This window comes from Acidovorax sp. Root70 (genome assembly GCF_001428225.1).
Classification (GTDB): Bacteria; Pseudomonadota; Gammaproteobacteria; order Burkholderiales; family Burkholderiaceae_C; genus Acidovorax.
Map to the genome: position 1 here is coordinate 1 of NZ_LMHQ01000001.1, position 57,671 is coordinate 57,671.

General features: G+C 65.7%; 47 protein-coding genes and 1 pseudogene (1 of these 48 running past the window's edge). 20 read left to right on the forward strand and 28 right to left on the reverse strand.

What is annotated here, in order from left to right; translation table 11 throughout:
- From ASD94_RS00005 to ASD94_RS00020, 4 genes and pseudogenes are all read right to left on the reverse strand, one after another.
- Positions 1–1,362 (reverse strand): bifunctional diguanylate cyclase/phosphodiesterase (locus tag ASD94_RS00005; RefSeq protein ID WP_156391312.1); only part of this gene is annotated, 1,362 nt, incomplete at both ends.
- 1 nt (position 1,363) lies between these two features.
- Positions 1,364–3,399, reverse strand: a pseudogene (locus ASD94_RS00010) (PAS domain-containing protein); the annotation flags it as partial.
- A gap of 209 nt (positions 3,400–3,608) precedes the next feature.
- Positions 3,609–6,524: an aconitate hydratase gene (locus ASD94_RS00015; protein ID WP_056636865.1), complete on the reverse strand. Its 2,916-nt coding sequence runs from the start codon at positions 6,522–6,524 to the stop codon at positions 3,609–3,611.
- A 217-nt stretch (positions 6,525–6,741) separates the two neighbouring features.
- Positions 6,742–7,149 (reverse strand): hypothetical protein, encoded by a 408-nt coding sequence (locus tag ASD94_RS00020; protein ID WP_056636868.1) that lies wholly within the window; start codon positions 7,147–7,149, stop codon positions 6,742–6,744.
- A 111-nt stretch (positions 7,150–7,260) separates the two neighbouring features.
- Between ASD94_RS00020 and ASD94_RS00025 the strand changes: the two genes are divergently transcribed.
- Positions 7,261–8,145: a helix-turn-helix domain-containing protein gene (locus ASD94_RS00025; RefSeq protein ID WP_056636871.1), complete on the forward strand. Its 885-nt coding sequence runs from the start codon at positions 7,261–7,263 to the stop codon at positions 8,143–8,145.
- A 259-nt stretch (positions 8,146–8,404) separates the two neighbouring features.
- Here ASD94_RS00025 and ASD94_RS00030 read toward each other — a convergent pair whose 3' ends face one another.
- Complete coding sequence (locus ASD94_RS00030) at positions 8,405–8,707, reverse strand: H-NS histone family protein (protein WP_056636872.1); 303 nt, start codon at positions 8,705–8,707, stop codon at positions 8,405–8,407.
- Positions 8,708–9,167: 460 nt separating this feature from the next.
- Between ASD94_RS00030 and ASD94_RS00035 the strand changes: the two genes are divergently transcribed.
- Positions 9,168–10,010, forward strand: a complete 843-nt coding sequence (locus ASD94_RS00035) for a symmetrical bis(5'-nucleosyl)-tetraphosphatase (RefSeq protein ID WP_056636875.1) — start codon at positions 9,168–9,170, stop codon at positions 10,008–10,010.
- A gap of 54 nt (positions 10,011–10,064) precedes the next feature.
- On the opposite strand, the gene ASD94_RS00040 is transcribed toward ASD94_RS00035, so the two are convergent.
- Both ASD94_RS00040 and ASD94_RS00045 read right to left on the reverse strand, forming a co-directional pair.
- Positions 10,065–11,111, reverse strand: a complete 1,047-nt coding sequence (locus ASD94_RS00040) for an FAD:protein FMN transferase (RefSeq protein ID WP_056636876.1) — start codon at positions 11,109–11,111, stop codon at positions 10,065–10,067.
- A gap of 12 nt (positions 11,112–11,123) precedes the next feature.
- Positions 11,124–11,537 carry a cytochrome c5 family protein gene (locus tag ASD94_RS00045; protein WP_056637610.1) on the reverse strand — a complete coding sequence of 138 codons (414 nt, stop codon included), beginning with the start codon at positions 11,535–11,537 and terminating at the stop codon, positions 11,124–11,126.
- A gap of 192 nt (positions 11,538–11,729) precedes the next feature.
- Between ASD94_RS00045 and ASD94_RS00050 the strand changes: the two genes are divergently transcribed.
- The 8 genes from ASD94_RS00050 to ASD94_RS00085 all read left to right on the forward strand — a co-directional run bounded on the left by ASD94_RS00050 (position 11,730) and on the right by ASD94_RS00085 (position 21,188).
- Positions 11,730–12,086 carry a hypothetical protein gene (locus ASD94_RS00050; protein ID WP_056636879.1) on the forward strand — a complete coding sequence of 119 codons (357 nt, stop codon included), beginning with the start codon at positions 11,730–11,732 and terminating at the stop codon, positions 12,084–12,086.
- Between the two features lie 21 nt (positions 12,087–12,107).
- On the forward strand, positions 12,108–14,033 hold the full coding sequence (gene nosZ, locus ASD94_RS00055; RefSeq protein WP_056636882.1) for a TAT-dependent nitrous-oxide reductase: 1,926 nt from the start codon (positions 12,108–12,110) through the stop codon (positions 14,031–14,033).
- 289 nt (positions 14,034–14,322) lie between these two features.
- Positions 14,323–16,944: a NosR/NirI family protein gene (locus ASD94_RS00060; protein ID WP_056636885.1), complete on the forward strand. Its 2,622-nt coding sequence runs from the start codon at positions 14,323–14,325 to the stop codon at positions 16,942–16,944.
- Positions 16,944–18,221, forward strand: a complete 1,278-nt coding sequence (locus ASD94_RS00065) for a nitrous oxide reductase family maturation protein NosD (protein ID WP_156391304.1) — start codon at positions 16,944–16,946, stop codon at positions 18,219–18,221. Before ASD94_RS00060 ends, ASD94_RS00065 begins: the two co-directional genes overlap by 1 nt.
- Entirely contained in the window at positions 18,196–19,140 is a 945-nt protein-coding gene (locus tag ASD94_RS00070; protein ID WP_082576689.1) for an ABC transporter ATP-binding protein, read from the forward strand. The genes ASD94_RS00065 and ASD94_RS00070 overlap by 26 nt, the downstream gene beginning before the upstream one ends.
- A gap of 2 nt (positions 19,141–19,142) precedes the next feature.
- Positions 19,143–19,958: an ABC transporter permease gene (locus ASD94_RS00075; protein ID WP_056636888.1), complete on the forward strand. Its 816-nt coding sequence runs from the start codon at positions 19,143–19,145 to the stop codon at positions 19,956–19,958.
- Entirely contained in the window at positions 19,955–20,527 is a 573-nt protein-coding gene (locus ASD94_RS00080; protein ID WP_056636890.1) for a nitrous oxide reductase accessory protein NosL, read from the forward strand. Before ASD94_RS00075 ends, ASD94_RS00080 begins: the two co-directional genes overlap by 4 nt.
- A 7-nt stretch (positions 20,528–20,534) precedes the next feature.
- Positions 20,535–21,188 carry a nitrous oxide reductase accessory protein NosL gene (locus tag ASD94_RS00085; RefSeq protein ID WP_082576690.1) on the forward strand — a complete coding sequence of 218 codons (654 nt, stop codon included), beginning with the start codon at positions 20,535–20,537 and terminating at the stop codon, positions 21,186–21,188.
- Positions 21,189–21,268: 80 nt separating this feature from the next.
- On the opposite strand, the gene ASD94_RS00090 is transcribed toward ASD94_RS00085, so the two are convergent.
- From ASD94_RS00090 to ASD94_RS00100, 3 genes are all read right to left on the reverse strand, one after another.
- The gene (locus ASD94_RS00090; protein ID WP_056636893.1) at positions 21,269–22,750 is read right to left on the reverse strand and encodes a DEAD/DEAH box helicase; all 1,482 of its coding nucleotides are present in this window, start codon (positions 22,748–22,750) and stop codon (positions 21,269–21,271) included.
- Between the two features lie 343 nt (positions 22,751–23,093).
- The gene (locus ASD94_RS00095; protein WP_056636896.1) at positions 23,094–25,613 is read right to left on the reverse strand and encodes an ABC transporter permease; all 2,520 of its coding nucleotides are present in this window, start codon (positions 25,611–25,613) and stop codon (positions 23,094–23,096) included.
- A gap of 62 nt (positions 25,614–25,675) precedes the next feature.
- The gene (locus ASD94_RS00100; RefSeq protein WP_056636899.1) at positions 25,676–27,328 is read right to left on the reverse strand and encodes a C13 family peptidase; all 1,653 of its coding nucleotides are present in this window, start codon (positions 27,326–27,328) and stop codon (positions 25,676–25,678) included.
- Between the two features lie 419 nt (positions 27,329–27,747).
- Between ASD94_RS00100 and ASD94_RS23920 the strand changes: the two genes are divergently transcribed.
- Positions 27,748–27,987: a hypothetical protein gene (locus ASD94_RS23920; RefSeq protein ID WP_233247148.1), complete on the forward strand. Its 240-nt coding sequence runs from the start codon at positions 27,748–27,750 to the stop codon at positions 27,985–27,987.
- Positions 27,988–28,123: 136 nt separating this feature from the next.
- Positions 28,124–28,474, forward strand: coding sequence for an RNA-binding protein (locus ASD94_RS00105; RefSeq protein WP_056636902.1), 351 nt, complete (start codon positions 28,124–28,126; stop codon positions 28,472–28,474).
- Between the two features lie 100 nt (positions 28,475–28,574).
- Here the strand turns inward: ASD94_RS00105 and ASD94_RS00110 are convergent, their stop codons facing one another.
- From ASD94_RS00110 to apbC, 15 genes are all read right to left on the reverse strand, one after another.
- On the reverse strand, positions 28,575–29,522 hold the full coding sequence (locus tag ASD94_RS00110) for a formate dehydrogenase accessory sulfurtransferase FdhD (protein WP_056636905.1): 948 nt from the start codon (positions 29,520–29,522) through the stop codon (positions 28,575–28,577).
- Positions 29,523–29,726: 204 nt separating this feature from the next.
- A complete protein-coding gene (locus ASD94_RS00115) occupies positions 29,727–30,116 on the reverse strand; it encodes a hypothetical protein (protein WP_056636910.1) in 390 nt (129 codons plus the stop codon).
- An 11-nt stretch (positions 30,117–30,127) separates the two neighbouring features.
- Entirely contained in the window at positions 30,128–31,342 is a 1,215-nt protein-coding gene (locus tag ASD94_RS00120; RefSeq protein ID WP_056636912.1) for a formate dehydrogenase subunit gamma, read from the reverse strand.
- A gap of 8 nt (positions 31,343–31,350) precedes the next feature.
- The gene (locus ASD94_RS00125) at positions 31,351–31,593 is read right to left on the reverse strand and encodes a hypothetical protein (protein ID WP_056636915.1); all 243 of its coding nucleotides are present in this window, start codon (positions 31,591–31,593) and stop codon (positions 31,351–31,353) included.
- Entirely contained in the window at positions 31,590–32,207 is a 618-nt protein-coding gene (fdh3B, locus tag ASD94_RS00130) for a formate dehydrogenase FDH3 subunit beta (RefSeq protein ID WP_056636916.1), read from the reverse strand. The genes ASD94_RS00125 and fdh3B overlap by 4 nt, the downstream gene beginning before the upstream one ends.
- A gap of 23 nt (positions 32,208–32,230) precedes the next feature.
- Complete coding sequence (locus tag ASD94_RS00135) at positions 32,231–35,197, reverse strand: formate dehydrogenase subunit alpha (protein ID WP_056636919.1); 2,967 nt, start codon at positions 35,195–35,197, stop codon at positions 32,231–32,233.
- A gap of 14 nt (positions 35,198–35,211) precedes the next feature.
- Positions 35,212–35,421, reverse strand: coding sequence for a hypothetical protein (locus ASD94_RS00140; RefSeq protein ID WP_056636921.1), 210 nt, complete (start codon positions 35,419–35,421; stop codon positions 35,212–35,214).
- A 148-nt stretch (positions 35,422–35,569) separates the two neighbouring features.
- Complete coding sequence (locus ASD94_RS00145; protein ID WP_056636923.1) at positions 35,570–36,202, reverse strand: molecular chaperone; 633 nt, start codon at positions 36,200–36,202, stop codon at positions 35,570–35,572.
- Complete coding sequence (locus tag ASD94_RS00150) at positions 36,199–38,268, reverse strand: 4Fe-4S binding protein (protein WP_056636927.1); 2,070 nt, start codon at positions 38,266–38,268, stop codon at positions 36,199–36,201. Before ASD94_RS00150 ends, ASD94_RS00145 begins: the two co-directional genes overlap by 4 nt.
- Positions 38,228–38,986: a DUF3306 domain-containing protein gene (locus tag ASD94_RS00155; protein ID WP_056636930.1), complete on the reverse strand. Its 759-nt coding sequence runs from the start codon at positions 38,984–38,986 to the stop codon at positions 38,228–38,230. The genes ASD94_RS00150 and ASD94_RS00155 overlap by 41 nt, the downstream gene beginning before the upstream one ends.
- Positions 38,979–39,539, reverse strand: a complete 561-nt coding sequence (locus tag ASD94_RS00160; protein WP_056636933.1) for a DUF3305 domain-containing protein — start codon at positions 39,537–39,539, stop codon at positions 38,979–38,981. The genes ASD94_RS00155 and ASD94_RS00160 overlap by 8 nt, the downstream gene beginning before the upstream one ends.
- A gap of 227 nt (positions 39,540–39,766) precedes the next feature.
- On the reverse strand, positions 39,767–42,664 hold the full coding sequence (fdhF, locus tag ASD94_RS00165) for a formate dehydrogenase subunit alpha (protein WP_056636936.1): 2,898 nt from the start codon (positions 42,662–42,664) through the stop codon (positions 39,767–39,769).
- The gene (locus ASD94_RS00170) at positions 42,661–44,559 is read right to left on the reverse strand and encodes an NADH-ubiquinone oxidoreductase-F iron-sulfur binding region domain-containing protein (RefSeq protein WP_056636939.1); all 1,899 of its coding nucleotides are present in this window, start codon (positions 44,557–44,559) and stop codon (positions 42,661–42,663) included. Before ASD94_RS00170 ends, fdhF begins: the two co-directional genes overlap by 4 nt.
- Before the next feature lie 193 nt (positions 44,560–44,752).
- Entirely contained in the window at positions 44,753–45,709 is a 957-nt protein-coding gene (locus ASD94_RS00175; protein WP_056636941.1) for a LysR substrate-binding domain-containing protein, read from the reverse strand.
- A 25-nt stretch (positions 45,710–45,734) separates the two neighbouring features.
- Positions 45,735–46,826, reverse strand: coding sequence for an iron-sulfur cluster carrier protein ApbC (gene apbC, locus ASD94_RS00180; protein ID WP_056636944.1), 1,092 nt, complete (start codon positions 46,824–46,826; stop codon positions 45,735–45,737).
- A 121-nt stretch (positions 46,827–46,947) separates the two neighbouring features.
- On the opposite strand from apbC, the gene ASD94_RS00185 reads away from it, so the two are divergent.
- Positions 46,948–47,520 carry a restriction endonuclease gene (locus tag ASD94_RS00185; protein ID WP_056637621.1) on the forward strand — a complete coding sequence of 191 codons (573 nt, stop codon included), beginning with the start codon at positions 46,948–46,950 and terminating at the stop codon, positions 47,518–47,520.
- Between the two features lie 103 nt (positions 47,521–47,623).
- A complete protein-coding gene (locus ASD94_RS00190; RefSeq protein ID WP_056636947.1) occupies positions 47,624–48,895 on the forward strand; it encodes a patatin-like phospholipase family protein in 1,272 nt (423 codons plus the stop codon).
- A 20-nt stretch (positions 48,896–48,915) separates the two neighbouring features.
- Here ASD94_RS00190 and ASD94_RS00195 read toward each other — a convergent pair whose 3' ends face one another.
- Positions 48,916–50,031 carry an SMP-30/gluconolactonase/LRE family protein gene (locus ASD94_RS00195; protein ID WP_056636949.1) on the reverse strand — a complete coding sequence of 372 codons (1,116 nt, stop codon included), beginning with the start codon at positions 50,029–50,031 and terminating at the stop codon, positions 48,916–48,918.
- Positions 50,032–50,205: 174 nt separating this feature from the next.
- On the opposite strand from ASD94_RS00195, the gene metG reads away from it, so the two are divergent.
- Positions 50,206–52,296 carry a methionine--tRNA ligase gene (gene metG, locus ASD94_RS00200; protein ID WP_056636952.1) on the forward strand — a complete coding sequence of 697 codons (2,091 nt, stop codon included), beginning with the start codon at positions 50,206–50,208 and terminating at the stop codon, positions 52,294–52,296.
- Between the two features lie 84 nt (positions 52,297–52,380).
- Here the strand turns inward: metG and ASD94_RS00205 are convergent, their stop codons facing one another.
- Both ASD94_RS00205 and ASD94_RS00210 read right to left on the reverse strand, forming a co-directional pair.
- Positions 52,381–53,022, reverse strand: a complete 642-nt coding sequence (locus tag ASD94_RS00205; protein ID WP_056636955.1) for a YitT family protein — start codon at positions 53,020–53,022, stop codon at positions 52,381–52,383.
- Positions 53,023–53,168: 146 nt separating this feature from the next.
- The gene (locus ASD94_RS00210; protein WP_056636958.1) at positions 53,169–53,681 is read right to left on the reverse strand and encodes a hypothetical protein; all 513 of its coding nucleotides are present in this window, start codon (positions 53,679–53,681) and stop codon (positions 53,169–53,171) included.
- A gap of 76 nt (positions 53,682–53,757) precedes the next feature.
- On the opposite strand from ASD94_RS00210, the gene ASD94_RS00215 reads away from it, so the two are divergent.
- The 5 genes from ASD94_RS00215 to ASD94_RS00235 form a co-directional block, all read left to right on the forward strand.
- On the forward strand, positions 53,758–53,964 hold the full coding sequence (locus tag ASD94_RS00215; protein WP_056636960.1) for a DUF3460 family protein: 207 nt from the start codon (positions 53,758–53,760) through the stop codon (positions 53,962–53,964).
- 64 nt (positions 53,965–54,028) lie between these two features.
- Entirely contained in the window at positions 54,029–54,892 is an 864-nt protein-coding gene (locus tag ASD94_RS00220) for a ScpA family protein (RefSeq protein ID WP_056636963.1), read from the forward strand.
- A gap of 63 nt (positions 54,893–54,955) precedes the next feature.
- The gene (nadB, locus tag ASD94_RS00225) at positions 54,956–56,542 is read left to right on the forward strand and encodes an L-aspartate oxidase (RefSeq protein ID WP_056636966.1); all 1,587 of its coding nucleotides are present in this window, start codon (positions 54,956–54,958) and stop codon (positions 56,540–56,542) included.
- Between the two features lie 142 nt (positions 56,543–56,684).
- Positions 56,685–57,320 carry a 7-carboxy-7-deazaguanine synthase gene (gene queE / locus ASD94_RS00230; protein ID WP_056636969.1) on the forward strand — a complete coding sequence of 212 codons (636 nt, stop codon included), beginning with the start codon at positions 56,685–56,687 and terminating at the stop codon, positions 57,318–57,320.
- A gap of 132 nt (positions 57,321–57,452) precedes the next feature.
- A protein-coding gene (locus ASD94_RS00235) for a 6-carboxytetrahydropterin synthase (RefSeq protein WP_056636973.1) crosses the window boundary here: on the forward strand, positions 57,453–57,671 show its 5' portion. Its footprint extends 156 nt past the window's final position; the window shows 219 of its 375 coding nt (coding positions 1–219); the start codon lies at positions 57,453–57,455; the stop codon falls past the right edge of the window.

A 57,671-nucleotide genomic window follows, 5' to 3' on the forward strand; every position in this document is an offset into this window, starting at 1 on the left:
CTCCCAAACAGATACCCCTGGAACCCCTCGCACCCATGCAGCCTCAGGAACGACAGCTGCCCCGTCGTCTCCACCCCCTCCGCCACCACCTCCAGGTCCAGGCTCTTGGCCAGCGCCAGGATGGTCCGAACAATCGCCGCGTCGTTCGGGTCTGTCAGCACGTCCCGCACGAAGCTCTGGTCGATCTTCACCTGGTCCAGTGGCAGGCGCTTGAGGTAGGACAGGGACGAGTAGCCGGTGCCGAAGTCGTCGAGCGCAAAGCCCACGCCTTCGCTTTTGAGTTGCACCATGCGTGCAATGGTGTCTTCGATGTCTCCCAGCAGCAGGCTTTCGGTGAGTTCGAGCTTGAGTTGCCGGGGGTCTGCGTTGTGGTTCTTGAGGGTTTGCAGCACTTCAGCCACGAAGCCGGGTTGGCGGAACTGGCGGGCGCTGACGTTGACGGAGATGGACAGGTGGGCGGTGTCCGGGTGTTGGCTCCAGCGCTGCAGTTGTTCGCAGGCGGTCTGGAGCACGTATTGGCCCAGGGGGAGGATGAGGCCGGTCTGTTCGGCCAGGGGGATGAAGTCGGCCGGGCTGATCATGCCGCGCTGGGGGTGGCGCCAGCGCACGAGGGCTTCTGCGCCCAGGAGGCGGGCGTGGTGGTCCACGACGGGCTGGTAGTGCACGAGCAACTCGCCCCGGGCCAGGCCCTGGCGCAGGTCGGCTTCGAGGTTGGAGCGGGCGTTCACCGCCGCTTGCATGTCGGGGTCGAAGAAGCGCTGGGTGTTGCGCCCTGCGGCTTTGGCCTGGTACATGGCCAGGTCGGCGCGTTTGAGCAGCTCGTCCACCGTGAGGCGTTCGTCGCCAAAGAGGGTGATGCCGATGCTGGGGGTGCTGTAGTGCTGGGCGCCGTCCAGGTCAAAGGGTTGGTTCAGGCTGGCCAGGAGTTTCTCGGCCACGGTTTCTGCCTGGGTGGCGGCGTTTTGCAGGTCGGGGGCCAGGGCTTCGAGCATGACGACGAATTCGTCGCCGCCAAAGCGGGCGACGGTGTCGGCTTCGCGCACGCTGCCCACCAGGCGGGTGGCGACCTGGGACAGAAGCTGGTCGCCCATGTCGTGGCCCAGGGTGTCGTTGAGGTCCTTGAAGTTATCGAGGTCGATGAACAGCAGGGCGCCGAGGTTCTTGGTGCGCTGGCAGGCGGCCAGGGAGCGTTGCAGGCGATCGAGCAGCAGGCGGCGGTTGGGCAGGCCGGTGAGGGCGTCGTAGAAGGCCAGGCGTTCGATCTCTTGTTCTGCTCGCTTGCGGTCTGTGATGTCCATGGTGAAACCATGAGAGACCACCGAGCCATCGGCCTCGCGGAGCAGCCTGGCGTTGCCCGACACGNCGATCGAGCAGCAGGCGGCGGTTGGGCAGGCCGGTGAGGGCGTCGTAGAAGGCCAGGCGTTCGATCTCTTGTTCTGCTCGCTTGCGGTCTGTGATGTCACGGCACACGCCCAGCAGACCCGTCACGCGGCCATGCAGGTCACGGATGGGCGTCTTGATGGTTTCGAACTGCCCCTGGTAGCCGTCCTCCGCAAAAGTGAGCGTTTCTTCGTACACCAGCGGTTGCCAGGCCTGCATGGCACGCTGGTCGTACTTGCGAAAGCGCTCGGCGTCGGCGGGTGCCACCAGGTCGAAATCGCTAAAGCCCACGATCTGGCTCTCCGGGTGGCCCGCAAAACGCTCGAACACCGGGTTGACCGACAGGTACACCCCGTTGGTATCTTTCATGAACACCATGTCCGGCATGGCATTGACCACGCTGGCCAGGTGCGCCTTTTGCTGGGCCAGCTCCTGCTCGATGCGCTTGAGCGCCGTCAAGTCGTAGGCAAACAGCACCACGGCAGCCACCCCCAAGGCAGTCACGCTTTCGGGCGCAATAGTGGTGTGGCGAAACTGCATGCCGTCGGGGCCGTCGATGCGGTTTTCAAACACCGCTGTCTCGCCCGCAAAGGCTTTTTCCAGGTGCGGATGGATGCGTGCAAACACTTCGGGCGCAATCACGTCCTGCAGCCGCTGGCCTTCCAGGGCCTGCGGCGTGGTGTACAGCCAGCGTGCCTGCTGTTCGTTGACGTACAGGACGCGCAGGTCACGGTCAATCCGCGACACACCGCCGGGCACATGGCGCAGCGTATTGGCCATCAGTGCCTGCTGGGCGTGCGCGGCCTCTTCGGCCTGGTGGTGGGCGGTGATGTCCGTTTGCACGCCGTCCCATAGCACTCGGCCATCCTGCAGTCGGCGCGGCGACGAACTCAGGTGCATCCAGCGCACCTGGCCATCGGTACGCCGCAACCGAAAAACCGCCTCCAGACTGGTCATGGACAGGTAGGACTGGCGCTCGGCCTGGCGGAGCCGGTCAAGGTCTTCCGGGAGGATCTGCCGGTACAGCACACCCGCGTCCCGCAGCACGTCTTCGGCACTCACCCCATTGAGCCGCTCGATGGCTTCGCCCATGTGCACACAATGCACGCGGCCATCCAGCTCGCGCACGATCTGGAACAACACGCTGTGCGGCAGGTTGCGCCCCAGCAAAGACAGACGCCCCTCGCTCTCGCGCAACCGGCTCTCAGCCTCCTGGATGCGCGCAAACGGGCGGCGGATGCCCGCTTCAAAGACCGCCTGGTACAGCAACGCGTAGGCCACCACCCGAAAACCATGGGCCAGCACCCCGCCCAGCGTTGAATGCCCGCCGAAAACGCCCACGGTGACCTCGCCACCCACGAACGCGGTGGCGGCCCAGGCGAACAGGCGCTCGCGCGGGGACTCCTCGCGGCGGCTGCGCCGGTACAGCAATACCGCGCAGGCACCCAGTGCCAGGGCAAGACCTGCGGCCACGGCCTGGCGCAGGGCTCCCTCCGCGGCATGCGCAAACCACTGCGGCAGGGGGCCGAGCGACGAGCCCGCCAGCACCAGCGTGACGCCCCCGGCCACTGCCAGCCAGGCGCGGCTAGGGCCCGGAGCCGACAGGCGCGTCGCGGTCAGGCCCAGCGTCAAGACCTCGGCCACGCGCGCCCAGGTGCTCAGCCACAGAGATATGTCGGCATTGCCCGACGGCATCTGTGCATCACCGGAATGCGCCAGGACCCCGTGCAGAAAATTACAGGCCGCCGCTATGCCGAAGCCCACCACCAGCACATTGGCACGCGCCTGCTCCGGCGCCTCCAGGGCGTGCAAGGAGACCGACACCACCAGTAGCCCCAGCAGCACCGCCACGAGCTCCAAAAACGGCTCCAGCCCATGCTGTGTGCCAACCCCATCTCCCAGCATTTGAGCCAGTGGCAGCACCACCAGCGCCAGCACCGCCACGACCAGCACCACGGTGATGGCGGGCGCGTCCGACCAGGGCACGCGCACTGTCGGAGGTCTGTTGGGAGGGGGCATGGACAACGGGATGAAAGGCAGTGCCAGCGAAATGGCCGCACAACGTCACAAGTGTATCTACACGTAAGGAAATGACCAGAGCGCTCGCCCCATGAAAAACGGGGCCGAAACCCCGTCCACGACATCCCGGGGCGGCGCTGCGCCCCAGCGTTGCGCGCACGCATCAGCGCAGAGCGCGATGCGGCAGCTAAGGAGGGTGCTGCGGGCCCTCAACCCTCCAGCAGCTGGCGCAACACAAAGGGCAGGATGCCCCCGGCCTGGTAATAGTCCACCTCGATGGGGGTGTCGATGCGCAGGGTGACCGTCACCTCCTGGCGTGTGCCATCGGCATGGTGGATGACCAGGCGTGCATCGCTTTGCGGGGTGAGTGCAGCGTCAGGCACCACGTCAATCACCTCATTGCCCGTCAGGCCCAGTGTCTCCCACGAATCGCCTGCCTTGAACTGCAGCGGCAGCACGCCCATGCCTACCAGGTTGGAGCGGTGGATGCGCTCGAAGCTGCGCGCCACCACGGCCTTGATGCCCAGCAGCTGCGTGCCCTTGGCGGCCCAGTCGCGGCTGGAGCCGGTACCGTATTCCTCGCCTGCGAACACCACGGTGGGCGTCTTCTGCGCCATGTATTGCATGGCCGCGTCAAAGATGAACATCTTCTCGCCCTGCAGCGGCCCCTCGTTCTGGAACACCGTGACGCCACCTTCCTCGCGCGAGCCGTCGGACTGCGGCGGGATCATGAGGTTCTTGATGCGCACGTTGGCAAAGGTGCCCCGTACCATCACATCGTGGTTGCCCCGGCGGGCACCATAGCTGTTGAAATCGGCCTTCTTCACGCCGTGCTGCAGCAGCCACTGGCCGGCTGGCGAACTCTCCTTGATCGAGCCCGCGGGCGAGATGTGGTCGGTGGTGATGGAGTCGCCAAACAGCGCCATGATGCGCGCGCCGTGCACGGCAGACGCGGCCGCCGCGCCCTGGTCGAGCGCAAACTGGGCAAAAAACGGCGGCTCGGCAATGTAGGTGCTGGCGGGCCATGTGTAGGCGGTGCCGCCCACGCCCTTGATCTTCTCCCACAGCGCACCGGGGTCGGTGGCCACCTTGGCGTAGTTCTCGCGGAAGGCCTTGCCGTTCATGGCGAACTTCAGCAGCGCATGCACTTCGTCGCTGGTGGGCCAGATGTCGCCCAGGTACACATCACGCCCGCCCTTGCCTTTGCCCACGGGCTCGGTCATCAGGTCCTTGAGCACCGTGCCCGCAATGGCGTAAGCCACCACCAGCGGCGGACTGGCCAGGAAGTTGGCCTTGAGGTTGGGATGGATGCGCGCCTCGAAGTTGCGGTTGCCTGACAGCACCGCCGCGCACACCAGGTCGTTGCTGGTGATGACCTCGTTCAGCTCGGGCGTAAGGTCGCCCGCGTTGCCGATGCAGGTGGTGCAGCCATAGCCTGCCAGCGCAAAGCCCAGCTTTTCCAGGTACGGCAGCAACCCGGTCTGCGTGAGGTATTCGGTGACGATGCGCGAGCCCGGCGCCAGCGAGGTCTTGATGTGTGGCTGCACCTTAAGCCCCGCCTCTACCGCCTTCTTGGCCAGCAGGCCCGCGGCCAGCAGCACGCTCGGGTTGCTGGTGTTGGTGCAACTGGTGATGGCGGCAATCAGCACATCACCATTGCCCACGGTAGGGTCAGCCCCCTTGGCGGGCAATGTGGCCGTGCGGGCCTGATCGTGTGCGGTGGCCAGGGCGGGTTTGTTGGCCTCCATCTCCACCATCGAGCGCGGAGCACCCGCCGGGGTGGGTTTGCCGTCTGGCGCAACGTCGGCGACCACCTCGGCGGCGCGGTGGATGTGATGGCGCGTGTGCAGCAGTTCGGCCGGGCGGTTGAAGCCATTTTGTGCATTGGGCTTGCTGAACAGGTCGGCAAACTGGCTGCTGACCTTGCCCAGCTCGATGCGGTCCTGAGGGCGCTTGGGACCTGCGAGGCTGGGCGTCACGCTACCCAGGTCCAGCCTCACCACCTGCGAGTAGTCCACCTCGCCCGCCAGCGGCACGCCAAACAGTCCCTGTGCCTTGAAGTAGGCCTCGAAGGCTTCGATCTCACCCTTGGTACGGCCCGTGCCCTTGAAGTAGTCGATGGTCTTTTCGTCGACCGGGAAGAAGCCCATGGTGGCGCCGTATTCGGGCGCCATGTTGCCGATGGTGGCGCGGTCGGGCAACGCCAGGGTGCGCGTGCCTTCGCCGAAAAATTCGACGAACTTGCCCACCACCTTGTGCTGGCGCAGCAGCTCGGTCACCGTCAGCACCAGGTCGGTGGCGGTCACGCCCTCGCGCAGCTGGCCCGTCATCTCGAAGCCCACCACATCGGGGGTGAGGAAGTACACGGGTTGTCCCAGCATGGCGGCCTCGGCCTCGATGCCGCCCACGCCCCAGCCCACCACGCCAATGCCGTTGATCATGGTGGTGTGGCTGTCGGTGCCCACCAGGGTGTCGGGGTAGTAGACGCCATCTTTGCGCTTGTGCATGCCGCGCGCCAGGTATTCGAGGTTGACCTGGTGCACGATGCCGAAGCCCGGGGGCACTACGCCAAAGGTGTCAAAGGCCTGCATGCCCCATTTCATGAACTCGTAGCGCTCGCGGTTGCGCTGGAATTCGAGCTTCATGTTCAGGTCGAGCGAATTCTTCTTGCCGTAGTGGTCCACCATGATGGAGTGGTCTACCACCAGATCTACGGGCACCAGGGGTTCGATCTTCTTGGGGTTCTTGCCCAGTTTGGCGGCCACGCTGCGCATGGCGGCCAGGTCGGCCAGCAGCGGTACGCCGGTGAAGTCCTGCAGCACTACGCGCGAGACCACAAAGGGGATCTCGTCCTTGCGCTCGGCGTTCGGCGCCCAGTGGGCCAGTTGCTGCACATGCTCGGCCGTCACCTTGCGGCCATCGCAGTTGCGCAGTACCGATTCGAGCACGATGCGGATCGACACGGGCAAGCGCTGGATCTGCGGGAACTGCTTGGCCAGCGCGGGCAGGGAGTAGAGCTTGCCCTCCTTGCCCGATGCGGTCTTGAAGCCCTTGAGGGTGTTGGCAAAGGCGTGGCGGACGGGCTTGGACGATGGGGTGGCTTGCAGCTTCGACGATGAGGCCATGGCGAACTCCTTGAAAAGGCAACAGCGTCTATTCTGGCAGTCCCCCATGACGGCGCAATCACCGGGGATATGCCGCTGCAGTCCGCCCGCCGCGCCCACCCCGCGCCACCGCCAGCACCCTGTGCCACACCCCTTTTGAGATCAAAAACGGCGTATGCGGTACATCTACATGCCTGCAATGCTATTAAATGTGCAGCACCAGCGATTCCAATGCCAACTACGCAGCAACCCAGGCGGGCAGGCGGCGCGCCCCCATCCACTGCAGTTCGGCAAGCACCGCCACTGACACCACGTGCACCAACAGATAGGCCTGGCCAAGCAACGTGGGGGCTACAGCGCTGCCGAGCAGCAAGGCCAGGCTGGCCAGCGCCCAGGCAAAGTTGGCAACGATCAGTAACCACAATCCGCCGCGTGGCATGGCGGGCGCGCGTGCAATGCCGATGGCCAGCGCCCCGTAGCCCAGCAGCATCACGCCCGACGCCACCAGCAGACCGGGCGACAACCCCAGCCATTCGGCCAGTGACGCCGTCAGCAGCAGATGCAGGGCGCCCAGCAGCAGCCCGGTGGACGCATCGAACCAGACCACAGCACGCAAGAACGAGGGAGAAGACAGCAGGTTGAACATGACAAGCTCCTTGGGGGGTTGAAGAAGGCTGCATCGTTGCCGCTGCAGCGCATGGCGTCGATGACGTGCCAGGTAATGGCCTGCGCGCCGGTTGGGCCTAGGATGCAAGGCATGACATCCACACCGGCCACACCTGTCACCCCTTCCCGTCGAACCCCGCGCCATCCGCTGCCGCACCGGGCTGCGGCGGCGGGGCTTGCCAGTTTTGGTGACCACCTGCGCACGTGGCGCCAGCAGCGGCACCTGAGCCAGCTGGAGCTGGCCGACGAAGCGGACATCTCCACACGCCATGTGAGCTTCATGGAGACTGGCCGCACCAACCCCAGTCGCGACATGGTGCTGCGCCTGTGCGAGCGCCTGGCCATCCCGCTGCGCGAGCGCAATGCCCTGCTGGTAGCAGCGGGCTACGCCCCGATGTACCGCGAACGCGCGCTGGACGACCCCGCCCTGGCTGCCGCGCGCCAGGCGGTGGAGCTGGTGCTCAAGGGCCACGAGCCCTGCCCCGCCATCGCGCTCGACCGCTGCTGGAACGTGGTGGCCGCCAACCGCGCTGCGCAAGCCCTGCTGGCTGCGCACGTCAGCCCCGAACTGCTTGCGCCGCCCGTCAATGTGTTCCGCCTGAGCCTGCACCCGCAGGGCCTGGCTTCACGCATTGCCAATCTGGCGCAATGGCGCCACCACCTGTTCGAGCGCCTGCGCCAGCAGATTCAGGCCACCGCCGACCCGGCGTTGCTGGCACTGCAGGCCGAACTGCTCGAATACCCCACGCCCGATGAATCTGCTCCGCTCGTCATGGAGGGTGAAATGCTGGGGGTGGTGATGCCCTTTTGTTTCAAGAGCGTGCACGGCATGCTGTCGCTCATCAGTACCACCACGATATTCGGCACCCCGGTGGATGTGACCTTGCAGGAGTTGGCGGTGGAGTCGTTTTTCCCGGCCGATGCATTTACTGCAGAGGTACTGCGAAAGATAGCGCGGCAATATGGTGCCGGTTGAGCAACCAGCACAGGCTTACCGGCACCGCGCCGAGAAGGTTTTTGACACCCTGGTAAAACCCAGCTTGGGCAACGAGGGTTTGCGATAAACACCCCGTGAATGCGGATGGCAGATGTTTTTCCGCAGGCACCCGGTGCCGATTGGCAAGTGCAGAGGCGTCACGAATCAGCGCTGGCGCGGCAAGCTCTGCATCGAATGCCGGATTCAAAAAAATAGCCCGCAAAGGCGGGCTATTTTTCTAACGCAGCAGATCTGCTTTTCAGATGGCGAATTTTTCGCGGTTTTCGTTTTGAATCCACTTGGGGGCCTTGCCGCGGCCGGTCCAGGTCTGGCCGGTGGCAGGGTCACGGTATTTGGGCGCCACTTTGGTGCCTGCAGTAGAACTGCGGCCAACCTTGCCTGCAGCCTTGCCCGCAGGGAACACGTCCTGGGCGGTCAGACCATATTCGGCCACCAGGGCGCGCACTTGGGCGACAGCGTCCGACAATTCTCGGCGACGGGCTTCGCTGATTTGTTGCTCAAGCGCTTCACGCTGCTTCAAAAGTTCTTTGTAGCTGGTCATGGTGTCTGATTAAGGAAATGGGGTTGGAGACAGCGCGATTATATGGATAACCGCCTGTCACACACGCGAGGTAGCATTTTTTGTATTAAGAAGCCACAGATTTTTGGCAAGGCATATTCATGCCTTGGCTATCTCCCCCTTGGCCTCAGCGCTTCCCTGCTTTAACGGGCACCTCGGGAAGGACGAATACCCCGACCAAAGCGATTGCCCCTGGGCAAGCGCCTCGAATATCCAGCGGGCCTACCCAGTTTGCACGCCTACTGCAGGCAAAGGTCCTGTTTCTGCCATCAAAATTCCGGCAGAGTGTTATGGCGCTCGCACAGCCTCGGGGCCAAGCAGACCAGCGTTGGGGTACCACAGCTCGCCACAGGCGGTTCTGATCCACGCCATCACAACGCCCGCAGGGCGATCAGCAGAAAATCGACGCTTTGCTGCATCACGCTCACCACCAAAAACCATCATGGCTCTTTACTGTATCGGCGATATCCAGGGCTGCGACAGCGCGCTGGAACGCCTGCTGGACACCATCGGCTTTTCTGCCAGCCGCGACACGGTGTACCTGCTGGGGGACCTCGTCAACCGAGGCCCCGATTCCGCCGCCGTGCTGCGCCGCTGCGCGCGCCACGGCGACGCCATCCGCTGCTTGCTGGGCAATCACGACCTGCACCTGCTGGCCGCAGCGCACGGCGCACGCAAGCCCTCCCGACGCGACACCTTGGCGTCGGTGCTGGACGCCCCGGACCGTAATGCACTGCTCGACTGGCTGCAACAGCAACCCCTGGCACGCACGCACGCGCATGCCGGTCAGCCTCTGTTGATGGTGCATGCGGGCGTGGTACCCGACTGGACCGCCGCCGACACCCTGGCGCGCGCACAGGAGGTCAACGCCGTGCTGCGCAGCCCGGACCTGCCCGCCTTCTTGCACACGATGTACGGCAACACACCAGACCGCTGGAGTGACACCCTCACCGGCACGGACCGGCTGAGGGTGATCGTGAACGTGCTGACGCGCATGCGCTTTTGCTCGCCCGAGGGCGTGATGGATTTTGAAAGCACCGAGGGCGCCAGCGCCGCCCCTGCGGGCCTGATGCCCTGGTTTGAGGCACCAGGACGGCGCACGGCCGGCACGCTGACGGCCTTTGGCCACTGGTCCACACTGGGCTGGCTCAACCGCAGCGACCTGCTCGGGCTGGACACGGGCTGTGTGTGGGGCGGCTGCCTGAGCGCCGTGCGCTTTGGCGCGACGCTGGCGGAGCGCGAACTGCTCCAGGTGCACTGCGAGCAGGCCCAGGCCCCAGGCTGAGACCCTGTGGACGACCTCGCAAGCGCCCGCAAGCATGCTGCGAGCGCCGCGGGCTCAAGACGGCATGGGCTCCAGCAAGGCCGACATGGAAGCAGACTGCCAGACTTCGCCATCCTGCCCGGCGATCAACACGGCCAGCCCCGGCATGCGCTGCGCCAGCGCCCTGCCCGCCTGTGGGCCCCGCACCATCAGCGCAGCGCCCAGTCCGTTGACAGCCGCCACATCCCGCGCCACCAGACTCACGCCATGCACGCCCGATGCCGGACGCCCCGTGCGCGGGTTGAGCACATGGTGCTGGCGCTGGCCTTCGTGGAAGAAGAAACGCTCGTAGTCGCCTGACGAAGCCACCACACCAGTACCCGCCACGGCCACGACACCCAGCAGGCGCTCGGGAGACCGCGGGTCGCGCAGGCCCACGCGCCAGGGCCGGCCTTGCCACAACCCCTGGGTCAGCACGTCGCCGCCGCCGTTGATCATGGCGTTCTCCACCCCCTCGGAGCGCAGCACGTTCATGCCCGCTTCGAGAATAGGGAGTTTGGCGATACCGCCCAGGTCCAGCGCCATGCCCTGGCGGGCCAGGTAGGCAGAGCCAGCGGCAACGTCCAGCACCAGGCTGCGCGCATCCACCAGCGGCAGTTGCCGCGCGATCTCGCTGGCGCCGGGCACCACCTTTTCGCCGGGGCCAAAGTTCCAGGACTTGAAAGCCCCCACGGTCACGTCAAAGGCCCCACGGCTCACTGCCGACACGCGCTGAGCGCTCTGCAGAACCGCCATGACCTCGGCCGGGACTTTCACCGGGGTCACGCCCGCCGCCAGGTTGATGCGACTGACCACGCTGAGCGGCTGGTAGCGGCTCATGAGCGCTTCCAGCCTCTGCATCTCTGCATAGGCCCGGTCCATGGCGTGGCGCAGCACCAGGGCGTCAATGCCCTCCACCGCCATATCCACCTGCGTGCCCATCAGTGACCGCGAGCTGCGTTCAGACACCACCCGCGCGCCCGCTGACGCGCCAACAGCCCAGGCAGCGCCACCCAGCAAGGGCAGCGCCATCACCACGCGACGGCGCGACAGGCCGGCGGGGCGCAGAGAAGCTTGCTGCATGGCGCCCTCCGCTCAGAGCGACTTGTCGGCCATGAAGTCCACGGCGGCCTTGACCTCGGCATCGGTCAGATTGGCTGCGCCGCCCTTGGCGGGCATCATGCCCTTGGCGCCGGTAAAGCCCTCGATCGCGTGCTTGTACAGCGTGTCCTTGCCCTGGGCAATGCGCGGGCCCCAGTCGGCCTTGTCGCCCGGCTTGGGAGCACCGGCCACGCCCGCGGCATGGCACATGGCGCAGGTCTTGCCAAACACGCCCTTGCCCACTTCATTTTCTGCAACAGCCGGGGCGGCGGGGGCCGCTGCGGGCGCCGGGGCCGTCACCGCAGCGGGGGCAGCCGCTGCCGGTGCGGGCTCCGACTTCTTGTCGCCACAGCCGGCCAGCAGTGCGGCCAAGATCGCTACGGCGACCATCACGGTTTTCTTTTGCATCGCATACATCCTGTTCTTGGTGGTTGAAAAGTATCTGAGAGGGCCTGTGACTGCGCGCGAAATGCATCCAGCACCACTTCAGACCGGTGCATGGACTGTAGATGCAAGAGGCACTTTTGGGCAGGTGCAGGCCTCGCCGAAACATGATCCAGATCAAATTGATTCATATTACATGAATCTATTATCCACCCCATGCAAAGCCATCAAACCCTCCGAAACCTGCGCCTTTGGGTGCTGGCGTGGTTTGTCATGGCGCTCGGTGCGGCGGCGGCTTCGCCGCTGATAGCGCCCCGAGGTCTGGAGCTGGTCTGCTCCGGCACGGGCGGCACCCGGCTGGTGATGAAGGCCGCCGAGGGCCTGGTGGCTGCAGATGCCACAGGCCTCGATTGCCCCTTGTGCCTGGCGGCCGACGCGCCACCTGCCACCCCGCCTGCAGCCACTACCACCACCGCTGCCCCCACCTTTCAGCCCCGCTTTCACACCTCACTTTCCGCTCGCACAGGGATGGCGCTCAGCCCCCCTGCGCGAGCACCACCCCTTTTCAACTGAGCGATCCCAAAGAGGAAAACCATGACCGAGAGAAAAGACAGTCCCCTTCCCGCAGCTGGCCTGGGCCGACGCAGTTTCATCAACACGGCAGCCCTGGTGGGCCTGACCGCAGGCGTCGCCGCCTGCAATGAAAAGCCCAGCGCCGCCACACCAGCGGCTCCGGCACCGGCAGCCCCCGCGGCCAGCCATGCCGCCACGGGTGCCAACCCGCACCTCAAGCCCGGTGAGCTGGACACCTACTACGGTCTCTGGAGCGGCGGCCACACGGGCGACATGCGCGTGCTGGGTCTGCCATCAGGCCGCGAAATCACCCGCATTCCTTGCTTCGTGCCTGACGCCCTGGTGGGCTGGGGCATCACCAACGAATCCAAGGCCGTGATGGGCACCAAGGCCGACGGTCACCTCGAATACACGGTGGCGGATACCCACCACACCCACGCCTCGTACAAGGACGGCAACTACGACGGCCGCTACGCCTGGATCAACGACAAGATCAACAGCCGCGTCGCCCGCATCCGCCTCGACTATTTCATCTGCGACAAGATCACCAAGCTGCCCAACGTGCAGGGCTTTCACGGTATCTTCCCGGACAAGGCCGACCCGGTGGACCCCGCCATCAACTACACCACCCGCGTGTTCTGCGGCGGTGAGTTTGCGATCCCCATGCCCAACACCGGCACCGAAGACGCCAGCAAATACCGCTCCATGTTCAGCTGCGTCGATGCAGAAACGATGGAAGTGCGTTGGCAGGTGCTGATTGACGGCAACTGCGACCTGGTCGCCACCTCGTACGACGGCAAGCTGGCCGCCACCAACCAGTACAACACCGAGATGGGCGCGAAGTACGAGGACATGATGTCCGCCGAGCGCGACGCCTGCCTGTTCTTCAACGTGGCCCGCATCGAAGCCGCCGTGAAGGCTGGCAAGTTCAAGACCATCGGCACCAGCAAGGTGCCCGTGGTGGACGGCACGCACGAAGCCAACAAGGACCCCAAGACGGCCCTGACGGCCTACGTGTCGGTGCCCAAGAACCCCCACGGCGTGAACGCCAGCCCCGATGGCAAGTACTTCATCTGCGCCGGCAAGCTCTCGCCCACCGGCACCGTGATCGAACTGGCCAAGGTGCTCGACTACTTTGAAGGCAAGCTCGAAAAACTGGACTCCGCCATCGTGGCTGAAGTGGAACTGGGCCTGGGCCCACTGCACACTGCGTTTGACGGCCGTGGCAATGCCTACACCACCCTCTTCCTGGACAGCCAGGTCGTGAAGTGGAACGTAGAGGCCGCCATCAAGTTCCACGCCGGTGACAAGACCGCCAAGTACGTGGTGGACCGTCTGGACGTGCAATATCAGCCTGGCCACTTGAACGCCTCGCAGTCCGAAACCAAGGCTGCCGACGGCAAGATCCTGGCGGTGGGTTGCAAGTTCTCCAAGGACCGCTTCCTGCCCGTGGGCCCGCTGCACCCCGAGAACGAACAGCTCATCGACATCTCGGGCGAGAAGATGGTGCTGCTGGCCGACCACCCCGTGCGCGGCGAGCCCCATGACTTCATCATCTTCAAGCGCGACTTGGTGCGCCCCAAGCAGGTCTACACGCTCGACGAGTTCCCGCTGGCCGTCAAGGACCCCAAGGAATCCGGCGTGTTCCGCAATGGCAAGAAGGTCACCGTGAAGCTGACCTCGCAAGCCCCGGCCTTCAGCCTGCGCGAGTTCAAGCTCAAGAAGGGTGACGAAGTCACGCTGATCCTGACCAACCTGGACAAGATCGAAGACTTGACCCACGGCTTTGCGATCCCGAACTACAACGTGAACTTCATCGTGAACCCGCTGGAGACCAAGTCGGTGAGCTTCGTGGCCGACAAGCCCGGTGTGTTCTGGTGCTACTGCACGCACTTCTGCCACGCACTCCACCTGGAAATGCGCACGCGGATGATTGTGGAGGGGTGATTCGGAGCATCCCCCTGAGGCGCGACCGCTCGGTGCAGCCGCCAGAGGCGGCAGCTCTTCAGGACCGTCCAAGCCTGCGCAGGCAGGCTTGGAGCCGCGGCCCTCAGCCCCTTCTCTCTGCGCGCTTCGCGCTCCGGGAAGGGGGACGATGCACTCGCTGCGGGGCGGCCCTTGCTCTGCATCCCTGGCCTGGGGGCGCGCCAGTTGTCGTGTTTGCGCACCATTTCGAATCATATTGGCCGCTAGCGCTTGAAGAATATGCGCTGGCAGCTATCAAAAAGATAGTCCCATGATGTCCCTCCGTCGGCAGTTCGCCACGCTTCTTCTGGTCTTGTTGGCAGCACTTTGGCTCGCGCCGCGCGCGCATGCTGCGGCAGGCGCCTACGAGGCAGAGCTGCCTGCGGAACTCTCCACTGCGCGCGACATGTGCGCGCTGGTGCCGTGCAAGGACGTGTTTCCCGGCGCCAGTCATTTTTCTGAACGCAAGGGCCAGCCGCCCTATGTAGAGGCTTACGACAACGACGGTGCCCAGAAAAAGCTGCTGGGCTACGTCATGTTGTCCACCGACATCACCGACACCCCCGCCTACTCCGGCAAGCCCGTGGTCACGCTGATTGGCATGGACACGCAGGGCCGCTTTGTGGGCGTGAAGGTGCTCAAGCATTCCGAGCCCATCCTGCTGCTGGGCATCCCTGAATCGGCACTGCTCAAATTCAACGCCCAGTACCTGGGCAAGTCGGTATCCGACAAGATCGAGGTCGGCCAGTCGCGCCCCGATGAGAACGTGCTGGGCCTCGATGCCATCTCAGGCGCCACCGTCACCGTCATCGCGCAGAACCAGGTCATGATGACCTCAGGCTCGGCCGTGGCACGGCAGGTGGGCATCCTCGCGCCCACCGTGCGCGAACCCGCTCGCTATGTCGAAACCGGCAAACGCCTCACCTGGGCCGAACTGGTGCAACAAGGCACCGTACAGCGCCTGCGGGTGCTGCCCGAACAGGTGGGCCTGGACAAGGGCCCCGACCCATTCATCGAGCTGTGGTTTGGTGATCTGAACCACCCCGACCTGGGCAAAAGCCTTCTGGGTGAGAACGGCTGGAACAACCTGCGCCTGCAGCTCAAGGAGGGCGAACACGCCTTCTTCATCATCCGCACCGGCGGCAAGGAATCCTTCAAGGGCTCGGGCTTTGTGCGCGGCGGTATTTACGACCGCGTGCAGGTGCGCCAGGGCGCAGACTCATTCACCTTCCGCGATCTGGACGCGCTCAATCTCTATGGCATCGAGGCCGCAGGTGCACCCAGCTACAACGAATCGGTCATCTTCATCATCCGCTCACCCGCGTTCTCGGCCGCCTACCCATGGAAGCTGAGCTTTCTGGGCAACCGCGTAGACCGCGCCACCGGCACCCGCAGCTTCACCAGTTTTGACACACCCTACTGGCTGCCCGCCAGCACGCTGCAGGGCGGTCGCCCCACCATCGAGGAGCCCGACGCCCCCTGGGTGCGCGTGTGGAAGTCGCGTGCGGTGGAGATTGCACTGTTCGCCGTGCTGCTGGTCGCCGTGGGTGTGGTGTACGCGCTGCGCGAGAAGCTCACCCGCCTGTCCACCCACAAGAACAAATGGCCCGTCAACGGCTTCAAGTACAGCTTCTGGGCCCTCAGCATTGGCTGGATCGGCTTTGGCGCCATGGCCCAGCCCTCCATCACGCAGGTGCTGACCTGGTTCCACTCGCTGCTGTTCCAGTGGACCTGGTCGCTGTTCCTGTCCGACCCGTTCATCTTCCTGTTCTGGATCTTCATCATCGTCACCGTGTTCCTGTTCGGCCGTGGTCTGTTCTGCGGCTGGATGTGCCCGTTCGGTTCGCTGCAGGAGGCGATCTACAAAGTCGCCCGGGTCGTGGGCCTCAAGCGGTTCCAGACACAGCTGCCGCAAAAGTGGCACGACCGACTCAAGTGGGTCAAGTACGCGGTGTTCTTCGGGCTGCTGGTGGTGTCGATGTTCTCCATGGGCCTCGCTGAGAAGCTGGCCGAGGTAGAGCCGTTCAAGACCACCTTCCTGGTGGGCGTGATGAACCGCGCCTGGCCTTACAGCCTGTTCGTGGCGGCCATCCTGGGCGTGTCGATCTTCATCGAGCGGCCTTACTGCAAGTACATCTGCCCGCTGGGCGCGTCGCTGGCCATGCCCAGCACCTTCCGCTGGTTCGGCCTCAAGCGCAAGCAGGACTGCAACAGCTGCAAGGCCTGCGCCGTGGGCTGCGGTGCCCAGGCGATTGATGCCGACGGCCGCATCGACCACCGCGAATGCCTGCACTGCCTGGACTGCATGGTGCTGTACACCGACACCAAGGGCTGCCCGCCCCTTGCCAAAGAGCGCAAGCGCCGCGAGAAGGATGGCCTGGAGATCACGCCCATCGGCAAGAACGGCTACTTCATCCCGATCCACCCCGCCACGGTGCAGGACCAGATCTCGGCCAAGGCCGCCAAGGGGCCCGACCCACGCATGCCCACAACGCCTGCGCACCCCGCCCACAAGGCTGGAAGCCAAGGCCTGCGCTGGGTCTGGCTGGAGCTGGTGGACCACCTGTGGCCCTGGAGCCGCGAAGGCTGGGCATCGCGCCGCGCGCTGCAGATCGCAGGCTTCTCGCTCGCCATCGCCGCCAGCGTGGCCTGGGTGATGACGGCCATGGGCTCGCTGTCGTCGGGCGCCATCATTGGCTGGTGGTTTGGCTGGAGCGTGTACGAGGTGCTGATCCGCCTGTCGGGCAAGCGCTATGTGAAGGACGGCCCGTGGTGGCGCGACCAGTACCGCCGTGCGGGCGTGATGGACATGTTGAGCTATGTGGGCTTCAAGAATCTGTTGATTGGCGCGGCACTGTTCCTGGCCATTAAGACCCTGGTGGGGCTGGCGTAATGAAGCCCCCCCTTGCCCTCACTGCGTTCCTGGCGCTTGCGACGTGCCTCCTGGCCCTGCCCGCCAGCGCCGCCACCGTGCAGGTCCGCCCTGGCCAGGACCTGCAAGCCGCCATCCAGGCTGCCGCGCCGGGCGACACGGTGGAGGTACAGCGTGGTTTCTACCGCGTGAACTTGCGCATCGACAAGGCCCTGACCCTGCGCGGCATCGACCGCCCCACGCTCAGCGGCGGCCAGACGGGCGACACCATCCGCGTCACCGCGCCCGACGTGGTGATCGAGGGCCTGATCGTGCGCGACTCGGGCACCAGCCTCAAGGACCAGAACGCAGGCATCTACGTCTACCCCGGCGCCCACCGCACCGTGGTGCGCAACAACGACCTCACCTACAACCTGTTTGGCCTGTGGATCGAGAAGGCCAACGACGTGCAGGTGCTGCACAACACCATCACCGGCCTGCGCGACGTGGGCTCGTCGCAGCGCGGCAACGGCGTGCAGCTGTACAACACCACGGGTGCCCGCATCGAAGGCAACCACATCAGCTTTGTGCGCGATGCGCTGTATGTGGACGTGTCGCACCACGCCATCTTCCGAAGCAACAAGCTGCACCACAGCCGCTACGGCACACACTACATGAACTCCTACTACAACCTGTGGGAGGACAACGACACCTACCTGAACAGAGGCGGCTTGGCCCTGATGGAGGTGCGCGACCAGGTGGTGCGCAACAACCGCGCGTGGGGCAACAGCGACCACGGCATCATGCTGCGCACCCTGCAGGACTCGGTCATCGAGAACAACGTGGTGGCCGAAAACGGCCGGGGCTTTTTTATCTACGACGTGGAATACATCACCCTGCGTGGCAACCTGGTGGCCCGCAACACGGTGGGCGTGCACCTGTCGGCGGGTTCCAAGAACAACAAGGTCAACGGCAACGACTTCATCGGCAACCGCGAGCAGGTCCGCTACGTGGGTGCTCGTGACGAGCGCTGGGGCACTGAAGGCGGCAACCACTGGAGCAACTACCTGGGCTGGGACCGCGACGGCAACGGCGTGGGCGACGTGCCCTATGAGGCCAACGACATGGTGGACCGCTTGACCTGGCGCCATCCCACCATCAAGCTGCTGCTGGCCAGCCCTGCCGTACAGGCGCTGCGCCTGGTGGGCCAGCAGTTTCCGGTGCTGCGCGTGCCCACGGTGGTGGACCCCCAACCCCGCATGCAACCGAACCAACCCCAACGGAAGTTTCAGCGTGACACGCAACCCTCCCCCCATTGACCTGAGCGAGCCCCCCGCCATCGAGGTGCAGGGCGCGCACAAGCACTACGGCGCACTGCATGCCGTGGACGGCATCGACCTGCGCGTGGCACGCGGCGAGATCTTCGGCCTCATCGGCCACAACGGCGCGGGCAAGAGCACGCTGTTCAAGATGATCCTGGGCCTGGTGCCCGCCACCTCGGGCGAGATCCGCGTGGGCGGCGCCACGGTGCAGGGGCGCGACTTTCGCGCCGCCCGCCGCCACCTGGGCTACCTGCCAGAAAACGTCGTGCTCTACGACAACCTGAACGGCCTGGAGACGCTGCACTTCTTCGCGCGCCTCAAGGGGTCGCCGCTCGCGCAATGCCCGGCGCTGCTCGAGCGCGTGGGCCTGGCCGGTGCCGGCAAGCGCGCCGTGCGCGAGTATTCCAAGGGCATGCGCCAGCGCCTGGGGTTTGCACAGGCCCTGCTGGGTGAGCCGCAGGTGCTGCTGCTCGATGAGCCCACCAACGGCCTCGACCCGCAGGCCATCCGCGACTTCTACGCCACGCTGCGCGAACTGCAGGCGGTGGGGGTCACCATCGTCATCACCTCGCACATCCTGGCCGAGCTGCAGGAGCGCGTGGACCGCCTGGCCATCCTGGCCTCCGGCAAGCTGCAGGCCCTGGGCAGCGTGCAGGCGCTGCGCGAGCAGGCGCACATGCCGCTGACCATCGAGCTCGCACTGAACGACGCGGACGTACCCGCCGCCGTGCTGGCCCTCGCGCCGCTGCAAGGCCTCACGTCCACAGCCCACGCTGGCGGCCTCACGGTCATCTGCCCGCGCGACGCCAAGATGGCCGTGCTGGGCGCACTGGCGCCGCTGGGCACGCGGCTGCGGGACGTGAACATTTACGAACCGTCCCTCGAAGACGTGTACTTCGACCTGCGCAAGGGCTAGCCATGGAATTCCACCAAATCTTCACCATCGCGGGCAAGGAGTTCCGCGACCGCATGCGCAACCGCTGGGTGCTGGCCGTGGCGCTGGTGTTCACCGTGTTCTCGCTGGCCATTGCCTACTTTGGCGGCGCGCAGCAAGGCACGGTGGGCTTTCGCTCCATCGAGTTCACCATTGCCAGCCTGGTCAGCCTCGTCATCTACCTGATCCCGCTGATTGCGCTGCTGCTGGGCTTTGACGCCATCGTGGGCGAACGCGAGCGCGGCTCGCTCGATCTGCTGCTGTCCCTGCCCATCACGCGGCTGGAGCTGCTGCTGGGCAAGTACCTGGGGCTGGCGGCGGCGCTCACGCTCTCCACGCTGGCGGGGTTCGGGCTGGTGGCCGTGCTGCTGTACCAGCAGTTCAACTGGGCGGGCCTGTTCCACTACGGCGGCTTCATGCTCAGCTCGGTGCTGCTGGGGCTGGCCTTCCTGAGCCTGGCCGTGCTGCTGTCGGTACTTACCCACGAGCGCACCCGCGCTTCGGGCCTAGCAATTGCCGCCTGGTTCTTCTTTGTGCTGGTGTTTGACCTGCTGCTGCTGGGCGCCCTGGTGGCCACCGGCGGCAGCGTGGGCGGCGAGGCCGTGGCCTACCTGCTGCTGCTCAACCCGGCCGACGTTTTTCGCATCCTCAACGTGTTTTCGCTGGACGACGTGCGCACCCTGTACGGCCTCACCAGCATCGTGCCCCCTGCCCTGGCCAAGCCATGGCTGATGGGCGCGGTGATGGCGGGCTGGATCGTGCTGCCCCTCGGCCTGGCGAGCTGGAGATTCAAACCATGACAACCCCTTCATACCAATGCGCCTGCGCCACCCGGCGCCAACTGCTGGGCTGGGCGGCCCTCGCATCGCTGGGCACGCTCACGGGCCTCGCGGGGCTGACCGGTTGCAGCCAGGCAGACAACAGCGCGCAATCCCTCCAGCCCGTGGAGATCGACCGCACCACCAGCTGCGAACTCGACGGCATGCTGCTGGCCGACTACCCCGGCCCCAAGGCGCAAGTGCGCTTTGCGGGGCAGGACAAGCCTTCGTACTTTTGCGACACGGTGGAGCTGTTCAGCACCCTGCTGGCCGGCGAGCAGGTGCGCGCCGTGCAGGCCGTGTACGTGCAGGACATGGGCCAGGCCGACTGGGACGCGCCCAAGGGCCACTGGATCGACGGCAAGACCGCCATCTACGTGGTCGGCGGCAAGCGCCACGGCTCGATGGGCCCCACCATTGGCAGCTTTGCACAAGAGGCCGACGCCAAGAAGTTCGCCGCCGAATATGGCGGCAAAGTGCTGCGCTTTGCCGAGATCACGCCCACCATGGTGGACCTGAGCGGCGGCGCGCAGCACGACACGCGCATGTGAGCAGCCCATGCCGGTGCTGACGCCACCTCCAAGCCCCACCACCCGGCGTGCGGTGCTCGCAGCCCTGCTGCTGGGCTCGACAGGCCTGGTGGCATGGCAATGGCCCCAGCGCACCCCGCGCCGCCCATCCGGCAACGCCGCCCTGGAGGGGATTGGCGACGATGTGTGCGTGGTGGCGCCCCCCACGCCCTACGACCCGGCCTTGGGACAGCCCTTGGCCGCTGCGCGCGAGGTGCCCGCCGACGCACGCTGCCCGGTGTGCGGCATGTACCCGGCCCGCGCACGCGCGTGGGCGGCACAGGTCATCTTTGCGCAAGGGGATGCGTATTTCTTCGACTCGCCGCTCAGTCTGATGCTGTACCTGGGCAACGTGGCCCACTACACGCGGGGCCGCACGCCCGACGCCATCGTGGCCCGGTATGTGACCGACACCGACACGGGGGCTTGGCTGAACGCGCAGGAGGCGGTGTACGTGACAGGCTCTTCGGCCATGGGGCCGATGCGGGCGGGCAACCTGCCCGCCTTTGCCGATGCGGGGGCGGCGCAGCGGTTTGCGCAGCAGCGTGGAGGGCGGGCCGTGCTGTTCGGCGCCATCGATGCGCCCTTGCTGCGCGGGCTGGCCCCGAACCTCAGGGCCGACCACCGCCTTCATACAGGCTGAGATGGATTAAATTGCTATAGTAAATATAGCTACCAGCGCTTATTCTTCTAGCGCTACAGGCCAAAAAGGCCTGATTTTCATCACTGCACCGAAGTTTCGGGCTGGGCGGCCTTGAAAAGGGCGGCCACCTTGCGCTTGGGCTTGATGTTGGCCGAAATGCTGCTGCGCGCCGGCGACTTGGTAGCGGCCTCCCAGGCGGGTGCCGCATCCGCACTGCTGGGTTCGTAAGGCTTTTCAAAGAAGGGGTCGCGCGATGCCACGGCAGGGCGGAAACCCCGGTGGTGTTCACGCGGCTCGCGGGGTTCGCGGCGCTCGCTGCGTTCGCGCACGGCGCCCGGAATCGCATCGCGCGGGTCACCCGTCTCGCCCGCTTCACGCCAGGCACGGCGGCCGTCATTGATGCGACCGCGGGGGCGGTCTTCTTCGTACTCGATGGCTTCGAGGTCGATCTTTTTCTTGATCAACTTCTCAATGTCAGCCACCAGGCGGGCATCGCTGCCCGACACCAGCGTGACCGCCAGGCCCGAAGCCCCGGCACGGCCCGTGCGACCAATGCGGTGCACGTAGTCTTCGGCATTGAACGGCACGTCGAAGTTGAACACCGCAGGCACGTCCTTGATGTCCAGACCGCGCGCGGCCACATCGGTACACACCAGCAGATCGACCTCGCCGCTCTTGAAGGCTTCCAGCGCCTTCAGGCGCTCGTCCTGGCTCTTGTCACCGTGCAAAGCGGCGGTCTTGAGGCCTTCGCGCTCCAGGCTGCGCGCCAGGCGGGCGCAACCGAGCTTGCTGTTCACGAAGATGAACGCCTGCTTCAGGCCCCGGCTCTTGAGCACATGGTGGATGGCACGGCGCTTGTCGTCGTCGTTGGCGCTGTAAAAACGCTGCTCCACCGTGGAGGCCGTCTCGTTCGGGCGGGCCACTTCGATGGTGATGGGGTTTTGCAGGTAGCTGCTGGCCAGGCGCTTGATCTCGGGGGAGAACGTGGCGCTGAACAAAAGCGTGGTGCGCTGCTTGGGCAGATAGCTCAGGATGCGTTGCAGGTCGGGCAGGAAGCCGATGTCCAGCATGCGGTCGGCCTCGTCAAGCACCACGTACTCGACCTGGTTGAGCACCGCGTTCTTGGCCTCGATGTGGTCAAGCAGGCGGCCCGGCGTGGCCACCAGGACTTCGACGCCCTTTTTCAGCTCGATGGTCTGGGGCTTCATGTCCATGCCGCCAAACACCACAGCGCTGCGCAACTTGGTGTACTTGGCGTACAGCGCAATCTGTTGGGCGACCTGGTCGGCCAGCTCACGGGTAGGCAGCAGCACCAGGGCACGCACAGGGTGGCGGGCGGGGGATGTGGAACTGCTCTCGTGCTTGAGCAGGCGCTGCAGCAAGGGCAGCGAGAACGCCGCCGTCTTGCCGGTGCCCGTCTGGGCAGCGCCCATCACGTCCTGACCGGTGAGCACCACCGGAATGGCCTGCGCCTGGATGGGCGTCATGGACTCGTAGCCCATTTCGGCTACGGCGCGCGCCAGCGGCTCAGCCAGCGATAGATTGGAAAAGGAACTTGTCATTTAGCCCTCTATTGTCGCACCGGTCGCTAAAAAAGCGATTTCCAGGACTCCGTACGACAAAAAATGCGGTATGCGCAGTCAGCGCATCAACAAAAATGCTATTTATTTAATAGCTATAACGGCATATAAAACGAGCACCAACGCCCGTTTTTGCCTCAACTCCAGGGCTGAAAGGCACAGCGCCCCAACACCTTGTACCGTGTGCGGGCGTTGCCCTGATGACAGGCGATGCCTGGGCGATGGGCGCCTTGAAACCCCTGCACAGCGCCCCGGCCACGCCCTCGGCCCGGGTCTTGGAGCGTGTTGACGATCTCTCTGGGGTCGTAAACACGTTCTCAGTTCTTCATTCGGCTGCGCGCCGAAGCGTATCCACCACCGGGCGCAACAGCACCTCGCGCAGGCCCCACCAGCCCGCGGCCAGCGCCAGCACCGCCCCTGCCAGCGCACCGGCCAGCGGCACCCAGGGCGCGGCGGTCCAGGTGAAGTCAAAGACATAGCGAGCCAGCGCCCAGCCCACGCCCACCGCCACCGCGCTGGCCAGGAAGCCCGCCAGCAGGCCCACGCCCACCAGCTCGGCGCGCTGCACCTGGCGCAAGAGGCTGGCCCGGGCGCCCACGGCACGCATGATGGCGTACTCGCGTGCGCGCTCCTCGCGGGTGGCCGTCACGGCGGCAAACAGCACCACCAGCCCGGCGGCGAGCGTGAAGGCAAACAAAAACTCCACCGCCCGAATCACCTGCTCCAGCACCCGCTGCACCTGGGCAATGGTGGCGCCCATGTCCACGTTGGTGATGTTGGGAAACTGGCGCACCAGTGCGTTGTCGAAACCGTGGGTTTCGGGGGCGCGGTAGGCGGCCAGGTAGGTGACGGGGACATCCTTGACCTCTGCCACCGGGTACATCACAAAGAAATTGGCGCGCATGGAGCCCCAGTCCACCTTGCGCAGGCTGGTGATGCGGGCCTCGTCCTGCACACCGCCCATATCAAACAGCAAGCGATCACCCATCTGCAGGCCCAGCGTCTGGGCGATACCTTCTTCCACGCTGATGGCACCCTCCTCACCCGGCGTCCAGCGTCCGGCCACTACCTGGTTGTGCGGCGGCGCCTCCACAGCGTTCGACAGGTTGAACTCGCGGTCCACCAGGCGCTTGGCGCGGTCGTCGGTGTAGCTGTCGGGGCCCACCGGCTTGCCGTTCACCGCCACCAGGCGGCCCCGGATCATGGGATACCAGTCATAGCGCGCCACGCCGCTGTCCTTGAGCGTCTGCTGAAAGGCGTCGGACTGGTCTGGCATCACGTTGATGACAAAACGGTTGGGCGCGTCGGGTGGCGTTGCCTTGCGCCAGCTGCTGATCAAGTCGGTGCGCAGCAGCACCAGCAGCACCAGGGCCAGCAGGCCCACCGCCAGGCTGCTGACCTGCACCACGGCATAGGCCGGGCGCGCGGAGATCTGCCGCGTGGCCAGCACCAGCCAGCGCGGCGCGGTGGCCTCATTCACGCTCTTGCGCAGCAGCTTGACCGCCACCCACGACAACCCGGCAAACAGCGCCACCGCGCCTGCAAAACCACCCACGGCAATCAGGCCGAGCTTGATGTCGCTGCTCACGGCCAATAACAGCGCCGCAAAGCCCGCTATGCCGATTCCCAGCACCGCCAGCGAGGCAGGCTTGAGCCCGCCCACATCACGTCGGATCACCCGCAGCGGTGGCACCTGCGCCAGCTGCAGCACCGGCGGCAGGCCAAACGCAAACAGCAGCGTGAGCCCCATGCCCAGGCCAAACACCACCGGCCACAGGCTGGGCGACGGCAGGGCCGACTCCACCAGGCCCGCCAGCAGCAGTACAAAGGCGTAATGCACCACATAGCCCAACGCCACCCCCAAAGAACTGGCGAACAGGCCAATGAGCGCGAACTCGGTGGTGTAGGCACCTGCAATGGTGCGCTGGCTTTGCCCCAGCACACGCAGCATGGCCGAGGCGTCGAGGTGCTCGGTCGCAAAGCCGCGCGCGGCCAGCGCCACGGCAACGGCCGACAGCAGCGCGGCCAGCAGCGCCACCAGGCTCAGGAATTTCTGGGCTCGGTCCAGCGTCTGGCGCATCTCGGGGCGGCCGCTTTCCAGCGACTCCACACGCACGCCATGCACCTCGGGCTTCTTGGCCTCGGCCACCGCCCACTCGTTGAACGCCTTGATGGCCGATGCCGGGCCAACCACGGCAAAGCGGTAGGTCAGGCGGCTGGCAGGTTGCACCAGGCCCGTGGCGGGCAGATCGCGCTCGTTGACCATCACGCGCGGTGCAAAGCTCATGAAGCCCGCGCCCCGGTCCGGCTCAATGGCGATGATGCGTGCGATGCGCAGCTGGGCATCGCCCAGCAGCAGCTTGTCGCCCATGGCAAGGTTGAGCGATTCGAGCAGCGGCGCGTCCACCCATACATCGCCGGGCGCCGGGATGTCACGCGTGGTCTGCTCCAGCGCGCCGGGAGCATCCGCCACCGTGAGGCTGCCGCGCAGCGGGTAACCCGGCTGCACGCTCTTGAGCGCCACCAGCTTGCTGGCGCCGCCCTGTGCATCACTCGCGCGGCCCATGGTCGGAAAGCCCAGCGTGGTCACGGACTGCAATCCCAGCGCCTTGGCGCGCTCTACAAAAGCTGCCGGCGTCGGGTTGTCGCTGGCCACCACCGCATCTCCACCCAGCAGTTGCAGGGCGTCACGCTGCAGTCCGCCCTGCAGGCGATCGGCAAAAAAACCCACCGAGGTGAGCGCGGCTACCGCCAGCGTGACCGCCACGATGAGCAGGCGCAACTCGCCCGCGCGCAGGTCCCGGGCCAGGGTGCGCCAGCCAAGGCGCAGGAAAGACAGGTTCATGGGCAGACCTTAGCGCAAAGCGAACGGGCTGGCGGGCCGTGGGGTGTTTGCTGAGAGCCGCGCTAAGGGGCACGGCCGACGGGGGCTTGCGCCAGCCGGGGGCTGCTGGCCTCCGGGTCCACGGTGGCCGTTTGCAGCCGCTGCTCCAGCGCCTGCAGCACCGGGGCGATCTGTTTGCCCAGGCGGATCTGCGGGTTCGAGAAACCATCGGCCTTGCCCGCTTCCACTTCACGCTGCTGGATCAGCGGCACGGCCTTGGCAAACGCCTCGGTGAACGAATGGGTCTGGCGCAGTTGCTCATGGAACACCGCACGGCCAAAGAAGGTCAGCTCTGACAGCCTGCCGCAGCCATACGAGGTGTGGGTGGCATCGGCCGCCGTCATGATCAGGGTGCTGTCGTTGGCCAGCGGTTCGATCCAGCCACCCGAGAAGCAGGCAGACACCGCGATCACGCGGTTCCGGATACCCGCTTCGTCCAGCGCGGCTCGCAGCATCTCCGGCGTCACGGGGGGCACCTGCAGGGGCCAGTGCGCCGCCGCCAGCTCATGGTTGCGCGCGCCGTGCGAGGTCATGTAGATCACCAGCACATCGTGCTCGCGGTCCATGCGCGCGGCCAGGGCGGCAACGGCACGCTGCAGATTCTCCGGCGTGGCCCAGGGATGGGTCTGAGCGGTATCTGCATGGTTGAGCAGGTGCAGCACCCGGCCCCGGGCGTCAAACCGCTCCTGCAGCAGCGCGCTGACCATGGTGCTCTCGCGGCGGAACACGTCTTCATCGGCGTAGGGTGCAAACACCAGTCCATAGACATCCGTCACGCCGGGGCGTTCTGGCGCCAGGGCATCCACCTGTTGCTGCCACAGCTGCTGCTGGTCTTCAAACAGGCCCTGCGACAACGCCAGGTGCGCCGGCTCGGGGGACTGCGCTTCATCGGCCGCCGCGGCGGAGGCATCGGCCAGCGCCTGCGCGTCTTCCTCCCAGGGCTGGTCCCGGAACTGCCACATGCCCACCCCCACCACCGCAGCCATGGCCACCGCAAACACCGCCGTGCGCATCCGCGAGCGGATGAAGCGTGCACTCACCACCACCAGCGCAGCCAGTACCCACACGGTGAGCACGCCGTAGGCCACCCAGAAAACGATGCTCGCCACCGTCCCACTCCACCACTCTGGCTGGTGAACCGCCACCCCCATCAAGGCATAGAGCACCAGCAAGGGAGCCAGTGGTGCCAACGTAGACAGCACATACCAGGCCGCCAGCCCGCCCGAAGGGCCAGGCACACCCGGCTCTGGCACCGGGGCGGGTGCACGCTGGGCAGGCGCCATGGCCCACCATGCCAGCCACAGAAGCACCAGGCTGCTCCACATCGGAGTGAGCCAGCCGCGCACGTTGAACTGCGCCGGGCCCACCACCTGCCACCGGGCTGCCCCCACCAGCAATGCGCCGCCCACCAATGACAGCACCAGCACCTGCCACGGGGTGGGGGTTGCCGCCCCCGTGCGTGGCGATAGGAACATCGCAGCGCGCAGACCTTCGCGCATCCAGCCCCACAACGAAAGCCGCTCCGACGCAGGCACCGCCCGGGTCGCAGACGGGGGCTGCGAATCTTTTGGCGGCCGGCTCAGTGGGACCTCGATCTCCGTCTGGGCCAGTTCCGGCCCCCATTGGCTGGGCAACGTGTCGGCCCAGGTGCTACTGCTGGCGTTCAGGTCTTTCATGCGCGCATCATGCCACCGTGGGGTGACGTATCCAGCTGCTGTGGCGCCATGCCAAACCCAAGAACGCGAGGCCCCCCGGCTGGCGGGGCCGAAGCAGGGTGTGAGTGATCGTTGGCCTGGGGCAGACATCGACCCCTCGGTGTCCATTCCTGCGCTTTTGAAGATGCAATGCAGACGGCATACCGGTTTTTAAAACCAAAAATAATATTGAATTTGCCTTAAATGCAAAATCAAATATACTTGAGGCTATTACGGTGACTGCCCTTGACGCGAGCATTCACCACAACGCCTGCCTTGACGCGGTCAGCCGCTCCATCGCAGGCTGTCTTTCGCGACCTTGTCGCCCCGTGGGTCTGAAGAGCATCAGCCCACCGCGTTCCTCGATGCTCACGCAGGCCGATACAGACCCGCGTTTCCGAATGCACCCGATTTCAAATACCGCCATTTCCATGGGCCAGTACGTCGTTTCGCCCGCGACACACCCCACCGACTGCGGCCGCTTCCGCGCCTCGTTCTCGGTCCAACGCTCCCAGGGCAACGGCAGCTACTGCCGAGTGTTCCGTTTTGACAAAGCCTTTGCCTCGCGCGAAGCAGCCCGGCTCTTTGCTGTTACCCAGGGTTGGCTGCAAACGTGCATGCGGCACCCGCCCGTGTGTTGACGGATGGATGTGCGGTCGCCAGATCGCCTGCGCCCGTCCCCCGCTCACCCCTTCAGTTGCTACGGCACCCGATCCGCGCAGCTGTGTCCCCACGGTACGCCACTCGTTGCGCACCACTCTTCAGAAAGGCTCCTCCATGAGCAGCAAAATCTACGTGGGCAACCTGCCCTACTCCGTCACCGACTCCATACTCGAAAGCAACTTTGCAGAGTTCGGGGGCGTGTCGTCCGCCAAGGTCATGATGGACCGCGAAACCGGTCGCTCCAAGGGCTTCGGGTTCGTGGAGATGGCCAATGCCGAAGTGGCCCAGGCCGCCATCAGCGCGCTGCACGGCATGTCCGTCGATGGACGCTCCATCGTGGTCAACCTGGCCCGCCCTCGCGAATCGGCTGGCAGCTCCGGCGGCTACAGTGCTACCGGCTACAACACGAGCAAGCGCTCGGACGTGGGATATGGCAACGGTGGGTTTGGCGGCGGTCGCTACTGAACCCTGCCCTCTGCGCCATCAAAAGCCGGCTTCTCACAGCCGGCTTTTTTTCGTCCGCCTCCGACACCCACACAGGACTTCGCCCACGCCCACCTTCGCTTCAATGCGGGTTCAACACTTGCGCTGGCGGCACCACAGGCGGCTGGGCCAGCTCTGGCTGCAGCACCAAGCGGTGCGTGCCGCTGAAACAGACGAACCGCCGGTTGGTAGCCCGCCCGATGGCGCACAGGCCCAGTTGCTGGGCAACGGCATGGCCCATCTGTGTCATGCCACTGCGGGACACCACGATGGGCACCCCCATCTGCGCAGACTTGATGACCATCTCACTGGTCAGGCGGCCGGTGGTGTAGAACACCTTGTCCGCTCCCGACATGGGAACGGCTAGGGCATCTGCGGCCGCATTGTCCGAGGCTGGTGTTTCAGGATTCATCCACATCCAGCCAGCAATGGTGTCGATGGCATTGTGGCGGCCGACGTCTTCCACAAAGACCAGCAGCTCCTCGCCCTGGAACAGCGCGCAACCGTGCACCGAGCCAGACGACTTGTAGGTAGTCTCCTTGAGGCGAATCGCATTGACGATGCCGTACAGCTGGCCTTGGGTCAAACGGGCTTCGGGCAACTGGATGCGGTCCACTTCGTCCATCAGGCCGCCGAACACGCTGCCCTGCCCGCAGCCCGTGGTGACGACCTTGCTGGCCGTGCGCTCTTCAATGCGTGCAATACCGTGGCGCGTGCGCACGGCGGCAGCGTGGACCTCCCAATCGACGGTGATGGATTCGATGTCAAGCACCGACTCGACCAGCCGCTGGTTGCGCAGGTAACCCAACACCAGCAGCTCGGGCTGCGCGCCCAGCGTCATCAGCGTGACCAGCTCGCGCTTGTCCACATAGATCGTGAGCGGGCGCTCGGCGGGAATCTGCACCTGCTCGCGTTCCCCCAGCTCGTTGACGACCTCCACGGCATGGGTCAGCGGGGCACGGGCCTGCGTCAGGCGCGGCAGCGCGGTCGCGGGCATGGGCAAGCTGGAGGGAGATGGAGAGGAACTCATGGGGCAAATATACGCAGTGTGGCTCGGCGGCGATCCGTGCAGGGGCAATGGACTATTGCGCGGCCGGGTCAGCACGCGGGGTGGCGCAACCCGGCGTTGCAGCGTGGTGCACCAAGCGTCGGCGCTCCGCTTGGGCATCAGCGCCCATAAAAAAGCCGCGCCCCACCCAGGAACGCGGCTCGGAGCCGAGCGCCAATCGGGGCGTCAGGGTTTGGAGGCGGATGCCGCCACTGCGGCAGGCACCTGCGTGCTTGGTGGGCTGCTGGCAGTGCCGGGTGGCGAATGCGCACCGGCAGCCTCGGCGGGCTTGTCGGCGGGTGGCGTGTAGGCGAATGGGCCAGGGTCGGCGCATGCCGCGGCAGTGGCCGTGGCTGGCTTGGCAGAAGGCGTGGTCTTGCGGTAGTGGGCGGCCACCTTGTCTTGCGACAGGCACAGCTTGTAGTTGTCCACTTTGCCAGCCCAGGCCGCCTTGGCCGCAGCTTCCGCAGCCTTCGCAGCGGCCTCGGGCGAGGGAGCCGGCAGTTTGGCGGATGCCAGGGTACAGACGCTGGCTGCGCACAGCGCCAGCAGGGAGGGTCGGAAAATTTGCTTCATGGTGCGAAACCTCAAACCTGCGCGGGCTGGCCCGCAGATGGTGTTGCTGCTGTATCGGCGGCCGATGGATTGGCGCTGCGCTGGCGGGGGATCTTGCCCGCCTGGACATCGTCGTACCAAAGCTCGTGGTGCTCCTGGGCCCACCCCTCGCTCACATACCCTGTCTTCATGGCCTTGTAGGCGCCGCGCATGCCCACCGTGCCCATGTAGATGTGGCCACAGATCAGCGCCATCATCCAGATCGCCAGGGTGGCGTGGATCATGTGGGCGATCTGCATGTCGCCACGCACATCACCGAAGCCAGGGATGAGCTTGTCGAGCACCAGCCCCGTTCCCACCACAAAGATGCCAGGAATGGTGATACCCCACCAGAACAGCCCCTTCTCGCCCGCATTGAAGCGATGGGAGGGAACCTGGTGATCACCGCCCAGCATGCCGCCGCCCTTCGACAGCCACACAAAGTCTGCCCGATTGGCGATGTTGTCCTTGACGAACGTGAGGATGATCACGGCCAGCGAGACAGCAAACAGCGGTCCCATGAAGTTGTGCACGTTCTTGAGCGCGTAGGTGAGCCACCCAAACAGCGTCGCCCCCATGATGGGCAGCAGAAAGAACTTGCCAAACGCCATGACGATGCCGGAAATGGCCAGCGTGATGAACGCAAAGGCGTTGGACCAGTGCGCCGCGCGCTCGAAAGGCGTGAAGCGTTCGATGCGCCGGGCGCTGGCATCGTCGGGGTGCTCGTGCCCCAGCGGGCCTTTCACAAAGTAGAAGATACCCAATGCCAGCAACACAATGGCGAACAACGCAGCGCCGTAAGGAATGATCCAGTGGTTGCGCACCTGCCGCCAGGCTTCGCCCGCGTTGGTCACCCGTGAACCCGGGTACTGCACAAAGCGCTGGATGAGGTTGCCAGCCTCGGGCGCCTGCGTGACGGGCAGGCTGCTGTAGCCGGTCACGCCCTGCCCCACCTGGCGCCACATGGGGGCGTTGTTGCCGGGCTGCACCTTCATGCGTTCGCCGTTGGTCTGCTCGGCGTATTTGGGGTCGGCACTGGCGTCGGGTTTGACCTGAAAGATATTCTGGCTTTGCACGCCGCCCACCGCAGTCGGTGCGGCGGGCGCAGCCGCAGCGGACGCGTCCGGCGCCGCTGGCGGCGTCTGGGCGCTCGACGGCCCCCAGGCCAGGCTGGCCGCCAGGGCCATGGACCACACGATGTATTTCATGGTGGACCTCACTTCGCCTGGGTGCGGGTGTATTCGTTCTGGCCGTACTGCTGGCGCGCCTTCAACTGCGCTTCCCAACTGGTTTTGTCGCCTGCTTTCCATCCAGGCTGCATGAAATTGCTGCCCGTGCCTGCGTATGCAGGGGCATCAGTGCGGATGCCTACACCCGTCTGCGGCTTCTCGCTGCAGGCGCTGAGTGACAGCACCGCCGCCGCGGCAGCCAGGGTCCAGGAAACGGTACGCTGCATCATGACTTGCCTCCTGCAGACTGGTCTGCCTGTTGCGAACCGTAGGCCGTGCCCCAACCCCACACCTCGGCGCCTTTGCCGCGCTGCACCACACGGTTACGGAAGATGTCAGCCACCACATCGCCGTCGCCAGCCAGCAGAGCCTTGGTAGAGCACATTTCTGCGCACGCGGGCAGCTTGCCTTCGGCCAAGCGGTTGCGGCCATATTTCTCGAACTCTGCCTGGCTGCCGTGTGTCTCCGGGCCACCGGCACAGAAGGTGCACTTGTCCATCTTGCCGCGCACCCCAAAGGTACCCTGCGAGGGGAACTGGGGCGCACCGAACGGGCAGGCATAGCTGCAGTAGCCGCAGCCAATGCACACATCCTTGTCGTGCAGCACCACACCTTCTTCGGTGCGGTAGAAGCAGTTGACGGGGCAAACCGCCATGCAGGGGGCATCGCTGCAGTGCATGCAGGCGACCGAGATGGACTTTTCGCCCGGGACGCCGTCGTTGAGCGTGACCACGCGGCGGCGGTTCACGCCCCAGGGCACCTCGTGCTCGTTTTTGCAGGCGGTCACGCAGCCGTTGCACTCGATGCAGCGCTCTGCGTCACAGATGAATTTCATTCGTGCCATGTGTGTCTCCTTGCGTGGCGCGCTCAGGCGCGTTCCACGTTGCAGATCGTGGTCTTGGTTTCTTGCATCATGGTCACGCTGTCGTAGCCATAGGTGGTGGCCGTGTTCACAGCCTCACCGCGCACCACAGGCGCCGCGCCCTTGGGATAGTGCGCCAGCATGTCCGCTCCCTGCCAGCGGCCCGAGAAGTGGAAGGGCATCCACACCGTATCGGGTGCCACGCGCTCGGTGACCAGCGCCTGCACATTGAGGCGGGCTCCTGTGGGTGAGCTCAGCCACACGCGCTCGCCGTTACGGATGCCTCTGTCGGCGGCCGTCTTGGGGTTGATCTCGACGAATGCCTCTTGCTGCAGCTCGGCCAGCCACGGGTTGGAACGGGTTTCCTCACCGCCGCCTTCGTACTCGACCAGACGGCCTGAGCTGAGGATGAGCGGGAACTTCTCGGCCACCTTGTCGGCCACATTCTTGTCCTGGATGCTCTTGTAGAGCGTGGGCAAGCGCCAGAAGGCCTTCTTGTCGTCGTGCGTGGGGTACTTGGCCACCAGCTCGGGCTTGGTGCCATAGATCGGCTCGCGGTGCTGCGGGATCGCATCGGGGAAGTTCCACACCACGGCACGGGCCTTGGCGTTGCCGAAGGGGTGGCAACCATGCTTCATGGCCACGCGAATGATCGCGCCCGTGGGGTCGGTCTTCCAGTTCTTGCCTTCGGCCTTGGCTTTCTCGGCGTCAGAAAGATCGTCCCACCAGCCCAGCTTCTTGAGCAGCACATGGTCGAACTCGGGGTAACCCGTGGTGATTTCCGAACCCAGCGAATGTGAGCCATCCTCGGCCAGCAGGTTCACGCCATCCTTCTCCACGCCGAAGTTGGCGCGGAAGTTACCGCCACCATCCATCACATGCTTGGAGGTGTCGTACAGGTTGGACGAGCCTGGGTGCTTGAGTTCGGGGGTGCCGTAGCAAGGCCATGGCAGGCCGAAGTAGTCGCCCGTAAAGTCGTAGCCGGTTTCCTTGTCCTTGCCGCCCTTGGCCTTGAGGGTCTTCACATCGAACACGTGCATGTTCTTCATGTGGGCCTTCAGGCGCTCGGGGCTCTGACCGGTGTAGCCGATGGTCCAGACACTGCGGTTGATCTCCCGCAGGATGTCTTCCGGCACAGGCTCGTCCATGCCCTTGACCTTCTGCATTTTGTAGTTCTTGGACAGCTCGGCCGCAAACCCGAGCTTCTCGGCGAACTGGTGCATGATCATGTGGTCCGAGCGGCTTTCCCACAGCGGCTCGATCACCTTCTCGCGCCACTGCAGCGACCGGTTCGACGCCGTGCACGAGCCGCTGGTCTCGAACTGGGTGGCCGCCGGCAGCAGGTACACCGCGCGGTTGGGGTTCAGGTCTTCGGCCTTGCCGGGCATGGCCGCCATGGCAGCGGTGGCCGATGGGTAGGGGTCCACCACCACCAGCAGGTCCAGCTTGTCCATGGCCCGCTTCATCTCCAGACCACGGGTCTGTGAATTGGGGGCATGCCCCCAATAAAACACACCGCGCAGGTTGGAGTCCTGGTCGATCAGTTCGTTTTTCTCCAGCACGCCGTCGATCCAGCGCGACACGGTGATGCCGTTCTTGGACATCATCGCGGGCGAGGCGTACTGCTTCTTGATCCATTCAAAATCCACGCCCCACACGGCCGCGAAGTGCTTCCACGAGCCTTCGGCCAGGCCATAGTAGCCGGGCAGCGAATCGGGGTTGGGGCCCACATCGGTAGCGCCCTGCACGTTGTCGTGGCCACGGAAGATGTTGGTGCCACCACCGCTCTTGCCCACGTTGCCCAGCGCCAGCTGCAGAATGCACGAGGCGCGCACCATGGCATTGCCGATGCTGTGCTGCGTCTGGCCCATGCACCAAACGATGGTGCCGGGGTTGTTGTCGTGCAGCATCTTGGCGACCTTGAACATCTGGTCTTCCTTGACGCCACAGGCCTCTTCCACCTTGTCGGGCGACCACTTGGCCAGCACGTCCTCGCGCACCTTGTCCATGCCGTAGACACGGTCGTTGATGTACTTCTTGTCTTCCCAGCCGTTCTTGAAGATGTGGTACAGCAGGCCAAACAGGAAGGGGATGTCGGTGCCCGAGCGGATGCGCACGTATTCGTCGGCCTTGGCCGCCGTGCGGGTGAAGCGCGGGTCCACCACGATCATCTTGCAGCCGGTTTCCTTGGCGTGCAGCATGTGCATCATGCTCACCGGGTGGGCTTCGGCGGCGTTGGAGCCGATGTACAGAGCGACCTTGCTGTTTTGCATGTCGTTGTACGAATTGGTCATGGCGCCGTAGCCCCATGTGTTGGCCACGCCCGCCACGGTGGTTGAGTGGCAGATGCGCGCCTGGTGGTCGCAGTTGTTGGTGCCCCAGAAGCTCACGAACTTGCGCAGCAGGTAAGCCTGCTCGTTGTTGTGCTTGGAGGAGCCAATGAAGTACACGCTGTCGGGGCCACTGGCCTTGCGCAGCTCCTGCATCTTGGCCGTGATCTCGTTCAGGGCCGTGTCCCAGCTGATGCGCTCGTACTTGCCGTTGACCAGCTTCATGGGGTACCGCAGGCGGTACTCGCCATGGCCGTGCTCGCGCAGGGCCGCGCCCTTGGCACAGTGGGCACCCAGGTTGATGGGTGAGTCGAACACTGCCTCCTGGCGCACCCACACGCCGTTCTCGACCACGGCATCCACCGCGCAGCCCACCGAACAGTGGGTACACACGGTGCGGCGCACTTCGATCTTGCTGTCGCCCACGCCAGCCTTGGCACCTTCGGCGGCGTTGGATTTTTTGACCAGTGTGAGCTGCGATGCAGCAATGCCGACGCCCACACCCAGGCCGGAGCGGCGCAGGAAAGAGCGGCGGTCCATGGTGGGCAGGGCCTGCGACAGGCCACGGCGCAGGCTGTGCACAAAGGGCGATGCAGAGCCGTTGCCCTGCACGGAATGGGAAGACTTCTTGGTTAGCAACATGGCGCGCCCCGCTGTCAGAGTTGGGTGGTCTTGTAGTACTGCTTCACACGGGCAGACAGGTGGTAGCCACCGCCCTTTTCGGGAGCCACGCGGGCGGGCTCCGACACCACGGCATCGGTCGGCGCAACATGCGGAAGTGCCACGACGGCTGCGGCGGCAGCACCGACGGTCGCGGCACCGGAGAAGAAGCTCCGGCGTGAGGAATTTGGCTGGCGGTTCTGCATGCTTGTCTCCAGAAAGGCTGGCAGCTATGAAACGGAATTCATACAGTCTATGTCAGTGTGTAAAAACCTGCCATGGGGCTATACAACTCCCAGTAACAAACTCATCTTTTGTAGCGACACATCAAGGGTTTACGAGCATTCCGAGGCGTCAATCCAACATGTCAAAGCCCTGGGACTCCACCGATACAAAGGCACGGGTGAAATGGGCCACCGCCGCATAAAACGGTGCCTTCGGCTGCGCCGCCAGCACATCGCACAGTTGCAGGACCCAGGGCTGCAAATGGGTTGAGAAAAATTCACGCTGCGATGTCAGGTTGCAGACAGCCACATCGTCTCCCGCAATCAGGTAGCGCATCACCTCCAGCAGGTAGGCGACATGGTCTTCGGTCTCGGGCATGGCCTCATCCCGCGCCAGGCCCAGTTGCTGCAGATCGGTGCGCAAGCGCGCCAGCGGCTTTTCATTGAGAAACCCGCTCAGGTAGTGCGAGCCGTACAGAAACACCTCGGGCTTGCCTACACCGCCGAACAGCCGGTCAAATTCCTGGGCAATGGCGGCATCGCTGAGCGCACGCGAAGCCGCCACCAACTGCTGCCACGGCTCCTGCAAGAAGCCCCCGTCGGCAGGGGCCTCCGTCACCGCCACCCGCAAGGCAGACAGCAGCTCAGGGCCAGGCGCTGCGTAGTACAGCTGTGACAGCAGACCATACAACTCGGCACGTGCGGTCTCCTCGTCGAGCGCAGAACTGCCGCCCAAGGGGGTCAAAGTGGATGGGGCGCTCACAGGTCGGTCACTTTCGTTTCGCTTTGGGAGGAATACAGGTCGATCACGCGGCAGTCGCTGCACATCTTCAGCCGCTCCAGCGCCTCGCCCTGGAACATGGGGTGGCCCGACAGTTTGCCCAGCATGGCCTCGATGGCCTTGACGGTGCCAAAGGGTTTGCTGCAGCGCACACAGGCCCAGGGCTTGGCCTCGTTGAGCACACGGAGTTGTGCGCGTTCGGGCGTGAGCAGCAGGCGCGGCTGCAGGATGATGGCGTCTTCCGGGCAGGTGGTGGCGCACAGGCCACACTGCACGCAGTTCTTTTCGATGAAGCGCAACTGCGGCAGCTGCGGGTTGTCCTGCAGCGCACTGGCCGGGCAGGCGCTCACGCAGCTCAGGCACAGGGTGCAGCGGTCCTTGTTGACTTCGATGGTGCCCAGCAGTGATCCCACGGCCGGCAGCGCAATGGCCTCGGGCCGCTCGGCCGCAGGCGTCGGAGCCTGCTCGATGAGGTGGTCCAGCGCCATCTCCAGCGTGCTGCGCTTTTCCTGCGCCACGGCAAACCGCGCAGCCACGGCAGGCGTCTTCTGGCGTGTCTGGCCCAGGGCCTGCAATGCGGCATCCAGCTCGGTGGGGTGCTTGGCGCGCAGCAGCTGTACATGCGTGCCCGTGTAGCCCAGACCACGCAGAATGGCCTGCGCCACCTCCATCTGTGCCTGCAGGCCTTCAAGGTACTGGGGGGCCTCCTCCTGCGTCGTCAGCACCACCACCTGCGAAGCACCGTAGGCAATGGCGCTGAGCCACAGGTCCACCCCGGTGCTGGCCGTGTGCCACAGCGCCACCGGGATCACGTGGGCGGGTACGCCCTGGGCCAGTTTGAGCTGGGCGGCACGGCCCAGTTCTTCCACCAGCGCCTGGCCACGCTCCTGGCTGTGCAGCAGCAGCACGGCGTCCTTGCCACCTGCAGCAGCGTAGGTGGACAGCAGCGTCTTGAGCTTGGTGCCCTGCTCCGTGGCACCGGGGTAGGCATAGGTCAGCGCACCCGTGGGACACACGGTGGTACAGGCGCCGCAGCCTACGCACAGGTTGGGGTTCACCACAATCCGCTGGCGGCCCTTGTCGCTGGCAATGGCTTCGGCCGAGCAGATGTCCACGCAGGCGTTGCAGCCCACGGTTTCGTTGCGACTGTGGGCGCAGAGCTTTTGCTTGTAGGCAAAGAATTTGGGCTTCTCGAACTCGCCCACCAGCTCGCGCAGCTTGAGCAGCGTGCCCAGGTCCCTCCCGTCCCAGCGCAGGTAGCCCTGCGGCAGCGCATGCTGCAAGAAGGTGGGCGTGGCGGTGGGCGACCGCAGGTCCAGCACCAGGTCGAAGCGCTCCGTCTGCGCAGCCGCATCGCGCGTGAAGTCGATCGCACCGGCCACCTGGCACACCTTCACGCAGGCGCGGTGCGACTGGCAGGCGGTCATGTCGATCTGGTAGTCGAGGCCAATGGCGTTCTCGGGGCAGGCCGCCACGCAGGCGTTGCAGCGCGTGCACAGATCGAGGTCGATGGGGTTGTCGGCCGCCCATTGCAGCTCGAACGCACCCAGCCACCCGGTCAGCCCTGTGATGCGCCCACCCAGCACCGGAAAGCGCCGTGCCTGGGCGCCACCGGCGTTGCCAGGGCCTTGCGTGAACAGGGTCACATCCAGCACATCCGACACCAGGGCGGCGGCCTGCTCGGCCTGGTCAAGCGGGCCGATGATGAGCAGACGGCCCGTACTCTTGTAGGTCACCGTAGGGACGGGCGGCGGGTCAGGCAGACGGGCGGCAGCCAGCAGCGCGGCGATCTTGGGGCTGGCCTTGGCGGCGTCGCGGCTCCAGCCACCGGTTTCGCGGATGTTCACAAACCGGATGGGCGACACCGCGCCTTCGGTCTGCTGGCCCAGGTCGCCAAACAGGCGCTGCTCCTGGGTGCAGGCCACCACCACATCCTGCCCGGACTGGATGGCTTTCTGGAACGCCCCCGCGTCGCGCCGGCACAGGGTGGAGTGGAGGGTCAGGTCTTCATGCAGTGCCTCGCCCAACGCCTTGGCGTTGAGGGGCATCGTCTGGTTGCAGTCGCAGATGAGCGTCGTGGTCATTGTGGGTGTGGCTGGCTGGCCTGGCCACCGCATCCTGTGCGGAGTTGGTGACCAGCGCAAGCTCGCTGGAGGGGTCGCTAGGAATAGCGTTGCATACCCCGGACTGTGCCACGTCTGCGGCGCCGCTCGCCTCCGCATCATCCCGAGGCTGAGCAATGGCAAGGGCTATTGTGTCTGCTTGCGTATCTGCGATGGCCTCTGTGGTGGCGCCGTCCACCGGCACGTCGGGGGATACCTCGGAGTCGGCCTTCTTCTCATGGTCAAAGAAGCCCAGTGCATGGGCACTGGCCATCTCGCGCAGCATGCCCGCGGGCAGCGGGTCGGGCTGGGTGTAGTCGCCGATGTAGATGTCCAGGCCGTCCATCACGTTGAAGTGCGGGTCGGTAAACAGCTTCTTCATCGCCAGGTTGCGCACCTCGGGCGACACGGCGCGCGCCACGAACGGCTTGAAATCGGATGCAGGCGTGAGGGCCTCAGCATCGGCCAGCGTGGGCGGAGGTGGAGCCTCTGGAGCACGGGCCGCCGATACGGGAGGCGCTGCCCCGGCAGCCGCCGGAGCAGGTACGGGCGCAGGTGTGGCCGCCTGCGGAGCGGGCGCGGGCGACGGCGGGTCCTGCACGGGCTTGCCCGCCAGCACATCCTGCTTGCGGCGCGACCAGCGCCCGAGGAATCCGTCAGCCATGGCCGCCCCCTCCTCCACCGCCGCCGCGCTGTTTGTCGGTGGACACGGAGGCCGGGTTACCAAACCGGTCCTGCAAAGGACGGAAGCTGTCCGGGCGCTTGCGGCGCTTGGGTTCGGGCTGGTAGTGCTCGGCCACGAAGGCACGCAGGGCTTCCACCACTTCAGGGGCTGCAGGCACCTGCTCCACGGTTTCCTGCGCGTCCAGCCAGCGGCCCGCATCGTGGTAGCTCAGGCTCACCGCTACCGGGCGGGCCAGCGGGATCTCGCCGGTACCCGTGTCTTCATCACGGCGCCACATCACAAACCAGCAGGGGGCTGGCGAAGTGAGATTCAGGTGGTAGCCCTCGGCGTCGTCGCGGAACAGCTCCACGCGAAAGCCCGGGAACAGCCAGCGCTGCTCGCGCTCTACCTGAACGATCTGGCGCGGCGCGGCGCCAAAGGCGGGCTCGTTGATTACCACCTCGGCCAGCGACCACCGCCAGGGCTGCCAGCGGTTGTCGATGTGCTCGCACCGCATGATCACGGCAACGTCGGTGTAGGGGCGCTCAGTCATGGGCGCAGACTTTACCCCGGCGCGCGGCCAGGGTCAGCACGGCCTGCAAAGCCCCTTGAGTCACCTCAGAAGGTGTGCATGAATCCGGCTTGCCCGAGCAGGCCGCCACAACGCGTCCGATCTAGACGCAAAGCGCAGTCATAGCTCGGGCCATGGCGAGCATTTGTAACGACAAGCGGGCGCGTTTTGGCGGGATGAGCGGGCATGGCGGGCCCGCTCACACCTTCTTAGCTTGCAGCGACTTCCAGCCGTTCCACGGCCACTGCGCAGTACTTGAACTCCGGAATCTTGCCGAACGGGTCCAGTGCCGCGTTGGTCAGCAGATTGGCCGCCGCCTCCACATACGCAAACGGCATGAACACCGTGCCGCGCGGCGTGCCGTCGTCGCGCCGCACACGCACCTGCACCATGCCGCGCCGCGAGCGGATGCCCACCAGCGCACCGGGCGCCACGCCCAGCCGCGCCAGTTCGTCACCGTGCAGCGATGCGGTGGCCATGGGCTCGATGGCGTCCAGCACGGTGCTGCGCCGCGTCATGCTACCGGTGTGCCAGTGCTCCAGTTGGCGACCGGTGATGAGCACGAGGGGGTAGTCAGCGTTGGGCGTTTCGGCCGCCGGGATCACGCTGGCGGGCACAAGCTGCAGGCGCCCCGTGGGCGTGGGGAACTGGTCTTTGAAAACTATGGGCTGGCCGGGGTCCTCCTGCGTGAGGCAGGGGTAGGTCACGCTGGACTCGCGCTCCAGCCGGTCCCAGGTGATGCCTTCAATGCTCGCATGCATGGCCTGACGCATTTCGTCGTACACGGCGGCTACGCCTGACTCGTCCCCTTCGTAATTCCACGCCAACCCCATCCGCGCAGCGATCTGCTGGATGATCCACAGGTCGGGCCGCGCATCGCCCGGCGGGTTCAGCGCGCGGCGGCCCATCTGCACCATGCGGTCAGTGTTGCTGGCCGTGCCGGTTTTCTCAGGCCAGGCGCTGGCGGGCAACACCACGTCGGCCAGCCACGCGGTTTCGGTCAAAAAGATATCCTGCACTACCAGGTGCTGCAGGCTGGCCAGCGCGTGGCGCGCGTGGTTCAGGTCGGGGTCGCTCATGGCGGGGTTCTCGCCCATGATGTACATGCCGCGCACCTTGTGGGCGTCGCTGTCGGGCGCCAGGGCCTTGTGCATGATCTCGACCACCGTGTAGCCCGGCGCCTCGTCCAGCTTCGTCCCCCAGAATTCTTCAAACCACGCGTGCGCCCCGGCGTTGTCCACGCGCTGGTAGTTAGGGAACATCATTGGGATCAGCCCCGCGTCGCTCGCGCCCTGCACGTTGTTCTGGCCGCGCAGCGGGTGCAGGCCCGAACCGGGCTTGCCGATCTGGCCGGTGACGGCACACAGCGCAATCAGGCAACGCGCGTTGTCCGTGCCGTGCACGTGCTGGCTCACGCCCATGCCCCAGAGGATCATCGACGCCTTCGCCGTGGCAAATGCCCGCGCCACCTCGCGCAGCGTCTTGGCCGGGATGCCGCACACCGGGGCCATCGCTTCGGGGCTGCAGCCCATCACGTTGGCCTTGAGCCCCTCAAAGTTGTTGGCTCGGTCCTTGATGAAGGCCTCATCCACCAGGCCTTCGTCGATCACCGTGTGGATCAGCGCATTGAGCATGGCCACGTCGGTGTCGGCCTTGAACTGCAGGGTGCGCCATGCGTGGCGGCCGATGTCGGTCACGCGCGGGTCGGCCAGCACGATCTTCGCGCCGCGCTTGACCGCGTTCTTCATCCAGGTCGCGGCCACCGGGTGGTTAGCCGTGGGGTTGGAGCCGATCACGAAGATCAGCTCCGCATGCTCGACGTCGTTCACCGGGTTGCTCACCGCGCCCGAGCCCACGCCTTCGAGCAGCGCGGCCACGCTGGACGCGTGGCACAGGCGCGTGCAATGGTCCACGTTGTTGCTGCCAAAGCCGGTACGGACCAGCTTCTGGAACAGGTAGGCCTCTTCGTTGCTGCCCTTGGCCGAGCCAAAGCCCGCCAGCGCCTTGCGGCCGTGCGTATCGCGCAGGCTTTTGAGCGTGCCGGCGGCCAGGTCCAGCGCTTCGTCCCAGGTCGCTTCGCGGAAGGTGCCCTGCCAGTCAGCACCGTAGGGCCGCACTTCCTTGGGCACACCGGGTTTGCGGATCAGCGGCACCGTGAGGCGGTCGGGGTGGTGGGCGTAGTCGAAACCAAAACGCCCTTTCACGCACAGGCGGCCGTGGTTGGCCGGGCCGTCGCGACCTTCGACGCTGATGATCTTTTCATCGCGCACGTTGTAGGTGATGAGGCAGCCTACGCCGCAGAACGGGCAGACCGAATCGACCTGGCGGTCCACCTTTTGCGAGCCGATGTGCGTCTTGGGGCTGAGCGCGCCGGTGGGGCAGGCCTGCACGCATTCGCCGCAGGCCACACAGGTGCTCTCGGCCATGGGGTCGTCGAGGTCGAAGACGATCTTGCTGTCTGCCCCGCGCAGCGCGTAGCCGATCACGTCGTTGACCTGCTCTTCGCGGCAGGCGCGCACGCAGCGGTTGCACTGGATGCAGGCGTCCAGGTTGACGGCCATGGCGGGGTGGCTGAGGTCAGGCGCGGGTTGCTCGCGGCGCAGGGCTTTGAGGGCCGGGCGCACCGAAACGCCCAAGCGATCAGCCCAGGCGCTCAGTTCGCCGTGCTGGCCTACCGCTGGGGCATTTTTTGAATCCAATTCGCCTGTAGCGCTAGATGTACATGCGCTGCCAGCTATCAATTCAGGAGTATCTGGCTGGTCATCATTCCATTGATAGCCCACGTCCGGCATGTCGGACAGCAGCATCTCCACCACCATCTGCTGGCTCTTGCGGGCGCGGGGGCTGGCGGCCTGCACCTTCATGCCTTGCGTCGGCGCGCGGCAGCAGCTGGGGGCCAACGTGCGCTCGCCATCGATCTCGACCACGCAGGCACGGCAGTTGCCATCGGGGCGCAGGCCATCGGTGTAGCAGAGGTGCGGAATCTCCACGCCGTGGCGCTGTGCGGCTTTGAGGATGGTTTCGCCAGGCTGAGCGGTGACGGGCTGGCCGTCCAGCTCAAAGGCCACGCCGGGCTGCCCAGCAGCAGAGGTGTACACGGCGCTCATGGCTTCACCCCTGCGGGCAGTTGCTCGGTAAGCGGGCTGTTGCGCGGCTTGGGCAGGTCACCCGGCCACGGCCCCTCGCCCACTTCGTGCGCAAAGTATTTGTGGATGCAGCGGATGGGGTTGGGCGCCGCCTGGCCCAGGCCACAGATGGAGGCATCACCCATCACCTGCGCCAGGTCGTCCAGCAACTCCTCATCCCACTGCGGTGCCTCCATCAGCGTGGCCGCCTTGGCCGTGCCCACGCGGCAGGGCGTGCACTGGCCGCAGCTTTCGTGTTCAAAAAATCGCATCACATTCAGCGCCGCATCGCGCGCCCGGTCGTGCTGGCTGAGCACGATGACAGCGGCCGAGCCGATGAAGCAGCCGTAAGGCTGCAACGTGTCGAAGTCCAGCGGAATCTGGTTCAGGCTGGCGGGCAGGATGCCGCCCGACGCGCCGCCGGGCAGGTAGGCATAGAGCTGGTGGCCGTCCAGCATGCCGCCGCAGTATTCGTCAATGAGCTCCTGCACCGTGATGCCCGCCGGTGCGAGCTTGACGCCCGGGTGCTTCACCCGGCCGCTCACGCTGAAAGACCGCAGCCCCTTGCGCCCGTGGCGGCCAAAGCTGGCAAACCACTGCGGGCCGCGCTCCACGATGTCGCGCACCCAGTACAGGGTCTCGAAGTTGTGCTCCAGTGTGGGCCGACCAAACAGCCCCACCTGCGCGATGTAGGGAGGGCGCATGCGGGGTTCGCCGCGTTTGCCCTCGATGCTCTCGATCATGGCCGACTCTTCGCCGCAGATGTAGGCGCCCGCGCCGCGCCGCAGTTCGATGTGCGGCAGCGGGCACGGCGGCTGCGCGCGCAGGTCATCGAGCGCGGCCTGCAGCAGCGCGCGGCAGCCGTGGTACTCGTCGCGCAGGTAGATATAGACGGCCTCGGTGCCCACGACCTGGGCGGCGATGAGCACGCCTTCCAGAAAGCGGTGCGGGTCACGTTCGAGGTAAGTGCGGTCCTTGAAGGTGCCGGGCTCGCCTTCATCAATGTTGACAGCCATAAGGCGTGGCGCGGGCTGGTCCCGCACGATGCGCCACTTGCGCCCGGCCGGGAAGCCTGCGCCGCCCAGCCCACGCAGACCGGAGTCTTCCATGGCCGCGAGCACGGCCTCGGCATCCATCTCGCCGTTGATCAGCGCAGCGGCGGTCTGGTAACCGCCGTGGGCGCGGTAGGTGGCGAGGTCGGTGTACGCGGGGCTGATGCCATCCGGCTGCGCAGGCACGCAGTGCTCTGCCAGCCCAGAAATATCAAAATTGATAGCACCTTGCGCATAAGGATGTAGCGCCACCGACCGATTGGGCTTCAGATCGACGGCTTCTAGCACCCCATCCACCGTGGCGTAGGGCACCGGGCACTGGTGCACCACCGCCACGGGCGCCTCTTCACAGCGGCCCACGCAGGGCACGGCCTGCACCTGCACGTCGCCCTGGCCGGCCGCACGCAGGCGGTCGGGCAGCGCAGCCAGCAGTTCGCGTGCCCCGGCCATGCTGCAGCTGAGGCTGTCGCACACCCGCAGCACCAGGCGCGGCGCCCGCGCCTCTTCGCCGCGCACAATCTCGAAGTGGTGATAGAAACTCGCCACCTCGTACACCTCGGCCATGGGCAGGTTCATCTGCTTGGCGAGCGCGACCAAGTGCCGGTCGTGCAGCACACCGAAATGGTCATTCAGGCGGTGCAGGTATTCAATGAGCAGATCGCGCCGGAAGCCCGTGGCCGGGCGCGGGCCCAGCAGCAGCGCCACGTCAGCCATTGCTGCGTCTTCGGGCTGGCGGCCCTTGAGGCGGCTTTTGCGGCGGATGCGCTCGCGCATGTCGTTGACCGACACAGCGGCGACGGTGGGGGCTTCGGGGGCAAGGTGCATGGGCCGGGGGCGTGGGGGCGTTGATCGGGTTGTATGCAGGCACCTGCATAGGGTGCCCGGGCCGCCGCAGTGTCGGCCAGGGGCGCAGGCGGCGTCAAATTGCCGATGCACATGGGGCGATCACAAAAACAAATCAAACGCCCGCTTTTGCAACGCCCCATGAATCAAGCACCGCAACCCTTGCGGTCAGCGCTCAATCGGCGACCAGAAGCCCACTGTGCGCTGCGGCATGCTGCAGCCAGTCCGGGTCCTGCGCCAGCGCCAGTGCGGCATCGAGGGCGCGCGTGGGCTGCACCTGCCGATGGGACATGAAGCCGATGGGGGTGGTCAGCACTGGTCCCGTCAGCGGCAGCGCCTCCAGCCCGTCATGTCCGCGCACGGCATCGACCAGCGCACCAGGCAGCACGCTGCACAGGTTGCCCGCCACCACGCTCAGCGCCAGGGTCAGCACCGAATCGGTTTCCATGGCGGGCATGACCGTGGCGCCCGCAGCGCGGAAGGCGCCATCAACCAGGCTACGGTTGTGCATCTCGGGGGTGAGCAGGCACAGCGGTAGCGCTGCCGCATCGGCCCAGGCCATGGGCGGGCCGATCTGCAGCCCGCGCGCTGCACCCTTGGGCGGCCGCGGCGCGCGGCGCAGCAGAAAGTAGTGCTCCACATACTGCGGCCAGGCCCGCAGCGGACCGCCGCGTGCGGGCATGCGTTCGGTGTAGCCCAGCGCCAGGTCCAGCGAAATGTTTTCCAGCCCCGCCTCCAGCGCCTGCGAGCTCATCGACAGCGCCACCGGCACGATGCCAGGGTGCCGCGCCTGCAGCTGCGCCGCAAACCGCGCGAGGATGGGCATGGCCGTGGGCACGGCGCCCAGGCGCAGCGTGCCGCGCGGGTGGGCGGCGTCGCTGCTCAGGTCCTGCTGCAGCACCTGGTGCTCGTGCAGCATGCGCTGGGCCGAGGCCAGCACACGCTCGCCCTCGGGCGTAAAGCCCTCAAAGCTGCGGCCCCGGCGCACCACCACCACGCCAAACTCTTTTTCCAGCGCGCGCAGCGCGTTGGAGAGCGCCGGCTGCGTGATGTGGCAGGCCTGCGCCGCCCGGCCAAAGTGCCGGTGCTCGTGCAGCGCCACCAGGTAGCGCAGGGACGCGAGCAGGTTCATGGCGCGGTGGGGCGAATTAAAAAGATCAGGTGTTCTTGCTGATCGAGATGGTGGGGAACTTGCTGGAGAAGTCCTTGGCCTGCTGGGCGATCTTCACCGCCACGTCACGCGCCACCTTCTTGTAGATCTGAGCGACTTCACCGTCGGGGTCGGCCACCACGGTGGGCTTGCCGCTGTCGGCCTGCAGACGGATGCTCATGTTCAGCGGCAGTGCACCCAGGTAGTCCATGCCGTAGTCGGCGGCCATTTTCTTGCCGCCATCGGCGCCAAAGATGTGCTCCACATGGCCGCAGTTGCTGCACACGTGGGCAGCCATGTTCTCGACGATGCCCAGGATGGGCACGCCCACCTTCTCGAACATCTTGATGCCCTTCTTGGCGTCGAGCAGGGCGATGTCCTGCGGGGTCGTAACGATCACGGCGCCGGTCATGGGCACGCGCTGGCTCAATGTGAGCTGGATGTCGCCGGTGCCGGGCGGCATGTCGATGATGAGGTAGTCCAGGTCTTTCCAGTTGGTCTGGCGCAGCAGCTGCTCCAGCGCCTGGGTGGCCATGGGGCCGCGCCAGATCATGGCTTCGTCCTGGTCCACCAGGAAGCCAATGGACATGACCTGCACACCGTAGTTCTCCAGCGGCTCCATGGTCTTGCCGTCGTCGCTTTCAGGGCGGCGGTTGATGCCCAGCATCATGGGCTGGCTGGGGCCATAGATGTCGGCGTCCAGCACGCCCACACTGGCGCCCTCGGCGGCCAGGGCCAGGGCCAGGTTGGCCGCCGTGGTGCTCTTGCCCACGCCGCCCTTGCCCGACGCCACGGCGATGATGTTCTTGACCTGGGGCAAAAGCTGCACACCGCGCTGCACGGCGTGCGCAAGCACCTTGGTGGTGATGTTGACCGACACATTGTCCACCCCGGCCACGCCCTTGGCTGCGGCCACCAGGCTGCGGCGCAGCTCGGGCACCAGGCTCTTGGCGGGATAGCCCAGTTCCACCTCGAACGCCACGTCGCCACCGGTGATCTGCAGGTTGCGCAAGGCACGGCTGCTGACAAAATCCTTGCCCGTGTGGGGGTCCAGCACGCTGGAAAGTGCGGCCAAAAGGCCCTGTTCGGTGACTGCCATTCAATTAACTCCTGTGGGGCCGGTAGTCTATTCCCAAGCTCCCGCCCCCTGCCGCTGAAGGACAATGCGCACCGCATTGCATCGTCGCTCTCTCTCCAAAAGGCCTCCCGTGAAATTCAAGATGTCCGAAAACTCCCTGTTTGCCGTGCTGCTGCGCTCGCCGTGGTGGATCAGCTTTGTGGTGGTGGGCCTCATCACGCTGGCGGCCGGGGCACTGCTGCCCAAGGAGTACTTTGTGGTGGGCACGCTGGCGGGTTTCCCCATCTTCGTGGTGGGCTGCATGGCCGCCTGGCGACAGCTGCGCGCCCCCAACCCTGCCAAGGTGGTGGAGATGCTGGAGGCCGTGGGCAGCATGCCCTGGCGCAGCTTTGCCGATACCCTGGCCACCGCCTGGGAGCGCGCGGGCTACCGCGTGGAGCGCCTGACCGGCAGCAACGCCACCGGGGCCGACATGCGCCTGAGCCAGGGCGGCAAGACCACGCTGGTCAGTGCAAAACGCTGGAAGGCAGCCAACCACGGGGTGGAGCCGCTGCGGGAGCTGCACACAGCCATGACCGCAGCCGATGCTTCGGCGGGCGTGTATGTGGCCGCTCTGGGCCAGGTCAGCGAGAACGCCCAGGCATTTGCCCGCAAGCACGGCATCGTGGTGCTGCAGGGTGACGCGGTGGCGCAGCTGCTGCTCAAGCAGCGTTAAGACCCCCCAACCCCCTGTGGGGTGGCCCGCACATGCGGGTTTTCCCACATGATCCGCGCCGGGGCCCCCTCCACACTCGGAGCCTTACACCGCCCCACCGTCCATGCCCCCCACAACCCCCACCGCAGCCCCTGGCACAACCTCTCCAACGCCCGCCACAGGCCTGCTGCTGACGGGCGGCGGTGCCCGCGCTGCCTACCAGGTGGGGGTGCTCGAAGCCATTGCCGACCTGCGCCAGGCCTGCGGCGAGGCGAATGGCCCCAACCCCTTCCCCATCATCACGGGTACGTCGGCCGGAGCCATCAACGCGGCCGCCCTGGCTTGCGGGGCCGACCACTTTGACCGCGCCGTGCGCCGCATCGCCCGCGTGTGGCGGCAGTTCCATGCCAGCCAGGTGTATGGCGCCGACTCGCTGAGCGTGATGCGCAGCGGCGCGCGCTGGCTCACGCTGGTGTCGCTGGGCTGGGCGCTGGCGCGCTGGCGGCGCATGCGGCCCAAGTCGCTGCTGGACAACTCCCCGCTGGAGAAGCTGCTGGTCAAGATGGTGCCGCTGGTGCGGCTGCCCCGGCTGATCCGCAAGGGGCATCTCACCGCGCTGGCCGTGACGGCGTCGAGCTACAGCTCGGGCGAGCACGTCACCTTTTTTGAAGCGGCCACGCCCGTCAAGCCCTGGGTGCGCTCGCAGCGCAAGGCCGCCAGCGACCGCATCACGCACGAGCATCTGCTCGCGTCCTCGGCCATTCCCTTCATCTTTCCGGCCAAGGGCATCGAGGTGGATGACCACGTCGAATACTTTGGCGACGGCTCCATGCGCCAGTCGGCGCCCATCGCCCCGGCCATCCACCTGGGGGCCGAGCGCATCCTGGTGATCGGCGCAGGCCGCATGCACGAGCCCAAGGGCGATGCCGCCGCCAACCCCACGGCCACCTACCCCACGCTGGCGCAGATCGCGGGGCACGCGCTGTCCAACATCTTTCTGGACGCGCTGGCGGTGGATGTGGAGCGCGTGCAGCGCATCAACCAGACCCTGTCCCTCATCCCCGAAGAAAAGCGCCTGCACAGTGCACTGCGCCCCATCGAGCTGCTGGTGATAGCCCCGTCCCAGCGCCTGGACGCCGTGGCGGCGCGCCATGTGGGCGACCTGCCCGGCCCTGTTCGCACCATGCTGGGCGCGCTTGGAGTCACCTCCAACATGGCCGATGTGCGTGGCGCGGCGTTGGCCAGCTACCTGCTGTTCGAGTCCGGCTACACGCAAGAGCTGATGGCCCTGGGCCGGGCCGACACCCTGGCTATGCGGGCCGAGGTGTGCCGGTTTTTTGGGTGGACGGATACCGGTGCCGAGGTCAAGACCCGGCACCACGGGGAGCCCGCCTGAGGCGCCCCGTGGCTTGAGCCCTAGGGTTTGGGCAGCCACCCCAAACCATGCGCGTGCAGGCTCTGCACATACAGCCGATCGGCCGTCTCGGTGATGGCCGTGGTCTCCGGGTAGGTGCCGCTCGGGTCCTGCAGGTCGGCCACCACGTTGCCATCGTCCGTGAACGCGATCACATGGCCGTAGGGCTGGGGAATGGGCCACAGCGCACGCGGCAGGCGCAGAGTCAGGCTGCGCAGCCAGGGCTTGCCCGCCATGTTGTCGATGGCCTCACCGCGCGGCTTGGCAAAACCCAGCCACACCTTGCCGCCCTGCCCACGCATCAGGTTGTCGGGGTAGCCGGGCAGGTTGTCCAGCAGCACGCGGGCCTGGGAGCCTGGCTGGCCGATGTCGAGGTCATTCGCGTCCACCGCAATCTTCCACACCCGGTACTTGCCGGTTTCGTTGACGAACAGGTGCTTTTCGTCCTGGCTCAGCGCCACGCCGTTGGCAAAGCTGATGCCGCGCGCCACCACGCGCGCGCTGCGCGTGGCGGGGTCGTATTCGATCACCCGGCCGGTGCTGGCCTGCTCCAGGATGTCGAGCACGCTGGCCTCAAACGTACCGCCCCAGTCCTTGGGGGCAAAGCGGGTGGAGGCATCGCTCAGGTACATCTTGCCGTTCTGGGCCACCACCACCGCATCGGCGTAGCGGATGGGGTCATTGCCCACCTTGTCGGCCAGCACGGTGAGCTTGCCGTCCGGTGCGATGGACAGCAGGCCCTTGACCGCATCAGCCGCAATCAGGTTGCCTGCCGCATCAAAGTCAAAGCCCAGCACCCGCCCGCCGGTGTTGGCAAACACCTCCTGGCCCGAGCCATCGGGGTTCAAGCGCAGGATGTTGCCGCTGAGCACCGTGGTGTAGAGCTTGCCGTCCTTGCCCAAGGCGATGTGCTCTGGGCCCACCTCGCCTTTCAAGTCGATGATGTTCAGACGGGCCAGGCGTTGGTTGGGCGCATGCACGCCCTGGTAGCCGGGGGCCACAGGTGCGGTCCATGCCACCGGCTGAATGGGGACCGGCCATGCCGCCAGGTATGCGGCCACCGCCACCACGGCGCCACCCACGCCCAATCTCACCCGTTTTGCCCATGTGCTGGCCATGTGTTGTCTCCTGTTGATTGTTGGAATGCGGGGCATTGTGGCGCCACCGGCGGCCTGCACGCACGCCCTGATTGGCGCCTGCGCGACCTGGGCAGGCCTGTGCAGGGCCCGCAATGGCCAGGGATGCTGCCGACCGCCTAAAATCGCGGATTCCGCCTGAGAAAGCCGCTTTTCATGACGTCATCCGCTCGCAAACTCTTCGTTACCACCGCCCTGCCGTACGCCAACGGCAACTTCCACATCGGCCACATCATGGAATACATCCAGGCCGACATCTGGGTGCGGTTCCAGCGCATGCAGGGCAACGCGGTCAACTTTGTGGGGGCCGACGACACACACGGCGCACCCATCATGATCGCCGCCGAAAAGGCCGGCAAGACACCCCAGCAGTTCGTGGCCGACATTGCAGCGGGCCGCAAGCAGTATCTGGACGGCTTTCACATCAGCTTTGACAACTGGCACAGCACCGACGCGCCCGAAAACCACGAGCTGGCCCGCCAGATCTACCGCGACCTGCGCGACCGCGCAGACGGCAGCCTGATCGAGGTGCGCACCATCGAGCAGTTCTTCGACCCCGAGAAGAACATGTTCCTGCCCGACCGCTACATCAAGGGCGAATGCCCCAAGTGCCATGCCAAGGACCAGTACGGCGACAACTGCGAGGTGTGCGGCTCGGTGTATGCGCCCACCGACCTCATCAACCCCTTCTCGGCCCTGTCGGGCGCCAAGCCCGAGCTGAAGCATTCAGAGCACTTCTTCTTCAAGCTGTCGGACCCACGTTGTGTCGACTTCCTCGAGAACTGGACGCAGGACGGCAAGCTGCAGCCCGAGGTGGCCAACAAGATCAAGGAATGGTTCACCGTCCGCACCAACCCCGATGGCACGCAAAGCGAAGGCCTGGGCGATTGGGACATCAGCCGCGACGCGCCCTACTTCGGCATCGAGATCCCCGATGCGCCGGGCAAATACTTCTATGTGTGGCTGGATGCGCCCGTGGGCTACCTCGCATCGCTGAAGAACCTGCTGGAAAAGCGCGGCGAAAGCTACGACGCCTACATGGCTGACCCGGCGATGGAGCAGTACCACTTCATTGGCAAGGACATCGTCACCTTCCACACCCTGTTCTGGCCCGCCATGCTGCACTTCAGCGGCCGCAAGACACCCAACAACGTCTTCGTACACGGCTTCCTCACGGTGAACAACGGCGAGAAGATGAGCAAGAGCCGGGGCACCGGCCTGGACCCGCTCAAGTACCTGAGCCTGAACATGAATGCCGAATGGCTGCGCTACTACTTGGCGGCCAAGCTGAGCGCACGCAACGAAGACATCGACTTCAATGCCGAAGACTTCATGCTGCGGGTGAACAGCGATCTGATCGGCAAGTACGTGAACATTGCCAGCCGTGCGGCGGGCTTTTTGACCAAGCGCTTTGACGGCAAGCTCACCAGCAACTTTGGCACCACAGGCGCTGCCCTGCTGGCCGAGGTGCGCGGTGCCAGCGACGCCATCGCGCAGATGTACGAAACCCGCGAATACAGCAAGGCCACGCGCGAGATCATGCTGCTGGCCGACAAGGTCAACGCCTACGTGGACCAGAACAAGCCCTGGGACCTGGCCAAGGACGCTGCCAACAACGAGGCACTGCACCAGGTGTGCTCGGTGCTGGTCAACGCCTTCGCTGCGCTCACCCGCTACCTGGCCCCGGTGCTACCGGGCCTGGCCCAGGCGGTGCAAGGCTTTGTGGGCGTGAACATGCAGCAGTGGACCGTGGCGGGCGAAGTGCAGGCCATTCAGCCCTACCAGCACCTGATGCAGCGCGTGACGCCAGAGCAACTCGAGGCATTGTTTGAGCCTCCAGTGCAGGCAGAATCTGCACCGACAGCTACTGAAACCGTAGCAGCCCCCGGTGGCGAGGAACTCGCCCCCACCATCACCATCGACGACTTCACCAAGATCGACCTGCGCATTGCGCTGATCGTGAACTGCGAGCTGGTCGAAGGCTCCACCAAGCTGCTGCGCCTGACGCTGGACGTCGGCGAGGGCCGCACGCGCAACGTGTTCAGCGGCATCGCCAGTGCCTACAAGCCCGAAGATCTGGTGGGCAAGCACACCGTGATGGTGGCCAACCTGGCCCCGCGCAAGATGAAGTTTGGCGTGAGCGAAGGCATGGTGCTGGCCGCCAGCCATGGCGACGAAAAGGCCAACCCCGGCATCTACGTGCTCAACCCCTGGCCGGGCGCCACGCCCGGCATGCGCGTGCGCTGAGCGCGCAAGGCGCCGCTTAAACCACAAAGGCCCTTAACGGGCCTTTGTTTTTTGTCCGTGCGGCGCCCAGTGCGGGGGGCCTGTTCAATGCCCCACATACCGCCCCGGCCGGTGGCTGATCCACAGGAACCCGCTCATCACCAGCACTGCCAGCACCGAATACGCCACGCGCTCCACCGGCACCACGAACAATGCCAGCAGCACCACGGTGCCGTCGATCATCATCTGCACCTTGCCCGCACGCATGCCGTAGCGGCCTTGCAGGTACAGCGACACCACCGTAGCCCCGCCCAGGCTGGAGCGGTGGCGTGCCAGAAACAGACAGCCCGTGCCCAGCAGCAACCCGCCCAGCAACGAGGCGAACAGCGGGTTCAGATAGTCCACATGCATCACGTGCGGGAACAGCTCGGTCAGCAGCGACAGGAGGCCCACGCAGACAAAGGTCTTGATCGTGAACTCGCGCCCCATGCGCGTCCAGGCGAACCAGTAGAACGGCAGGTTGACCACAAAGAACAGCTTGCCGAACGAAATGCCGGTGACGTAGTGCAGCAAGAACGCCACGCCCGCCGTGCCGCCCACCAGCAACCCCGCCTGGTTGAACAACATGAGCGCCATGGCCACGAACAGGGTGCCCGCGAACAGGGCCTGAGCGTCTTCAAAGGCGCCATGGCGCAGGGTGGACACCTGCGGGGCGGCGTCGTCGGCGGTGGGCGGGGTGTCGGGCATGGGCGTTCAGTGATGGGGTGCGTGGGCAAAAGCGCGGGGGTCTTCTCATCGATGGAGTGCTTGGCACCCCGTGACAACCCGGCGCGCAGTCGGCGTTCTGTACACAAGGCAAGAAGCAAACAACGCGCCAGGCGGCGCCAGCGCCGCTACTTGCCGCCCTTGAACTCCGGCGCCTCCGTGTCCGCACCCGTTTGCGTGCGCAGCACAAACTGGTCGGGCCCATAGACCACCGTGAAGACCTTGGACTGGTTGGGTGCCTCCAGGAAGCGCCAGTCGGCCCAGGTCTCCTTCTTCAGCTCGTAGGGCGTGACCTTGGCGGGCTTGCCGAGCAGGCGGCGCACCTCGTCCATGCGCATGCCGGGCGACACGCGCGCAAAGGTTTCGGGCGTGAGCACCTGGCGCAGCGCGGTCATGCGGCCGTCGGGGCCGATGGTGATCATGTAGTTGACCTGGCCGGCAGGCTGGCGGTTGTACTCGAAGGTGCGGGCGCCGCCGGGCTCGTCCCACACGTTCTCGGGGGCGCCGAAGCGGTCGCGCACGTCGGCTTCGGTCGAGACGCCCTCCTTGAGTTCGCTGATGCGTTGCGGGTCGCAGGCGGTGAGCGCCAGCACGGAACAGGTGGCGGCTGCCAGGGCAGCGGCACGATATATCAAGCGCATAAATTCGTCCCGGTAAAATCTTGGACCTTCGGTGCATCACTGTGCCTGACGCGTTCCAAGAAAGAGTTCACAGTCCATGTCTATTTTCCGCCGCCCCGACTACCAATCCGACGCCACCCAGTTCATCAACCAGCTCAAGGCGAGCCGCCCCGAACTGGACCAGCAGCAACAAACCGGCCGTGCCCTGCTGTGGGACAAGCAGGTGGACCGCAAGATCTGGGGCGAGTATCGCGACGCCCAGGTGCCCCAGAAGCCCTACGTGTACCAGACCAACGCCGATTGAACATCATTTGAGCCGCTAGTGCAGGTATTCATTGCGCTGGCAGCTCCTGATTCAATAGCAAACCATGACCACCGCGCAAGCAGCCGCAGCGGCAGACTCGCCCGGCGCGCCCTCGCTGGACGGGGCGGGCATGCCCGATGTGGTCGATCAGGTGGCCCTGGCGCGCCTGTACGGCGAGCCGCTCTTTGCGCTGCCGCAGGACCTGTACATCCCGCCCGACGCGCTCGAAGTCTTCCTCGAAGCCTTTGAAGGCCCGCTGGACTTGCTGCTGTACCTGATCCGCAAGCAGAACTTCAACATCCTCGACATCCCCATGGTGGGGGTGACCAAGCAGTACCTGGCGTATGTGGACGAGATCCGCAGCCGCAACCTGGAACTGGCGGCCGAGTATCTGCTGATGGCCGCCATGCTCATCGAGATCAAGTCGCGCATGCTGCTGCCGCCCAAGAAGCAGGAAGGCGGCGAGGAGCCCGAAGACCCGCGCGCCGAGCTGGTGCGCCGCCTGCTCGAATACGAGCAGATGAAGATGGCCGCCGCCCGCCTGGGGCAGATGCCGCAGTACGGCCGCGACTTTTTGAAGGCCCAGGTCTACATCGAACAAAGCCTGCAGCCGCGCTTCCCGGACGTGCACGTGGTGGAGCTGCAGGACGCCTGGCGCGACATTTTGAAGCGCGCCAAGCTCGTGCAGCACCACAAGATCACACGCGAAGAGCTGAGCGTGCGCGAGTACATGAGCATGGTGCTCAAGACCCTGCAGGGCCGCCGCTTTGTGGAGTTTGAAGAACTCTTCGAGCCCGACAAAGGCAGCACTGTGCTGGTGGTGACCTTCATCGCGCTGCTGGAACTGGCCAAAGAGACGCTGATCGAGATCACGCAGGCCGAAGCCTTCGCCCCCATCTACGTGCGCCTGGCCTACACGCCAGCCTAGCGCCGCTTCCCACTGTTCACCGCCCTGGCCGGTGGCCGTGGCGTTACCCCTTACCCGCAAGCCATGGCATCCCACGACTTCGACGTTCTCATCGTAGGCAGCGGCCTCGCAGGCCTCTCGGCCGCCCTGCACCTGGCGCCCACCCACCGCGTGGCCGTGATCACGAAGCGCACGCTACAGGATGGCTCCAGCGGCTGGGCCCAGGGCGGCATTGCCGCCGTGCTGGCTGACGACGACAGCTTTGCCGCGCACATCGAAGACACGCTGGTAGCAGGCGCAGGCCTGTGCGACCTGGCCACCACCCGCTTCGTGGTGGAGAACGCGCCCGAGTCCATCGCCTGGCTGCGCGGCCTGGGCGTGCCTTTCACGCTCGAAGGCGACCAACTGCACCTGACGCGCGAAGGCGGCCACAGCGCCCGCCGCATTGCGCACGTGACCGATGCCACCGGCGCCGCCGTGCAGCGCACGCTGATCGACGTGGTGCGCAGCACGCCCGGCATCACGCTGTTTGAGCAGCACACGCTGGTGGACCTGATCACCACCCGCAAGCTCGGCTTGCCGGGCCACCGCTGCCTGGGCCTGTATGCGCTGGACAGCGACACCGATGAGGTCGTGACCTTCCGCGCCCCCCAGACCATCCTGGCCACGGGCGGCGCGGGCAAGGTGTACCTGTACACCACCAATCCCGACACCGCCACCGGCGACGGCATTGCCGCCGCCTGGCGCGCAGGCTGCCGCGTGGCGAACATGGAGTTCATCCAGTTCCACCCCACGGGCTTGTACCACCCGCACGAAAAGTCCTTCCTCATCAGCGAGGCGGTGCGCGGCGAGGGGGGGCAACTCAATCTGCCCCCATCGGCCGGCGGCACCCGCTTCATGCTGGACCACGACCCCCGCGCCGAGCTGGCCCCGCGCGACGTGGTGGCCCGCGCCATCGACTTCGAGATGAAAAAGCACGGGCTGGACTGTGTGCACCTCGACATCTCGCACCAGAGCCCTGCGTTCCTGCAAGAGCACTTTCCCAACATCCTGGCGCACTGTGCGTCGCTGGGCATCGACATCACCAAAGAGCCTATCCCCGTGGTGCCCACGGCCCACTTCACCTGCGGCGGCGTGCTGACCGACCTGGCGGGCCGCACCGACCTGCCCGGACTATATGCCGTGGGCGAAGTGGCCTGCACCGGCCTGCACGGCGCCAACCGGCTGGCCAGCAACTCGCTGCTGGAATGCATGGTGTTCGCCCGCGCCGCCGCCCAGGCGATTGCAGCAGCCCCGGCCACCGAGCTGCCCACCGTGCCCGCGTGGGACGACAGCCGCGTGACCGATGCCGACGAGTCCGTGGTCATCTCACACAACTGGGACGAGCTGCGCCGCTTCATGTGGGACTACGTAGGCATCGTGCGCACCAACAAGCGCCTGGAGCGCGCCGCGCACCGCATCGCCATGCTGCAGGGCGAGATCCAGGAGTTCTACGCGCACTTTCACGTCACGCGCGATTTGCTGGAGCTGCGCAACCTGGTGCAGGTGGCCGACCTGATCGTGAAAAGCGCCCAGCTGCGCCGCGAAAGCCGGGGCCTGCATTTCAGCCGCGACTACCCCGAAGTCGCCGCCCCAGCTGCCCCCACCATCCTCGTCCCCCCGGTGAAATGAAACACCCCCTGAGTCGCTTCGCGCCTTCCCCCTCAAGGGGGACGACACCCTCACTGCGGGGCGGCCCTTGCTCGGTGTCCCTCGCTCTGGCCGCGCTAGTTGCATGGGCCGATGCCTCAGCAGACAACGCGCAAGGACATTCATGACATATAGCGTCAAAGAAATTTTCTACACCCTGCAGGGCGAAGGCGGCCAGGCGGGCACGCCCGCCGTGTTCTGCCGCTTTGCGGGCTGCAACCTCTGGACCGGCCGCGAGCAGGACCGCGCCCAGGCCATCTGCCAGTTCTGCGACACCGACTTTGTGGGCACCGACGGCACGCTGGGTGGCAAGTTCGAGACGGCCACGGCACTGGCGGAATTGATCGCCGCCCAATGGCCTGCGGGCGCGGGCCACCGCCTGGTGGTGCTGACGGGCGGCGAGCCCCTGCTGCAGCTGGATGCGGCGCTGATCGACGCGCTGCACGCCCAGCAGTTCCGCATTGCCGTCGAGAGCAACGGCACCGTGGCAGCTCTCGAAGGCATCGACTGGCTGTGCATCAGCCCCAAGGCGGGCGCGCCGTGGGTGCAGCGCAGCGGGCAGGAGCTGAAACTCGTCTGGCCGCAGCCCGGCTTTGACCTGCAGGCGCTGGAGCAGGACACGCAGTTCACCCACCGCTTTCTGCAGCCCATGGACGGCCTGCTGCAGCGCCAGAACACCGCTGCCTGCATTGACGCCTGCCTGGCCCACCCTGCATGGCGCCTCAGCCTGCAAACCCACAAGCTCACCGGCATCCGCTGAGAGAGGCCCACAAAACTCCCCTGGCGTCGTTGTCCCGCCTTGTCGTACTACTCGTACTGCCTGCGGCGGAACGCCTAGCCAGGGCCGCTTCGCTGAGTTTTTGAGCCTCTCTTAGCCCTTTGAGATCACCGTATGTTGTTCACCATCTCCCAGCGCTTCTTCTTCGACGCCGCCCACACCCTGCGCCGCGAGATCGAGGCCGAAGGCAGCCGCCGCGTGCACGGCCACACCTACCACGCCGAAGTGTTTCTGACCGGCCCGCGCGACCCCGCCACTGGCATGGTGCTGGACCTGGGCCTGCTGCGCCAGGGCCTGGCTGTGGTGCGCGAGCAGCTGGACCACCACATGCTG

Excerpts from the sequence above, each read along its gene's own strand:
- ASD94_RS00015 (WP_056636865.1), bottom strand. The coding sequence starts at position 6,524 with ATGGCCTCATCGTCGAAGCTGCAAGCCACCCCATCGTCCAAGCCCGTC.
- ASD94_RS00160 (WP_056636933.1), bottom strand. The coding sequence starts at position 39,539 with ATGACTGAGCGCCCCTACACCGACGTTGCCGTGATCATGCGGTGCGAG.
- apbC (WP_056636944.1), bottom strand. The coding sequence starts at position 46,826 with ATGGCAGTCACCGAACAGGGCCTTTTGGCCGCACTTTCCAGCGTGCTG.
- ASD94_RS00195 (WP_056636949.1), bottom strand. The coding sequence starts at position 50,031 with ATGGCCAGCACATGGGCAAAACGGGTGAGATTGGGCGTGGGTGGCGCC.
- nosZ (WP_056636882.1), top strand. The coding sequence starts at position 12,108 with ATGACCGAGAGAAAAGACAGTCCCCTTCCCGCAGCTGGCCTGGGCCGA.
- ASD94_RS00040 (WP_056636876.1), bottom strand. The coding sequence starts at position 11,111 with ATGCAGCAAGCTTCTCTGCGCCCCGCCGGCCTGTCGCGCCGTCGCGTG.
- ASD94_RS00210 (WP_056636958.1), bottom strand. The coding sequence starts at position 53,681 with ATGCGCTTGATATATCGTGCCGCTGCCCTGGCAGCCGCCACCTGTTCC.
- fdh3B (WP_056636916.1), bottom strand. The coding sequence starts at position 32,207 with ATGGCACGAATGAAATTCATCTGTGACGCAGAGCGCTGCATCGAGTGC.
- fdhF (WP_056636936.1), bottom strand. The coding sequence starts at position 42,664 with ATGAGCGCCGTGTACACCTCTGCTGCTGGGCAGCCCGGCGTGGCCTTT.
- ASD94_RS00045 (WP_056637610.1), bottom strand. The coding sequence starts at position 11,537 with ATGCAAAAGAAAACCGTGATGGTCGCCGTAGCGATCTTGGCCGCACTG.
- ASD94_RS00150 (WP_056636927.1), bottom strand. The coding sequence starts at position 38,268 with ATGCCCCTCAACGCCAAGGCGTTGGGCGAGGCACTGCATGAAGACCTG.
- ASD94_RS00170 (WP_056636939.1), bottom strand. The coding sequence starts at position 44,559 with ATGCACCTTGCCCCCGAAGCCCCCACCGTCGCCGCTGTGTCGGTCAAC.
- ASD94_RS00125 (WP_056636915.1), bottom strand. The coding sequence starts at position 31,593 with ATGATGCAGCGTACCGTTTCCTGGACCCTGGCTGCCGCGGCGGCGGTG.
- ASD94_RS00030 (WP_056636872.1), bottom strand. The coding sequence starts at position 8,707 with ATGACCAGCTACAAAGAACTTTTGAAGCAGCGTGAAGCGCTTGAGCAA.
- ASD94_RS00175 (WP_056636941.1), bottom strand. The coding sequence starts at position 45,709 with ATGAACCTGCTCGCGTCCCTGCGCTACCTGGTGGCGCTGCACGAGCAC.
- ASD94_RS00215 (WP_056636960.1), top strand. The coding sequence starts at position 53,758 with ATGTCTATTTTCCGCCGCCCCGACTACCAATCCGACGCCACCCAGTTC.
- ASD94_RS00155 (WP_056636930.1), bottom strand. The coding sequence starts at position 38,986 with ATGGCTGACGGATTCCTCGGGCGCTGGTCGCGCCGCAAGCAGGATGTG.
- ASD94_RS00050 (WP_056636879.1), top strand. The coding sequence starts at position 11,730 with ATGCAAAGCCATCAAACCCTCCGAAACCTGCGCCTTTGGGTGCTGGCG.
- ASD94_RS00185 (WP_056637621.1), top strand. The coding sequence starts at position 46,948 with ATGTCCGAAAACTCCCTGTTTGCCGTGCTGCTGCGCTCGCCGTGGTGG.
- queE (WP_056636969.1), top strand. The coding sequence starts at position 56,685 with ATGACATATAGCGTCAAAGAAATTTTCTACACCCTGCAGGGCGAAGGC.
- ASD94_RS00100 (WP_056636899.1), bottom strand. The coding sequence starts at position 27,328 with ATGAAAGACCTGAACGCCAGCAGTAGCACCTGGGCCGACACGTTGCCC.
- ASD94_RS00025 (WP_056636871.1), top strand. The coding sequence starts at position 7,261 with ATGACATCCACACCGGCCACACCTGTCACCCCTTCCCGTCGAACCCCG.
- ASD94_RS00120 (WP_056636912.1), bottom strand. The coding sequence starts at position 31,342 with ATGAAATACATCGTGTGGTCCATGGCCCTGGCGGCCAGCCTGGCCTGG.
- ASD94_RS00190 (WP_056636947.1), top strand. The coding sequence starts at position 47,624 with ATGCCCCCCACAACCCCCACCGCAGCCCCTGGCACAACCTCTCCAACG.
- ASD94_RS00075 (WP_056636888.1), top strand. The coding sequence starts at position 19,143 with ATGGAATTCCACCAAATCTTCACCATCGCGGGCAAGGAGTTCCGCGAC.
- ASD94_RS23920 (WP_233247148.1), top strand. The coding sequence starts at position 27,748 with ATGCACCCGATTTCAAATACCGCCATTTCCATGGGCCAGTACGTCGTT.
- ASD94_RS00220 (WP_056636963.1), top strand. The coding sequence starts at position 54,029 with ATGACCACCGCGCAAGCAGCCGCAGCGGCAGACTCGCCCGGCGCGCCC.
- nadB (WP_056636966.1), top strand. The coding sequence starts at position 54,956 with ATGGCATCCCACGACTTCGACGTTCTCATCGTAGGCAGCGGCCTCGCA.
- ASD94_RS00060 (WP_056636885.1), top strand. The coding sequence starts at position 14,323 with ATGATGTCCCTCCGTCGGCAGTTCGCCACGCTTCTTCTGGTCTTGTTG.
- ASD94_RS00110 (WP_056636905.1), bottom strand. The coding sequence starts at position 29,522 with ATGAGTTCCTCTCCATCTCCCTCCAGCTTGCCCATGCCCGCGACCGCG.
- ASD94_RS00085 (WP_082576690.1), top strand. The coding sequence starts at position 20,535 with ATGCCGGTGCTGACGCCACCTCCAAGCCCCACCACCCGGCGTGCGGTG.
- ASD94_RS00140 (WP_056636921.1), bottom strand. The coding sequence starts at position 35,421 with ATGCAGAACCGCCAGCCAAATTCCTCACGCCGGAGCTTCTTCTCCGGT.
- ASD94_RS00035 (WP_056636875.1), top strand. The coding sequence starts at position 9,168 with ATGGCTCTTTACTGTATCGGCGATATCCAGGGCTGCGACAGCGCGCTG.
- ASD94_RS00090 (WP_056636893.1), bottom strand. The coding sequence starts at position 22,750 with ATGACAAGTTCCTTTTCCAATCTATCGCTGGCTGAGCCGCTGGCGCGC.
- metG (WP_056636952.1), top strand. The coding sequence starts at position 50,206 with ATGACGTCATCCGCTCGCAAACTCTTCGTTACCACCGCCCTGCCGTAC.
- ASD94_RS00065 (WP_156391304.1), top strand. The coding sequence starts at position 16,944 with ATGAAGCCCCCCCTTGCCCTCACTGCGTTCCTGGCGCTTGCGACGTGC.
- ASD94_RS00115 (WP_056636910.1), bottom strand. The coding sequence starts at position 30,116 with ATGAAGCAAATTTTCCGACCCTCCCTGCTGGCGCTGTGCGCAGCCAGC.
- ASD94_RS00095 (WP_056636896.1), bottom strand. The coding sequence starts at position 25,613 with ATGAACCTGTCTTTCCTGCGCCTTGGCTGGCGCACCCTGGCCCGGGAC.
- ASD94_RS00205 (WP_056636955.1), bottom strand. The coding sequence starts at position 53,022 with ATGCCCGACACCCCGCCCACCGCCGACGACGCCGCCCCGCAGGTGTCC.
- ASD94_RS00105 (WP_056636902.1), top strand. The coding sequence starts at position 28,124 with ATGAGCAGCAAAATCTACGTGGGCAACCTGCCCTACTCCGTCACCGAC.
- ASD94_RS00080 (WP_056636890.1), top strand. The coding sequence starts at position 19,955 with ATGACAACCCCTTCATACCAATGCGCCTGCGCCACCCGGCGCCAACTG.
- ASD94_RS00135 (WP_056636919.1), bottom strand. The coding sequence starts at position 35,197 with ATGTTGCTAACCAAGAAGTCTTCCCATTCCGTGCAGGGCAACGGCTCT.
- ASD94_RS00020 (WP_056636868.1), bottom strand. The coding sequence starts at position 7,149 with ATGTTCAACCTGCTGTCTTCTCCCTCGTTCTTGCGTGCTGTGGTCTGG.